At 71.3% G+C, this 54,617-nt stretch carries 59 protein-coding genes (2 of these 59 only partly in view); 26 read left to right on the forward strand and 33 right to left on the reverse strand.

What is annotated here, in order from left to right:
- From ACFHPP_RS14850 to ACFHPP_RS14865, 4 genes are all read left to right on the forward strand, one after another.
- On the forward strand, positions 1 to 218 hold the final stretch of the coding sequence (locus ACFHPP_RS14850; RefSeq protein ID WP_437164026.1) for a phosphoglycerate kinase. The gene continues 973 nt to the left of window position 1, outside the view; the window shows 218 of its 1,191 coding nt (coding positions 974-1,191); its start codon lies off the left edge, out of view; its stop codon occupies positions 216 to 218.
- A gap of 79 nt (positions 219 to 297) precedes the next feature.
- Positions 298 to 576, forward strand: coding sequence for a hypothetical protein (locus tag ACFHPP_RS14855; RefSeq protein ID WP_430667635.1), 279 nt, complete (start codon positions 298 to 300; stop codon positions 574 to 576).
- Positions 577 to 656: 80 nt separating this feature from the next.
- Positions 657 to 1,220: an NUDIX domain-containing protein gene (locus ACFHPP_RS14860; RefSeq protein WP_437164027.1), complete on the forward strand. Its 564-nt coding sequence runs from the start codon at positions 657 to 659 to the stop codon at positions 1,218 to 1,220.
- Positions 1,217 to 1,660: a hypothetical protein gene (locus ACFHPP_RS14865; protein WP_437164028.1), complete on the forward strand. Its 444-nt coding sequence runs from the start codon at positions 1,217 to 1,219 to the stop codon at positions 1,658 to 1,660. Before ACFHPP_RS14860 ends, ACFHPP_RS14865 begins: the two co-directional genes overlap by 4 nt.
- A gap of 21 nt (positions 1,661 to 1,681) precedes the next feature.
- Here the strand turns inward: ACFHPP_RS14865 and ACFHPP_RS14870 are convergent, their stop codons facing one another.
- The 6 genes from ACFHPP_RS14870 to dapF all read right to left on the reverse strand — a co-directional run bounded on the left by ACFHPP_RS14870 (position 1,682) and on the right by dapF (position 8,097).
- Positions 1,682 to 2,704: a transporter substrate-binding domain-containing protein gene (locus tag ACFHPP_RS14870; protein WP_437164029.1), complete on the reverse strand. Its 1,023-nt coding sequence runs from the start codon at positions 2,702 to 2,704 to the stop codon at positions 1,682 to 1,684.
- A gap of 11 nt (positions 2,705 to 2,715) precedes the next feature.
- Positions 2,716 to 3,756: a transporter substrate-binding domain-containing protein gene (locus tag ACFHPP_RS14875; RefSeq protein ID WP_437164030.1), complete on the reverse strand. Its 1,041-nt coding sequence runs from the start codon at positions 3,754 to 3,756 to the stop codon at positions 2,716 to 2,718.
- 10 nt (positions 3,757 to 3,766) lie between these two features.
- The gene (locus ACFHPP_RS14880; RefSeq protein ID WP_437164031.1) at positions 3,767 to 4,549 is read right to left on the reverse strand and encodes a hypothetical protein; all 783 of its coding nucleotides are present in this window, start codon (positions 4,547 to 4,549) and stop codon (positions 3,767 to 3,769) included.
- A gap of 166 nt (positions 4,550 to 4,715) precedes the next feature.
- Positions 4,716 to 5,678 (reverse strand): signal recognition particle-docking protein FtsY, encoded by a 963-nt coding sequence (ftsY, locus tag ACFHPP_RS14885; RefSeq protein WP_437164153.1) that lies wholly within the window; start codon positions 5,676 to 5,678, stop codon positions 4,716 to 4,718.
- 305 nt (positions 5,679 to 5,983) lie between these two features.
- Positions 5,984 to 7,258 (reverse strand): tRNA (N(6)-L-threonylcarbamoyladenosine(37)-C(2))-methylthiotransferase MtaB, encoded by a 1,275-nt coding sequence (gene mtaB / locus ACFHPP_RS14890; RefSeq protein WP_437164032.1) that lies wholly within the window; start codon positions 7,256 to 7,258, stop codon positions 5,984 to 5,986.
- Complete coding sequence (dapF, locus tag ACFHPP_RS14895) at positions 7,255 to 8,097, reverse strand: diaminopimelate epimerase (protein WP_437164154.1); 843 nt, start codon at positions 8,095 to 8,097, stop codon at positions 7,255 to 7,257. The genes mtaB and dapF overlap by 4 nt, the downstream gene beginning before the upstream one ends.
- Before the next feature lie 208 nt (positions 8,098 to 8,305).
- Here dapF and ACFHPP_RS14900 point away from each other — a divergent pair, with 208 nt between their 5' ends.
- From ACFHPP_RS14900 to ACFHPP_RS14955, 12 genes are all read left to right on the forward strand, one after another.
- On the forward strand, positions 8,306 to 9,277 hold the full coding sequence (locus ACFHPP_RS14900) for an ATP-grasp domain-containing protein (protein ID WP_437164033.1): 972 nt from the start codon (positions 8,306 to 8,308) through the stop codon (positions 9,275 to 9,277).
- Between the two features lie 421 nt (positions 9,278 to 9,698).
- A complete protein-coding gene (rpmI, locus tag ACFHPP_RS14905) occupies positions 9,699 to 9,905 on the forward strand; it encodes a 50S ribosomal protein L35 (protein WP_437164034.1) in 207 nt (68 codons plus the stop codon).
- A 15-nt stretch (positions 9,906 to 9,920) separates the two neighbouring features.
- Positions 9,921 to 10,286: a 50S ribosomal protein L20 gene (rplT, locus tag ACFHPP_RS14910; protein ID WP_437164035.1), complete on the forward strand. Its 366-nt coding sequence runs from the start codon at positions 9,921 to 9,923 to the stop codon at positions 10,284 to 10,286.
- A gap of 83 nt (positions 10,287 to 10,369) precedes the next feature.
- A complete protein-coding gene (gene pheS, locus ACFHPP_RS14915; RefSeq protein WP_437164155.1) occupies positions 10,370 to 11,455 on the forward strand; it encodes a phenylalanine--tRNA ligase subunit alpha in 1,086 nt (361 codons plus the stop codon).
- Between the two features lie 4 nt (positions 11,456 to 11,459).
- Positions 11,460 to 13,961 (forward strand): phenylalanine--tRNA ligase subunit beta, encoded by a 2,502-nt coding sequence (gene pheT, locus ACFHPP_RS14920; RefSeq protein WP_437164036.1) that lies wholly within the window; start codon positions 11,460 to 11,462, stop codon positions 13,959 to 13,961.
- Positions 13,962 to 13,978: 17 nt separating this feature from the next.
- Entirely contained in the window at positions 13,979 to 14,263 is a 285-nt protein-coding gene (locus ACFHPP_RS14925) for an AbrB/MazE/SpoVT family DNA-binding domain-containing protein (protein ID WP_437164037.1), read from the forward strand.
- The gene (locus ACFHPP_RS14930; RefSeq protein WP_437164038.1) at positions 14,256 to 14,630 is read left to right on the forward strand and encodes a PIN domain-containing protein; all 375 of its coding nucleotides are present in this window, start codon (positions 14,256 to 14,258) and stop codon (positions 14,628 to 14,630) included. Before ACFHPP_RS14925 ends, ACFHPP_RS14930 begins: the two co-directional genes overlap by 8 nt.
- 84 nt (positions 14,631 to 14,714) lie before the next feature.
- Complete coding sequence (lepA, locus tag ACFHPP_RS14935; RefSeq protein ID WP_437164039.1) at positions 14,715 to 16,520, forward strand: translation elongation factor 4; 1,806 nt, start codon at positions 14,715 to 14,717, stop codon at positions 16,518 to 16,520.
- Positions 16,521 to 16,552: 32 nt separating this feature from the next.
- Positions 16,553 to 17,533 (forward strand): tripartite tricarboxylate transporter substrate-binding protein, encoded by a 981-nt coding sequence (locus tag ACFHPP_RS14940; RefSeq protein ID WP_437164040.1) that lies wholly within the window; start codon positions 16,553 to 16,555, stop codon positions 17,531 to 17,533.
- A 59-nt stretch (positions 17,534 to 17,592) separates the two neighbouring features.
- Positions 17,593 to 18,624, forward strand: a complete 1,032-nt coding sequence (locus ACFHPP_RS14945) for an L-idonate 5-dehydrogenase (RefSeq protein WP_437164041.1) — start codon at positions 17,593 to 17,595, stop codon at positions 18,622 to 18,624.
- Between the two features lie 44 nt (positions 18,625 to 18,668).
- On the forward strand, positions 18,669 to 20,357 hold the full coding sequence (ggt, locus tag ACFHPP_RS14950; RefSeq protein ID WP_437164042.1) for a gamma-glutamyltransferase: 1,689 nt from the start codon (positions 18,669 to 18,671) through the stop codon (positions 20,355 to 20,357).
- A gap of 9 nt (positions 20,358 to 20,366) precedes the next feature.
- The gene (locus ACFHPP_RS14955; RefSeq protein ID WP_437164043.1) at positions 20,367 to 21,332 is read left to right on the forward strand and encodes a 2-hydroxyacid dehydrogenase; all 966 of its coding nucleotides are present in this window, start codon (positions 20,367 to 20,369) and stop codon (positions 21,330 to 21,332) included.
- A gap of 84 nt (positions 21,333 to 21,416) precedes the next feature.
- Here ACFHPP_RS14955 and ACFHPP_RS14960 read toward each other — a convergent pair whose 3' ends face one another.
- From ACFHPP_RS14960 to ACFHPP_RS15010, 11 genes are all read right to left on the reverse strand, one after another.
- Positions 21,417 to 22,199, reverse strand: a complete 783-nt coding sequence (locus ACFHPP_RS14960; RefSeq protein WP_437164044.1) for a creatininase family protein — start codon at positions 22,197 to 22,199, stop codon at positions 21,417 to 21,419.
- 43 nt (positions 22,200 to 22,242) lie between these two features.
- On the reverse strand, positions 22,243 to 23,217 hold the full coding sequence (locus ACFHPP_RS14965) for an ABC transporter ATP-binding protein (protein WP_437164045.1): 975 nt from the start codon (positions 23,215 to 23,217) through the stop codon (positions 22,243 to 22,245).
- Complete coding sequence (locus ACFHPP_RS14970; protein WP_437164046.1) at positions 23,214 to 25,037, reverse strand: dipeptide/oligopeptide/nickel ABC transporter permease/ATP-binding protein; 1,824 nt, start codon at positions 25,035 to 25,037, stop codon at positions 23,214 to 23,216. Before ACFHPP_RS14970 ends, ACFHPP_RS14965 begins: the two co-directional genes overlap by 4 nt.
- Positions 25,034 to 25,984 carry an ABC transporter permease gene (locus tag ACFHPP_RS14975; RefSeq protein WP_437164047.1) on the reverse strand — a complete coding sequence of 317 codons (951 nt, stop codon included), beginning with the start codon at positions 25,982 to 25,984 and terminating at the stop codon, positions 25,034 to 25,036. The genes ACFHPP_RS14970 and ACFHPP_RS14975 overlap by 4 nt, the downstream gene beginning before the upstream one ends.
- The gene (locus ACFHPP_RS14980) at positions 25,984 to 27,516 is read right to left on the reverse strand and encodes an ABC transporter substrate-binding protein (protein WP_437164048.1); all 1,533 of its coding nucleotides are present in this window, start codon (positions 27,514 to 27,516) and stop codon (positions 25,984 to 25,986) included. The genes ACFHPP_RS14975 and ACFHPP_RS14980 overlap by 1 nt, the downstream gene beginning before the upstream one ends.
- Before the next feature lie 67 nt (positions 27,517 to 27,583).
- Positions 27,584 to 28,630 (reverse strand): ABC transporter ATP-binding protein, encoded by a 1,047-nt coding sequence (locus ACFHPP_RS14985; protein ID WP_437164049.1) that lies wholly within the window; start codon positions 28,628 to 28,630, stop codon positions 27,584 to 27,586.
- Complete coding sequence (locus tag ACFHPP_RS14990; RefSeq protein ID WP_437164050.1) at positions 28,627 to 29,412, reverse strand: ABC transporter permease; 786 nt, start codon at positions 29,410 to 29,412, stop codon at positions 28,627 to 28,629. Before ACFHPP_RS14990 ends, ACFHPP_RS14985 begins: the two co-directional genes overlap by 4 nt.
- Positions 29,412 to 30,590 carry an ABC transporter permease gene (locus tag ACFHPP_RS14995; RefSeq protein ID WP_437164051.1) on the reverse strand — a complete coding sequence of 393 codons (1,179 nt, stop codon included), beginning with the start codon at positions 30,588 to 30,590 and terminating at the stop codon, positions 29,412 to 29,414. Before ACFHPP_RS14995 ends, ACFHPP_RS14990 begins: the two co-directional genes overlap by 1 nt.
- Positions 30,587 to 31,603: an extracellular solute-binding protein gene (locus ACFHPP_RS15000; RefSeq protein ID WP_437164052.1), complete on the reverse strand. Its 1,017-nt coding sequence runs from the start codon at positions 31,601 to 31,603 to the stop codon at positions 30,587 to 30,589. Before ACFHPP_RS15000 ends, ACFHPP_RS14995 begins: the two co-directional genes overlap by 4 nt.
- A 2-nt stretch (positions 31,604 to 31,605) precedes the next feature.
- Positions 31,606 to 32,571: an aminotransferase class IV gene (locus tag ACFHPP_RS15005; protein WP_437164053.1), complete on the reverse strand. Its 966-nt coding sequence runs from the start codon at positions 32,569 to 32,571 to the stop codon at positions 31,606 to 31,608.
- Positions 32,572 to 32,600: 29 nt separating this feature from the next.
- Complete coding sequence (locus tag ACFHPP_RS15010) at positions 32,601 to 33,308, reverse strand: hypothetical protein (RefSeq protein WP_437164054.1); 708 nt, start codon at positions 33,306 to 33,308, stop codon at positions 32,601 to 32,603.
- Positions 33,309 to 33,413: 105 nt separating this feature from the next.
- On the opposite strand from ACFHPP_RS15010, the gene ACFHPP_RS15015 reads away from it, so the two are divergent.
- The gene (locus tag ACFHPP_RS15015; protein ID WP_437164055.1) at positions 33,414 to 34,400 is read left to right on the forward strand and encodes a Bug family tripartite tricarboxylate transporter substrate binding protein; all 987 of its coding nucleotides are present in this window, start codon (positions 33,414 to 33,416) and stop codon (positions 34,398 to 34,400) included.
- A 19-nt stretch (positions 34,401 to 34,419) separates the two neighbouring features.
- Here ACFHPP_RS15015 and ACFHPP_RS15020 read toward each other — a convergent pair whose 3' ends face one another.
- A complete protein-coding gene (locus ACFHPP_RS15020) occupies positions 34,420 to 34,785 on the reverse strand; it encodes a response regulator (protein WP_430667663.1) in 366 nt (121 codons plus the stop codon).
- A 223-nt stretch (positions 34,786 to 35,008) separates the two neighbouring features.
- Between ACFHPP_RS15020 and ACFHPP_RS15025 the strand changes: the two genes are divergently transcribed.
- The 5 genes from ACFHPP_RS15025 (at position 35,009) to ACFHPP_RS15045 (ending at position 39,126) form a co-directional block, all read left to right on the forward strand.
- A complete protein-coding gene (locus ACFHPP_RS15025; RefSeq protein WP_437164056.1) occupies positions 35,009 to 35,986 on the forward strand; it encodes an NAD(P)/FAD-dependent oxidoreductase in 978 nt (325 codons plus the stop codon).
- Positions 35,983 to 36,546, forward strand: coding sequence for a pyridoxamine 5'-phosphate oxidase family protein (locus tag ACFHPP_RS15030; protein WP_437164057.1), 564 nt, complete (start codon positions 35,983 to 35,985; stop codon positions 36,544 to 36,546). The genes ACFHPP_RS15025 and ACFHPP_RS15030 overlap by 4 nt, the downstream gene beginning before the upstream one ends.
- A gap of 49 nt (positions 36,547 to 36,595) precedes the next feature.
- The gene (locus ACFHPP_RS15035; protein ID WP_437164058.1) at positions 36,596 to 36,868 is read left to right on the forward strand and encodes a DUF3253 domain-containing protein; all 273 of its coding nucleotides are present in this window, start codon (positions 36,596 to 36,598) and stop codon (positions 36,866 to 36,868) included.
- Positions 36,865 to 37,311: a DUF1499 domain-containing protein gene (locus ACFHPP_RS15040; protein ID WP_437164059.1), complete on the forward strand. Its 447-nt coding sequence runs from the start codon at positions 36,865 to 36,867 to the stop codon at positions 37,309 to 37,311. Before ACFHPP_RS15035 ends, ACFHPP_RS15040 begins: the two co-directional genes overlap by 4 nt.
- 84 nt (positions 37,312 to 37,395) lie before the next feature.
- A complete protein-coding gene (locus ACFHPP_RS15045) occupies positions 37,396 to 39,126 on the forward strand; it encodes an ABC transporter ATP-binding protein/permease (protein ID WP_437164060.1) in 1,731 nt (576 codons plus the stop codon).
- Between the two features lie 3 nt (positions 39,127 to 39,129).
- Here the strand turns inward: ACFHPP_RS15045 and ACFHPP_RS15050 are convergent, their stop codons facing one another.
- The 3 genes from ACFHPP_RS15050 to ACFHPP_RS15060 are packed head-to-tail and all read right to left on the reverse strand — an operon-like array spanning position 39,130 to position 41,918.
- A complete protein-coding gene (locus ACFHPP_RS15050) occupies positions 39,130 to 39,606 on the reverse strand; it encodes an SRPBCC family protein (protein WP_437164061.1) in 477 nt (158 codons plus the stop codon).
- Between the two features lie 25 nt (positions 39,607 to 39,631).
- Positions 39,632 to 41,488: a DNA helicase RecQ gene (gene recQ / locus ACFHPP_RS15055; RefSeq protein WP_437164062.1), complete on the reverse strand. Its 1,857-nt coding sequence runs from the start codon at positions 41,486 to 41,488 to the stop codon at positions 39,632 to 39,634.
- Between the two features lie 31 nt (positions 41,489 to 41,519).
- Positions 41,520 to 41,918, reverse strand: a complete 399-nt coding sequence (locus tag ACFHPP_RS15060) for an OmpA family protein (RefSeq protein WP_437164063.1) — start codon at positions 41,916 to 41,918, stop codon at positions 41,520 to 41,522.
- Between the two features lie 128 nt (positions 41,919 to 42,046).
- Between ACFHPP_RS15060 and ACFHPP_RS15065 the strand changes: the two genes are divergently transcribed.
- Positions 42,047 to 43,045 (forward strand): hypothetical protein, encoded by a 999-nt coding sequence (locus ACFHPP_RS15065; RefSeq protein ID WP_437164064.1) that lies wholly within the window; start codon positions 42,047 to 42,049, stop codon positions 43,043 to 43,045.
- A 2-nt stretch (positions 43,046 to 43,047) separates the two neighbouring features.
- Here ACFHPP_RS15065 and phoB read toward each other — a convergent pair whose 3' ends face one another.
- From phoB to ACFHPP_RS15105, 8 genes are all read right to left on the reverse strand, one after another.
- Positions 43,048 to 43,761, reverse strand: a complete 714-nt coding sequence (gene phoB, locus ACFHPP_RS15070) for a phosphate regulon transcriptional regulator PhoB (protein ID WP_437164065.1) — start codon at positions 43,759 to 43,761, stop codon at positions 43,048 to 43,050.
- A 16-nt stretch (positions 43,762 to 43,777) separates the two neighbouring features.
- Positions 43,778 to 44,497, reverse strand: a complete 720-nt coding sequence (gene phoU / locus ACFHPP_RS15075; protein WP_430668129.1) for a phosphate signaling complex protein PhoU — start codon at positions 44,495 to 44,497, stop codon at positions 43,778 to 43,780.
- A gap of 17 nt (positions 44,498 to 44,514) precedes the next feature.
- Positions 44,515 to 45,300: a phosphate ABC transporter ATP-binding protein PstB gene (gene pstB, locus ACFHPP_RS15080; RefSeq protein WP_437164156.1), complete on the reverse strand. Its 786-nt coding sequence runs from the start codon at positions 45,298 to 45,300 to the stop codon at positions 44,515 to 44,517.
- A 69-nt stretch (positions 45,301 to 45,369) separates the two neighbouring features.
- Positions 45,370 to 46,275 (reverse strand): phosphate ABC transporter permease PstA, encoded by a 906-nt coding sequence (gene pstA, locus ACFHPP_RS15085; RefSeq protein ID WP_437164066.1) that lies wholly within the window; start codon positions 46,273 to 46,275, stop codon positions 45,370 to 45,372.
- Positions 46,276 to 46,279: 4 nt separating this feature from the next.
- Positions 46,280 to 47,269, reverse strand: a complete 990-nt coding sequence (pstC, locus tag ACFHPP_RS15090) for a phosphate ABC transporter permease subunit PstC (RefSeq protein ID WP_437164067.1) — start codon at positions 47,267 to 47,269, stop codon at positions 46,280 to 46,282.
- Positions 47,270 to 47,349: 80 nt separating this feature from the next.
- The gene (gene pstS, locus ACFHPP_RS15095; protein ID WP_437164068.1) at positions 47,350 to 48,414 is read right to left on the reverse strand and encodes a phosphate ABC transporter substrate-binding protein PstS; all 1,065 of its coding nucleotides are present in this window, start codon (positions 48,412 to 48,414) and stop codon (positions 47,350 to 47,352) included.
- A 160-nt stretch (positions 48,415 to 48,574) separates the two neighbouring features.
- Positions 48,575 to 48,988, reverse strand: coding sequence for an ATP-binding protein (locus tag ACFHPP_RS15100; protein WP_437164157.1), 414 nt, complete (start codon positions 48,986 to 48,988; stop codon positions 48,575 to 48,577).
- Positions 48,985 to 49,323, reverse strand: a complete 339-nt coding sequence (locus ACFHPP_RS15105; RefSeq protein WP_437164158.1) for an STAS domain-containing protein — start codon at positions 49,321 to 49,323, stop codon at positions 48,985 to 48,987. The genes ACFHPP_RS15100 and ACFHPP_RS15105 overlap by 4 nt, the downstream gene beginning before the upstream one ends.
- A 122-nt stretch (positions 49,324 to 49,445) precedes the next feature.
- Between ACFHPP_RS15105 and ACFHPP_RS15110 the strand changes: the two genes are divergently transcribed.
- Both ACFHPP_RS15110 and ACFHPP_RS15115 read left to right on the forward strand, forming a co-directional pair.
- Complete coding sequence (locus ACFHPP_RS15110) at positions 49,446 to 50,360, forward strand: isocitrate lyase/PEP mutase family protein (RefSeq protein WP_437164069.1); 915 nt, start codon at positions 49,446 to 49,448, stop codon at positions 50,358 to 50,360.
- A 92-nt stretch (positions 50,361 to 50,452) separates the two neighbouring features.
- Positions 50,453 to 51,475, forward strand: a complete 1,023-nt coding sequence (locus ACFHPP_RS15115; RefSeq protein ID WP_437164070.1) for a hypothetical protein — start codon at positions 50,453 to 50,455, stop codon at positions 51,473 to 51,475.
- A 10-nt stretch (positions 51,476 to 51,485) separates the two neighbouring features.
- Here the strand turns inward: ACFHPP_RS15115 and ACFHPP_RS15120 are convergent, their stop codons facing one another.
- Both ACFHPP_RS15120 and ACFHPP_RS15125 read right to left on the reverse strand, forming a co-directional pair.
- Positions 51,486 to 52,454 (reverse strand): Bug family tripartite tricarboxylate transporter substrate binding protein, encoded by a 969-nt coding sequence (locus ACFHPP_RS15120; protein WP_437164071.1) that lies wholly within the window; start codon positions 52,452 to 52,454, stop codon positions 51,486 to 51,488.
- A 31-nt stretch (positions 52,455 to 52,485) separates the two neighbouring features.
- A complete protein-coding gene (locus tag ACFHPP_RS15125; protein WP_437164072.1) occupies positions 52,486 to 53,358 on the reverse strand; it encodes a fumarylacetoacetate hydrolase family protein in 873 nt (290 codons plus the stop codon).
- Positions 53,359 to 53,414: 56 nt separating this feature from the next.
- Between ACFHPP_RS15125 and ACFHPP_RS15130 the strand changes: the two genes are divergently transcribed.
- Entirely contained in the window at positions 53,415 to 54,065 is a 651-nt protein-coding gene (locus tag ACFHPP_RS15130) for a GntR family transcriptional regulator (RefSeq protein WP_437164073.1), read from the forward strand.
- Between the two features lie 13 nt (positions 54,066 to 54,078).
- On the opposite strand, the gene ACFHPP_RS15135 is transcribed toward ACFHPP_RS15130, so the two are convergent.
- Both ACFHPP_RS15135 and ACFHPP_RS15140 read right to left on the reverse strand, forming a co-directional pair.
- Positions 54,079 to 54,447: a hypothetical protein gene (locus tag ACFHPP_RS15135; protein ID WP_437164074.1), complete on the reverse strand. Its 369-nt coding sequence runs from the start codon at positions 54,445 to 54,447 to the stop codon at positions 54,079 to 54,081.
- Positions 54,444 to 54,617: the final stretch of a sulfite oxidase gene (locus tag ACFHPP_RS15140; protein ID WP_437164075.1), read on the reverse strand. It continues 1,137 nt past the right edge of the window; only the last 174 of its 1,311 coding nucleotides appear in the window; its start codon lies off the right edge, out of view; it ends in the stop codon at positions 54,444 to 54,446. The genes ACFHPP_RS15135 and ACFHPP_RS15140 overlap by 4 nt, the downstream gene beginning before the upstream one ends.

The following is a 54,617-nucleotide window of genomic DNA, read 5'->3' on the forward strand; positions in this document are numbered from 1 at the left end:
CGCCCTTCGACACCGCCACCGTCGCCGTTGCGCAATCCGTCGCGGCGCTCACCGCCTCCTCCGGCCTGAAATCCATCGCCGGCGGCGGCGATACCGTCTCGGCCCTGCGCCATGCCGGGGTGATGGACCGCCTGACCTACGTGTCCTCGGCCGGCGGCGCCTTCCTGGAGTGGCTGGAGGGCAAGACGCTGCCGGGGGTGGCGGTGCTGAAGGCCTGATTCAGCTTTCGGCAACCTTCGTCCCGTTTCCACCAGAGGTTGCTGGAGTGTTAACGGCGCGGCGTCGCATCCTCCGGGCATGCGCACGCTCCGCCCGCTTCCGCCGAAATCCACCCAGCGGTTTACGCATCCTTCAGACCTGCGGTTCATGGTCGTCCGCATGATCGCCATGAACTCCCTGGCCGCCTTCACGGCGGAAGTCTCCCGGACGCAAGGGGCCGCGAAAACCCGCGGATCCAGCGCCTCCCCCCAACCGCTGCAGCCGCTGCCGGCGCCGCAGCAACGCACCCTGGACACGATGCCCGCGATGCCCGGCGGCCCGGTGCCACGCGGGTCGCTGCTCGACCTGCGTGTCTGATCGGGCACATCAGGAAAGCCTCCTGACGGCGTGATAAGCTTTGCCTTGCGGTCCGCGCCCTCCGGTTGCACCTTCGCCCCATGTCCTCCGACACCACCGACAGCACCCGCTTCGTCCGGCGCATTCCCGAAGGCGAAGACCGGGAAAGGCTGACCTGCAACGATTGCGGGTTCATCGCCTACGAGAACCCGAAGATCGTCGTCGGCTCCGTCGTCGACGTCGCGGGCCAGGTCCTGCTGTGCCGCCGCGCCATCGAACCCCGCCGCGGCTTCTGGACCATCCCTGCCGGCTACATGGAACTCGGCGAGACGGTGGAGGAAGGTGCGGTGCGGGAAGCGCGGGAGGAAGCCTGCGCCGACCTCGCGCTGGATGGCGTGCTGGCGATCTATTCCATCGCCCGCATCGGCCAGGTGCAGATCCTGTTCCGCGCCCGCCTCGCCAGCCCCGGCTTCGCCGCCGGGCCCGAGAGCCTGGAGGTCCGGCTGTTCGACTGGGCCGACATCCCCTGGGACGACCTCGCCTTCCCCTCCGTCCACTGGGTGCTGCGGGCCTGGCGGGAGGCCGGGCCGGGCCCGCTCGGCGCCCCGCGTGGCAACCCGCCCGTGGACCGGCGCGGAACCACCCCGCTGGAGGCCGCGCTGTGAGACGCCCGATCACGCTCGCCGCATCGCTGATGCTCATCGCCGGTGGCGCCATCGCCGAACCGGCACGGGCCGCCACCGCGGATGCGCCGACCGCGGTGGCGCCGGAGCAAACGGCGGTGGAGCGCCCCGTCTCCGCCCGCAGGCGCGCCCGCACCCAGCAACCGCTGCCCGAGCCCCCGCCACCCGCCCCACCCCTGCCCGGCACGCAGGCCGCGGTGCCCAGCCTGTGGGGCGAACCCGCGCCGATCCCGAACCGGAGCATCGAGGCGCCGCGCGACATCTTCGCCGGCCCGCCGCGCGCGACGCTGGAGCCGGTCATCATCGATGAGCGGGAGCAATACCGCGGCTTCACCTTCGGCCGCGAACACCTCTCCAGCCGTCAGGAGATCCTGGGCAAGGACCTCGCGCCCGGCGCCCGCATCCGGATCCCGCTGGAGTAGCCGCCGGTTCAATGCACCGGTTCAGCGCATCGGGATCGGGTACATCAGCCCGCCGCGGTCCCACAGCGCATTCAACCCGCGCGGCACGCCGAGCACGGAGCCCTGCCCCAGGTTCCGCTCATACACCTCGGCATAGTTGCCGACCTGGCTGAGCACCCGGAACCCCCAGTCATCCGAAAGACCCAGCGGCGCGCCGAGCCCCGGCTCCGCGCCGAGGATCCGGCGGACCAGCGCCGAGGGATCGGCCCGCCGCGCCGTGGCCGTGGCCGCGGTGATGCCGCGCGCCTCGCCTTCCAGCATCACGTTCACCACCCAGAACACCAGGCTGCGCCAATTCGGATCACCGTCGCGCACCAGCGGGCCGAGCGGCTCCCGGCTGATGATGTCGGGCAGCAGCACATGCGCGGACGGGTTGGCCGTGCCGGTCTGCCGCAGCACCACCAGGCTCGAAAGGTCGGCGCTCACCGCGTCGCAGCGCCCCGCCGCATAGTCGTCCCGGATGCCGGCGAAGGCGGCGCTCGGCACCGGCGTGTAGGCAATCCCGATGCGCCGCGCGAAATCCGCCATCGCCGCCTCGTTGGAGGTGCCGGTGACGACGCAGACCCGCTTGCCCGCGAGCGCCCGCGCGTCGGCGGCACCCAGCGCGGCCGGCACCAGGAAGCCCTGGCCGTCGTAGAAATTCACCGCGGTCGGCGCCAGGCCGAGATCGGCGTCGCGCCCCATGGTCTGCGTCAGGTTGCGCGCCGCCAGGTCGATGCGGCCTTCCCGCAGCGCCGCCAGCGCGTCCGGCGTGGTCAGCGGCACGAAGCGCACCTTGCCGGCATCGCCGAGCGTGGCGGCGGCGACCGCGCGGCAGGTATCCGCATCCAGCCCGCGCCAGACGCCCTGCGCATCGGCCAGCGCAAAGCCGGTCAGCCCCTGGTTGGTGCCGCACAGCACCTCCCCGCGCGCCCGAACCGCGGCCAGCGTCGCCTGCGCATCAGCGGGCACCGGCGCCAGGGTGGCAAGGCCGGCCAGCAGCCCGAGCATCAGCCTGGTTCGCATCGCCCTGCTCCTCAGCGCAGCGGCAGAGGGAACATCAGCCCCCCGCGCTGCCAGTTGTCGTTCGGCCCGCGGTCGAGCCCGAAGGGGCTGCCGGCGCCGAGGTTGCGGTCGAACACCTCGGCGTAGGACCCGACCTGGGCCAGCAGCCGCTGCGACCAGTCGCCATCCAGGCCGATGGCGCGCCCCAGCCCCTCCTCCACCCCGATCAGCCGGCGCAGCGTCGGGTCGTTGGACTGCACCATGGACACCAGGTTGGCGCTGGTGACGCCGAACTCATCCGCCTCCAGCATCGCCTGCACCACCCAGAACACCACCTGCCGCAGCGCCTCCTCATCCTCCCGGACCAGCAGGCCGAGCGGCTCGCGGCTCAGCATCTCCCGCAGCACGACGTAGTTGGCCGGCGTGTCGAGCTCGGTGACCCGGCGGATCGCAAGCTGCGAGGCATCGGTGGAGGCCGCATCGCAGCGCCCGGCGACCAGCGCATCCAGCAGCGCCCGGCCACCGCCGGCCTCCACCACCGTCACGGTGATGCCGAGCCGTGCCGCCTCGCTCTCCACCACCTCCCGCCCGGTGGAGCCGGCGATGCCGGTGACGCAGACGCGCCGGCCATCGAGGTGGCGCGGGCTGGCGATGCCGGAACTGCGCGCCACCAGCAGCCCCTGGCCATCGAAGAAGGTCAGCCCGGCGAAGGCCACCGGCCGCCCGACCTCGCGGGAGTAGGTGAAGGTGGTGTTGCGGGCCAGCAGGTCGATCCGCCGCGCCTCCAGCGCCGAGAGGCCTTCCTCCGGCGTCTCGATCGGCACGAAGCGCACGCGGGCGGCATCGCCCAGCGCCGCGGCCGCCACGGCCCGGCAGAAATCCGCGTCGAAGCCGCGCATCACGCCCTGCGCATCCGGGGCGGAGAAGCCCGGCAGCGCGCCGTTGACGCCGCAGACCAGGGCGCCGCGCGCGCGGATCGCCCCCAGCGCATCCGGCGCCCGCTGCGCCAGCGCGGCCCCCGCGAGAAGCAGCGCGGCGAGCACCAAGGCGGCACCAAGAAGAAGGGATCGCATGCTCATGCCCTCAGCAGCCGGACGCGGCGAGGCGGCAGGTGACGCCCGGCACGGCGCGGCAGGCTTCCATCGCCTGCGCCTCGGCCTCCGCCACCGTGCCGCCGAGGCCGGGGAAATTGCGGTTCAGCACCACCGTGCTGAGGTCGCTCGTCATCACCACGGCATTCGGATGCCGCGTCACGCCCTGCACCAGGGCGCCGCAGCGGTTGACGATCTCGCCGAGGAACTTGCAGGGGATGCGCCCGGCCATGTTCTGGCAGGCGCGCACCGCCGCGGTGTTGATCGCCAGGCGGTCCAGCGCGCCATTGCCGAAGCCATGGGCGGCCACCGGCACATCCGTCGCGTAGACCGCGCCGAAGCGGCTGCCCGCCGCGAGCGCCGTCGTGCCGCCCGCCAATTGCACGCCCATCCCGCTGCCCGGCTGGGCCGTGGCGGACGGCGCTGCGCCGACCGCCTGGAAACAGGGGCCGGAGGCGATGCCGCCCCCCACCGCCCCGCAGACGCTCAGGCCGAGGCGCGCGAAGCGCTGCGCCGGCAGCGCCATCCGGTACATCGACCCCTCGCGGCAGCGCGCATCCCAGTAGGCGGTGCGGCGATCGTCGAAGCCGGCGAAGTAGGTGACGATGATCGTCTGGCAGGTCGCGCCGCTGCCGGTGATGCTGCGCCCCAGCTCGGCGCGCCGCGTGGGTTCCTGCAGGGCGGAAAGCTGGTCGTGCAGCGGATTGCCGCTCTGCGCCCAGGCCGACAGCGGCGGGCCAAGCAGGATGGCCAGAATTGGCAGCAATCGGCGCATCGTCGGCCTTTCCTCTCCGGCTGGCGCGGGAGGGACCCGGGCGGTACGGAAGAAAGCATACGACCACGAATCGTTGCGACGAAGGCAAGATAATTGAACTTTAAGTTGATTTTGACAGCCCCTTTTCACCCCAATCCAGGGTTGACAACGCGGCGCAATTTTCTCCTCAGCCCTGCGGCAGCCCCACCAGGCCACGGGCAAAGTCCCGCGCCGTGAACGGCCGCAGGTCGGCCGCCTTTTCGCCGACGCCCACCATGTGCACCGGAATCCCGACCTCCGCCGCCAGCGCCACCACCACGCCGCCCTTGGCGCTGCCATCCAGCTTGGTCACCGCCAGGCCGGAGACATCCACCATCTCCTTGAAGATCTTCACCTGCTGGATCGCGTTCTGCCCCGTGGTCGCATCCAGCGTCAGCAGCACCGAATGCGGCGCCGTCGGGTCCATCTTGCGGATCACGCGGATGATCTTCCGCAGCTCCTCCATCAGCGCCGTCTTGTTGTGCAGCCGCCCCGCCGTGTCGATCAGCAGCAGGTCCATCCCCTCCGCCCGCGCCCGCGCCAGCGCGTCATGCGCGAGCCCCGCGGCATCGGCGCCCATCTTGGGCGAGGCGACGACGGCGCAGCCGGTCCGCTCGCCCCAGATCTGCAACTGCTCCACCGCCGCGGCGCGGAAGGTGTCGCCCGCCGCGAACATCACCTTGAGGCCCTGCCCGCGATACTGCTGGCCGAGCTTGGCGATGGTCGTGGTCTTGCCGGTGCCGTTCACGCCGACCACCAGCACGACATGCGGCGCATTCTCCCGCCGGATTTCCAGCGGCCGGGCCACCGGCGCCAGGATCTCCGCGATCGCCTCCGCCAGCGCGCCCTTCACCTCCTCGTCGGACACTTCCTTGCCGAAGCGGGTTTTCCGGAACCCCTCGACGATGCGCCGCGCCGCGGCGACGCCGAGGTCGGCCGCGATCAGCGTATCCTCCAGCTCCTCCAGCGCCGCATCGTCCAGCCGGCGCTTGCGGAACACGGTCGTCAGCGCATCCGTCAGCCGCGCGGTGGAGCGCGACAGGCCGGTCCTGAGGCGGGAGAACCAGCCGCCGGTGCTGGCGGGCTCTGCCTCCGGCTCGCTGCTCTCCAGCGCTTCGGCCAGCGCGGCGGCGTCACGGCTGGGCGGGGCCGGCTCCGGCTGCGTCGCCGCGGGCGCCGGCACCGGCGTGTCCGAGGGGCCGCTGAACGGCGGTGCGACCGGCGCGGTCGGTGGCAGGGGCGGCAGGGGCGACGCCGGCGGCGCGGCCGGCGCCTCGCGCGGCGGTACGGAGGGTGTCGGGGGCTGGGCCGGCGGTGGGGTCACCGGTGTCTGCGCCGGGGTCGCGGTCGCAGGGGTCTCGGTCGCCGGCGTCTCCCGCCCGCGCATCCGGTCCCACAAGGCCTTGAGCGCCATGGCTATGCTGCCTCCCCGATCAGGCCCTCGGTGTCGGCTGCCAGGATGCGCAGCGCCCGCAGGCTGCCGGGCACCGCCGCCTCGCCACCCGCCCGCGCATCCGCCAGCCGCACCGGGGCGAATTGTTCCGTATGGCCGCGCCCGCCACGCTCGAGCAGCACCGTTTCCACCCGGCCGACCCGGCTGGCGAACAGCCGCGCCGCCGCCGCCTGGCCGGCCTCGCGCAGCCGCGCCGCCCTCTCCCGCCGCAGCGGCACCGGCACCTGCGGCATCCGCGCCGCGGGCGTTGCCGGACGGGCGGAGAAGGGAAAGACGTGCAGGAAGCTCAGCCCCGCCTCCTCGACCAGTTCCAGCATGTCCGTGAACTGCGCCTCGGTTTCGGTCGGGAAGCCGGCAATCAGGTCGGCACCCAGCGCCATCTCCGGCCGCAGCGCGCGTGCCCGGCGCGCCAGGGCCAAGGTCTCCGCCCGGCCGTGCCGGCGCTTCATGCGCTTCAGGATCAGGTCGCTGCCATGTTGGAGGGACAGATGCAGGTGCGGCATCAGGCGCGGCTCCTCCGCGATCAGGCGCCACAGATCGGCATCGCCGCCCTCGGCACCAAGATGCGCCGGGTCGAGCGAGGACAGCCGCAGCCGCGGCAGCTCCGGCACCAGCGCCAGCAGCCGCCGCACCACCTGGCCCAGGCTCGGCCGGCCGGGCAGGTCCGGGCCGTAGCTGGCGATATCGACCCCGGTCAGCACCACCTCCCGGAACCCCTGCGCCACCAGCGCCCGCACCTGGTCCACCAGCAGCCCGAGCGGGACGGACCGGGAGGGGCCGCGACCGTAGGGGATGACGCAGAAGGTGCAGCGGTGGTCGCAGCCCTGCTGTACCTGCACCAGCGCCCGCGCCCGGTTCGCATTCTGCGTCACCGGCACCGCCAGGGCCGGCGGGGCCAGCATGATGTCGGCAACCGGCCCTTGCGGGGCACCGGGCACCCAGGCCTCGGGCCGCAGCTTGTCGGCATTGCCGATCACGCGCACCACGCCGGGCAGCCCCGCCCAGGCCTCGGGCGCGATCTGCGCCGCGCAGCCGGTGACGATGATGCGCGCGCCCGGGTCCTCCCGCGCCACCCTGCGGATCGCCTGGCGCGCCTGCGCCTCCGCCTCCCCGGTCACGGCACAGGTGTTGACGATGATCGCGCCGGAACCCAGGCCCACCGCCTCGGCCAGCCCGCGCATCGCGTCGGATTCATGCGCGTTCAGCCGGCAGCCGAAGGTCAGCGTCCGCACGCTCATGCGTGACGGCCCGAGGCGTCTCCGCGAAGCTCCAGCGTCCCGGTGAAGGCGGTGGCGACCGGCCCGGTCATCAGCACATGGCCGTCCTCGCGCCATTCCATCAGCAGGTCGCCGCCCGGCATGCTGACGGTGGCGCGCCGCCCCGTCAGCCCGCGGCGGTGCGCATTGACGATGGCCGCGCAGGCGCCGGAGCCGCAGGCCAGCGTCAGCCCCGCGCCACGTTCCCAGATCACCAGCCGCATATGCTCCGGCGACAGGATCTGCGCGAAGCCGATATTCGCCCGGTCCGGGAAGATCGGATCATGCTCCAGCGAGGGCCCGATCTCCGCCACCGGCACCAGGTCCAGGTCGCGGACGAAGAAGGTGGCGTGCGGGTTGCCCATGGAACACGCCGCCGGATCACCCACGGCGCCGTGCTGCAACGGCAGGTGCAGCGTATCCATCGCCCGCGCCAGCGGCACGTCCTGCCAGCCCAGCCGCGCCGGGCCCATATCGGCCCGCCACAGCCCGCCCGCCAGGCGCTCCACCGGCAGGTCGCCCGCGATGGTCCGCACCACCACCCGGTCCCGCCCGGCTTCGTCCGCCACCAGGGAGGCGATGCAGCGAGTCGCATTGCCGCAGGCCCCGGCCTCGGAGCCATCCGGGTTGCGGATGCGCATGAACACATCGGCGCCGTCGACGCCCGGCTCCATGACGATGAACTGGTCGCAGCCGACGCCGAAATGCCGGTCCGCGATGGCCGCGGCCTCGGCGGGGGCGATGGCGAGCGGCGTGGCACGGCCATCCAGCACGACGAAGTCGTTGCCCAGGCCATGCATCTTGCGGAAGGGGATGATCACCGGGTGGATATAGAGCGCCACCCCAGCCGGCGGAACCCGCCCCGCCAGGCGGAGACGGGCGTCATCGGCGCCGGGCTCCTCAAGCAATGGAAACGCCTTCAAGCAGCCAAATGGGAAAGGAAAATCTTTCTGCTGCGCCGCTTCTTGCGGCAGCGTGGAAAAATCCTCTTCTCTGGCGCCAGAACCAGCGCCACACGGGAAGCCGCCCATGACCAAGGTCCATGTCATCCACGAAAACGACGCCTGGGTGGAGCCGCTGCGCAGCGCCTTCGCCACCCTCGGCACCCCGGTCGAGGAATGGTTCCTGGATCGCGGCGTGCTCGACCTGACCCGCCCGCCGCCGGAGGGCGTCTTCTACAACCGCATGAGCGCCTCCTCCCACACCCGCGGCCACATCTACGCCCCCGAATACGCCGGCGCGGTGATCGAGGTGCTGGAACGCCACAACCGCCCGCTGGTGAACGGCCGCCGCGCCCTGCAACTGGAACTGTCCAAGGTCGCGCAGTACCAGGCGCTGTCCACCCACGGCATCCCGGTGCCCGCGACCCTCGCCGTGGTCGGCCGCGAGAACATCCCCGAAGCCGCGGAAAAACTTGGCTACCCCATCATCCTGAAGCACAACCGCGCCGGCAAAGGCCTCGGCGTGCGGCTGCTGCGCAGCGAGGCCGGGCTGCGCGAAGCCCTCGCCGCGCTCGACGTCACCACCGATTCCGAAGCCCACCCGCGCGACGGCATCTGGCTGGTGCAACGCTACATCGAAGCGGCGGCGCCGTTCATCACCCGCGCCGAATTCGTCGGTGGCCGCTTCCTGTACGCGGTTCGCGTCGATACCTCCGAAGGCTTCGAACTCTGCCCGGCCGATGCCTGCGACATCGACGCAGGCGCCGCCTGCCCCGCCGTCGCACCCAGCCCGAAATTCGTGATCCAGGACGGCTTCACCCACCCCCTGATCCACCGCATGGAAGCCTTCCTGCTGGCCAACGCCATCGGCGTCGGCGCCATCGAATTCATCACCGACCGCCATGGCCAGGCCTTCGCCTACGACGTCAACACCAACACCAACTACAACGCCGAAGCCGAAACCCGCGCCGGCCGCACCGGCAACCAGACCGGCATGGGCGCCATCGCCGCCCACCTGACAGCCCTGCTGCGGCGAGAGGCCCTGGCGGCGGCGGCGTAGTCGGGGTTGGCACTGGGTGATTCGCGGGGGGCGTCGGCCCCCCGCACCCCCGACCAGGTGGCAGGGCCACCTGGACCGCCGGGACCTTATGAACAGGATAAGGAGAGGGGCCAGCGGACCCGCCGGACCAGCGGTCGTGCCGGGCCCCTCTCCCTATCCTGTTCATGATTCGAAGGGTTCCAAGGGGCCGCTGCCCCTTGGCAGGGGGTGCAGGGGGACAGCGTCCCCCTGCGAACAACCAGCGCCACACCCGCCCGCTTGCGTCCTCAGCGCCTCGCCGCTACAAGCCCGCCTCCGCGCGTCATGGCCTCTGGTGGGCATGCCTGGCCGCGGATACCGATCCCTGCCGCATGGTGCGGTCTGGCTGCTCGCGAGGGTGGTTGGTGCGAGGTGGGAGAGGCCTGACCGTCTGGAGGTCCAAATGCCCAAGATGAAGACGAAGTCGAGCGTGAAGAAGCGCTTTACGCTGACGGCGACCGGCATGGTCAAGGCTGGCGCCGGCAACAAGCGCCACATGCTGACCGCCAAGACGAACAAGATGAAGCGGCAGAACCGTGGGGCCTTCGTGCTGGACAAGCAGGATGGCGACACGATCAAGCAGTGGATGCCTTACGGTTCGAGCCGGTAAGGAAGGATCTGAACCATGGCACATGTGAAGCGCGGCGTAACCAAGCACGCTCGCCACAAGAAGATCCTCAAGCTCGCCAAGGGCTATGTCGGTCGTTCCTCCACCGCCTATCGTCCGGCGCTCGAGCGCGTCGAGAAGGCGTTGCAGTATGCCTATCGCGACCGTCGCAACAAGAAGCGCGATTTCCGCGGTCTGTGGATTCAGCGCATCAACGCGGCGGTGCGTGAGCACGGCATCACCTATTCGCGGTTCATGGCCGGCATCAAGGCGGCGAACGTCGAGATCGACCGCAAGATGCTCGCGGCGCTGGCCTTCGACGACGCGGCCGGTTTTGCGGCCATCGTCGAGAAGGCGAAGGGCGCCCTCCCCGCGCAGGCCTGAACCGCTCGCGGTTTGGCTGAAGACTGACACAGGAGGGCCGTCCCGCAGGGGGCGGCCTTTTCCGTATCCGGATGCTGGCGATGATGACGGATGATCTTTCCACGCTTCGGTCCGAAGCCGAGGCGGCCTTGGCCGGTGCCGCGGACCTCCGCGCGCTGGATGCCGTGCGCGTCGCGGTGCTCGGCAAGTCCGGCAGCCTGTCCGGCCTTCTCAAGGGCCTCGGCGCCGTGCCCGCCGACCAGCGCAAGGACCGCGGCGCCGCGCTGAACCGCCTGAAGAATGAGGTCGAGGCGCTGCTGGAAACCCGCAAGGCGGCGCTGGAGGCCCTGGCGTTGGAGGCGCGGCTGAAGGCGGAGCGCCTCGACGTCTCCCTGCCGCCCCGCCCCTTCGCCGCCGGCACCGCCGCCGATGGCGGCATCCATCCCATCAGCCGGACCATCGAGGAACTCACCGCCATCTTCGGCGCCATGGGCTTCCGGGTGGTCGAGGGGCCGGACATCGAATCCGACTGGCACAATTTCGGCGCCCTCAACATCCCGGACCACCACCCGGCGCGCCAGGACCACGACACCTTCTACCTGCCCGGCACCGACGAGGCCGGCCAGCGCCGCGTCCTCCGCACCCAGACTTCCCCCCTGCAGATCCGGACGATGCTGGCCGAGCCGCCGCCGATCCGCATCATCGCCCCCGGCCGCACCTACCGCGCCGACCACGACGCCACCCATTCGCCGATGTTCCACCAGGTGGAGGGGCTGGTGATCGACCGCGGCATCACCCTCGGCCACCTGAAGGGCTGCCTGACCGATTTCCTCCGCGCCTTCTTCGGCATCTCCGACCTGCCGGTGCGGTTCCGCTCCTCCTACTTCCCGTTCACCGAGCCTTCGATGGAAGTCGATATCGGCTGGAACCGGAAGACCGGGGAATTGGGGGGCGGCGGGGATTGGCTGGAGATCCTGGGCTCCGGCATGGTCCACCCCAAGGTGCTGGCGAATTGCGGCCTGGACCCGCGCGAATGGCAGGGCTTCGCCTTCGGCATGGGGATCGAGCGCATCACCATGCTGAAGCACGGCATGCCCGACCTGCGCCCCTTCTACGAAAGCGACCTGCGCTGGCTGCGCCACTGGGCCGCCGATCCGCTGGCGCCCGCCAGCCTGCACGAGGGGATCTGATCCGATGAAGTTCCCCCTCTCCTGGCTGCGCGAGCATCTGGAAACCGATGCCTCGCTCGATGCCATCGCCACCACCCTCTCCGCCATCGGCATCGAGGTCGAGGGCATCGAGGACAAGGCGGCGTCCCTCGCCAGTTTCCGCATCGCCCGCGTCATCGAGGCGGTGCAGCACCCCAACGCCGATCGCCTGCGCCAGCTTCGCGTGGATGCCGGCGACGGCCGCGAACTGTCCGTCGTCTGCGGCGCGCCCAATGCCCGCACCGGCATGAAGGGCGTGCTCGCCCTGCCCGGCGACTTCATCCCCGGCACCGGCATCACCCTGAAGCTCGGCGAAATCCGCGGCGTGAAGTCCGAGGCGATGATGCTGTCGTCGCGCGAGATGGGCCTCGGCGACGACCATTCCGGCATCGTCGACCTGCCGGAGGATGCGCCGGTCGGCGCCAGCTACGTCACCTGGGCCGGACTTGATGACCCGGTGATCGAGATCAAGGTCACGCCGAACCGTGGCGATGCCCTGTCCGTCCGCGGCATCGCCCGCGACCTGGCCGCCGCCGGCCTCGGCCGCGTGATGCCGTGGGAGGTGGCACCCGTCGCCGCATCCTACCCGGCGCCGCTGCACTGGCGCATCGCCGACCCGCGTGCCTGCACCTGGGTGCTCGGCCGCGCCGTCCGCGGCGTCAGGAACGGCCCCTCGCCGCAGTGGTTGCAGGACCGCCTGGTGGCCATCGGCCTGCGCCCGATCAGCGCGCTGGTCGACATCACCAACTACTTCACCTTCGCCTTCGGCCGCCCGCTGCACGTCTTCGACGTCGCCAAGGTCGCCGGCACCGACCTCACCATGCGCATGGCGCGGGCGGGCGAGGAATTGCTGGCGCTGAACGGCAAGACCTACGTGCTGACGGAGGAGGACGGTATCATCGCCGACGCCAACGGGCCGGAAGCGCTCGGCGGCGTCGTCGGCGGCGAACACAGCGGCTGCGACGCGGCGACCACCGAATGCTTCATCGAATGCGCGCTGTTCGACCCGGTGCGCATCGCGCTGACTGGCCGCCGGCATGACGTCCGCACCGACGCCCGCTCCCGCTTCGAGCGCGGCATCGACCCGGCGCTGCTGCCGAAGGCGCTGGAAGCGGCGACACGGATGATCCTCGACCTCTGCGGCGGCGAGGCGTCCGAGATTTCCGAAGCCGGCGCCGCGCCCGCCTGGCAGCGGGAGGCAACGCTGCGCTTCGTCCGCATCCGCGACCTCGGCGGGCTTGATCTGCCGGCGGAGGAAGCCGTCGGGCGGCTGGAACGGCTCGGCTTCGAGGTGACCCGCCGCGACGCCGCCAGCGTCACCGTCGCCGTGCCGTCCTGGCGCAACGACATCGCCGCCTTCGGCGCCCTCGCGCAGGACCCCTCCCTGCCCGCCGACCGCGCCCGCATCGCCGCCGAGGGCTGCGCCGCGATCGAGCCGGAATGCGACCTGGTCGAGGAGGTGCTGCGCCTCGGCGGGCTGGACGCCGTGCCCGCCGTCTCGCTGCCCGTGGCGAGCCCGGTGCCGCGCCCGGCGCTGGCCCCGAAGCAGGTGCGCGCGGCGCTGGCCCGGCGGGTGCTCGCCGCCCGCGGCATGCAGGATTGCGTGACCTACGGCTTCCTCGACCGCGCCACGGCTGGGCTGTTCGGCCCCGCTGCGGAGCAGCCTGGACAATGGTCTCCGCCCGATGGCCTGCACCTGGAAAACCCCATCGCCAGCGACCTGGACCAGATGCGCCCGACCCCGGTCGCCTCCCTCGCCATGGCCGCCGCCCGCAACGCCGCGCGCGGCTTCGCCGATGTGGCGCTGGCCGAAATCGGCGGCGCCTATCGCGACCCCGCCGCCGGCCCCAGCCAGTTGGCCCTCGCCGCCGGCCTCCGCGCCGGCCAGACCCCGGCCAACTGGGCGGCCCCCGCCCGCCCGGTGGATGCGCTGGATGCCAAGGGCGATGCGCTGGCGGTGCTGTCGGCGCTCGGCGTGCCGATGGCGGCGGTGATGCTGACCACGGATGCGCCCGGCTTCTACCACCCCGGGCGCTCCGGCGTGCTGCGCCAGGGGCCGAAGACCGTCCTCGCCCATTTCGGCGAACTCCACCCGCAGGTGGTCCGCAGCCTCGGCCTCGCCGGCCCAGTCGTCGCATTCGAAGTCTTCCTGGACGCGATCGCGGAGCCCAAGCGCCGCAAGAAGGGCCTGCCCGACCTGCCCGCCTTCCAGCCCCTGAAGCGCGACTTTGCCTTCGTGGTGGACGCCACGGTGCCCGCCGACCAACTGCTCCGCGCCGCCCGCAACGCGGAGAAGACGCTGGTCGCGGACGTCACGCTGTTCGACCGCTACGCCGGCGACAAGCTGCCGGAGGGCAAGATCAGCCTGGCGCTCCAGGTCACCCTGCAACCGCGCGAGCGCACCCTGACCGATGCGGAGATCGAGGCCGCCGCCGCCAAGGTCGTCGCCGCGGTGGCGAAGGCGACCGGCGCGGTGCTACGAGGATAGCAGGCAGGAGGCTGGCAATGGGCCGGGTCGTGACGGTGCAGGTGGATGCGGAGGGCCGGCTGGTCCTGCCGGAAGACATGCGCGTCTCGCTCGGCGTGCAGGGTGGTGGCGAGGTGACGATCGAGGCGCGGGAGGGTCGGCTGCACCTGCGCCCGAGCGACGCGGCCATCCGGCGGGCCCAGGCGCTGGTGGCCGCCATGGTGCCGCCTGGCCACAGCCTGGCCGACGAACTGATCGCCGAACGCCGCGCGGAGGCGGCACGCGACCTGGCCGAGGAGGCTGCGCCGCACCAGAATGGCTGAGTCCGTCCTTCTCGACGCCTCGGCCGTCCTGGCGCTGCTGCAGGCCGAAGCCGGTGCGGAGGCCGTGGCGGCGGCACTGGAAAGCGGGCTGGTTTCCGCGGTCACCCGAACCGAGATCCTCGGGCGCCTGGCACGCTTCGGCGCCGACGGAACCCCCGCCCTGGATCAGCTTGCCCTGCCCGTGCTCCCGTTCACGGCGGCCGAGGCCGATCGCGCAGCGGCCCTCATCGCCCGCCACCGCGGCACCTTGTCCCTCGGCGACTGCGCCTGCCTGGCCACCGCGGAGCGCCTGGCGCTGCCGGTCCTCACCGCCGACCGCATCTGGGCGACCCTCGGCCTCGCGGTCGAGGTCCGCCTGGTCAGGTAGCCCCCAACCACACCATTCGCCAAAATATTTGGACTTCCGCGGCTTCTGCCCTATCTCCCCGGTTACGCCGGCACCCGGAATCAGATGACCGACACCCCCCTCTCCCGCATCCGCAACTTCTCCATCATCGCCCATATCGACCATGGCAAGTCGACGCTGGCGGATCGCTTGATTCAGACCACCGGCACCGTCGCGCTGCGCGAGATGAAGGAACAGCTCCTCGACAACATGGAGCTGGAGCGGGAACGTGGCATCACCATCAAGGCGCAGACCGTCCGCCTGCAATACAAGGCGAATGACGGCGAGACCTACATCCTCAACCTGATGGACACGCCCGGCCACGTCGATTTCGCCTATGAGGTCAGCCGCTCGCTCGCCGCCTGCGAGGGCAGCCTGCTGGTGGTCGATGCGTCCCAGGGCGTCGAGGCGCAGACGCTGGCCAATGTCTACCAGGCCCTCGACGCGAACCACGAGATCGTCCCGATCCTGAACAAGATCGACCTGCCGGCCGCCGAGCCCGACCGGGTGAAGCAGCAGATCGAGGATGTGATCGGCCTCGACGCCTCCGACGCCGTGATGATCAGCGCCAAGACCAGCCTGAACATCGAGGGTGTGCTGGAAGCCATCGTCACTCGCCTGCCGCCGCCCATCGGCGATGCCGACAAGACCCTGACCGCCCTGCTGGTGGATAGCTGGTACGACGCCTATCTCGGCGTTGTGGTGCTGGTGCGGGTGCGCGACGGCCATCTGCGGAAGGGCATGAAGATCCGCATGATGTCGAACGGCACCGCCCATACGGTGGAGCAGGTCGGCGTCTTCACCCCCAAGATGGTGGCGGTGGACAGCCTCGGCCCGGGCGAGATGGGCTACGTCACCGCGGCCATCAAGACGGTGGCCGACACCAACGTGGGCGACACGCTGACCGACGACCGCAACCCGGCGACGGAGGCCCTGCCCGGCTTCAAGCCCTCCATCCCCGTGGTCTGGTGCGGCCTGTACCCGGTGGATGCCGATGATTTCGAGAAGCTGCGCGAATCCGTCGGCAAGCTGCGGCTGAACGACAGCAGCTTCCACTACGAGATGGAGAACAGCGCCGCCCTCGGCCTCGGCTACCGCTGCGGCTTCCTCGGCCTGCTGCACCTCGAGATCGTGCAGGAACGCCTCTCGCGCGAATTCGACCTGGACCTGATCGCGACCGCACCCTCCGTCGTCTACAAGATCCGCAAGACGAACGGCGAGGAGACCGAACTCCACAACCCGGCCGACATGCCCGACCCGAGCGTGATCGAGGAAATCTCCGAGCCCTGGATCAAGGCCACCATCATGGTGCCGGAGGAATATCTCGGCTCCGTCCTGACGCTGTGCAACGAACGCCGCGGCGAACAGGTGGAACTCACCTATGTCGGCACCCGCCCGATGGCGGTCTATCGCCTGCCGCTGAACGAGGTGGTGTTCGACTTCTACGACCGCCTGAAATCCGTCTCCCGCGGCTATGCCAGCTTCGACTACACCGTGGATGGCTACCAGCCCGGCGACCTGGTGAAGATCTCCATTTTGGTCAACGCGGAACCGGTGGATGCGCTGTCCTTCATGGCGCACCGCACCCAGGCGGACCGCCGCGGCCGGCAGATCTGCGAGAAGCTGAAGGAGCTGATCCCCCGCCAGCTCTTCAAGATCCCGATCCAGGCCGCCATCGGCGGCCGCGTCATCGCGCGTGAGACGATCAGCGCCATGTCGAAGGATGTGACCGCGAAATGCTATGGCGGCGACATCAGCCGCAAGCGCAAGCTGCTGGACAAGCAGAAGGAAGGCAAGAAGCGGATGCGGCAGTTCGGCAAGGTCGAAATCCCGCAGAGCGCCTTCATCGCCGCCCTGAAGATGGACGCCTGAGCCGCCTACAGCCCGAGGGAACGAGACAGAAGATGACCGAGATCGGAAAGCGCGGCCTGCTCGGCCTCGCCGCCGCCGCCATGGCCGCACCTGCCCTGGCGCAGCCGGCCTTCCCAAGCCGCACCATCACCATGGTGGTGCCCTTCGCCGCCGGCGGCCCGACGGATACCGTGGCCCGCCTCATCGCCCAGGCGATGACCGGCCCGCTCGGCCAGACCGTGGTGGTGGAGAATGTCGGCGGCGCCGGCGGCACCCTCGGCGCCCAGCGCACCGCCCAGGCGCGGCCGGATGGCTACAACATCCTGATGCACCACATCGGCATGGCGACCATCCCCACCCTGTACCGCCGCGTGGCCTACGACCCGATCAACGGCTTCGAGACCATCGGCCTGGTGACCGAAGTGCCGATGACCCTGATCGGCCGCAACGGCATCGCCGCGCAGAACATGGCGGAACTGGTGGCGCTGGTGAAGCGGGAGGGCGAGAAGCTCAACTACGCCAATGCCGGCATCGGCGCCGCGAGCCACCTGTGCGGCCTGCTGCTGATGCAGGCGCTCGGCACCCGCATGACCACCGTGCCCTATCGCGGCACCGGTCCCGCGATGAACGACCTGCTGGCCGGCACCGTCGACCTGATGTGCGATCAGACCACCAACACGACCGAACAGATCAAGTCCGGCAGCGTGCGCGGCTTCGCGGTCACCACCGCGAACCGCCTGGACGCCCTGCCGGACCTGCCGACCGCGGCGCAGGGCGGCCTGCCCGGCTTCGAGGTCAGCGTCTGGCACGGCCTCTACGCGCCGAAGGGCACGCCGGCGCCGATCATCCAGCGGCTGAACCAGGCCCTCGTCGCCGCCCTGCAGGACCCCAACGTCGCCGCCCGCTTTGCCGCCCTCGGCACCGCCCCGGTGCCGGTGGCCCGCGCCACCCCGCAGGCACACCGCGAGTTCTGGCAGGCCGACATCGCCAAGTGGCGCCCCCTGATCCAGGCCGCCGGCCAATACGCAGACTGACATGAAGCCCTCTCCCCCTCTGGGGGGAGAGGGTTGGGTGAGGGGGGATCACACAGCCCATGCAAGCCATCGTCATCCACGCCGCCCGCGACCTGCGCGTGGAGGACCAGCCCGAGGCAGCCCCCGGCCCCGGCCAGGTCGCCATCCGCATCCGCGCCGGCGGCATCTGCGGCTCCGACCTGCACTACTACCAGCATGGCGGCTTCGGCGTGGTGCGCGTGCGCGAACCCATGGTGCTGGGCCATGAGATCGCCGGCGAGGTCGCTGGCCTCGGCCCGGGCGTCGCCGGGCTGGCGGTGGGCGACCGCGTCGCGGTGAACCCCTCCCTGCCCTGCGGCACCTGCAAATATTGCCTGTCCGGCGCGGCGCAGCATTGCCTCGACATGCGCTTCTACGGCAGCGCGATGCGGATGCCGCATATCGGCGGCGGCTTCCGCCAATCCCTGGTCTGCGAGGCCGCGCGCGCGGTGAAGCTGCCGGCCGACATGCCGTTGCAGCGCGCCGCCTTCGCCGAGCCCCTCGCCGTCTGCCTGCACGCCGCGCGCCAGGCCGGCCCGCTGCTTGGCGCCCGCGTGCTGGTCACCGGCGCCGGTCCCATCGGGATGCTGTGCCTGCTGGTCGCCCGCCACGCCGGCGCCCGCCACGTGGTGATGACGGATCTCGCGCCGAAGCCGCTGGCGCTGGCGCTGCAACTCGGCGCCGATGCGGCGCATGATCTGCGGGCGGAGCCCGAGGCGCTGGCGCCCTATGGCGCCGACAAGGGCCATTTCGACGTGGTGTTCGAATGCGCCGGCAGCGGCGCCGCGCTGGCCGGCGCCATCGCCGCGGCCCGGCCGGGCGCCACCATCGTCCAGGTCGGCCTCGGCGGCGATGCGACGGTGCCGCTGAACGCGCTGGTGGCGAAGGAGATCACCCTGCGCGGCACCTTCCGCTTCCACGAGGAATTCGCCCTCGCCGTCGATATCCTGGCGCGCGGCGCCATCGACCCGATGCCGCTGCTGACCGAAGTGCTGCCCATGGAACAGGCCGTCGCCGCCTTCGACCTCGCCGCAGACCGGACGCGCGCCATGAAGGTGCAGATCGCCTTCTGAGGCCCCCCCTTCCACCGCGGCACGTCGCGCCGCACACTGCCGCGATGCACATCGACGTCGGCCGCGCCCGCTTCCCCCTGATCTGCGAAAAGACCCCCGCCCGCGGCACCCGCGGCATCGTCGCCAGCAACCACCCCCGCGCCTCCGCCGCGGGGGCGGAGGTGCTGCTGGAAGGTGGCAACGCCGTCGATGCCGCCATCGCCACGCTGTTCGCCCTGACGGTGGTGGAGCCGATGATGGTCGGCGTGCTCGGCGGCGGCGTCGGCCACGTCCGCATGGCGGATGGCCGCCACGCCGTGATCGACGGCCTGTCCACCGCCCCCGCCGCCGCGACGCCGGACATGTACCGCCCCCGCCCCGGCATCCCGCCGGAAGAACGCGAGGTGGAGGGCCGCCTCAACGCCCTCGGCCCGCTGGCGGTCGCCGTGCCGGCCGCGCTGCGCGCCTGGTCCCACACGCTGGCGCAATTCGGCACCTGGTCGCTGGCCGATGTGATGGCCCCCGCGATCCGCCTGGCCGCCGAGGGCTTCCGGGCCACGCCCTACCTGTCCGACTGCATCGGCGACGCCGCCGCCGACCTGGCCCGCGACCCGGACCTCGCCGCGCGCTTCCTGCCGGGCGGCGCCAAGCTGCCCGCCGGCACCCGCTTCATCCAGGGCGCCTATGCCGAGACGCTGCGCACCATCGCCCGCGACGGCGCCGACGCACTGCATGACGGCGCACTCGGCGGCCTGGTGGCCGATGCACTGTCCAGCGGCGGCGGCATCGTGACGCGGGAAGACCTGCGCGCCAGCCGCCCGATCGAGCGCGCGCCAATCCGCGGCGACTACCGCGGATACGCGGTGTACGCCCCGCCGCCGCCCGCCGCCGCCGGCGTGCACATGGCGCAGATGCTACGCGTGATGGAAGGCTTCGACGTCGCCAGCCTCGGCTTCGGCACTGTCGAGGGCTGGCACCTGGTGGCGGAGGTGCTGAAGCTCGCCTTCGCCGACCGCTCCGCCGCCACCGCGGACCCGGATTTCGTGCGCGTGCCGATCGAGCGCCTGCTGTCCCCCGACTACGCCGACCTCCGCCGCGCCCAGATCGACATGTCCCGCGCACAGTCCTGGCAGGCGCATCCCTCGCTCGCCGAATCCAACTGCACCACCCACGTCACCGTCGCCGATTCCGCCGGCAACATCGCAGCGACGACGCAGACCATCAACGCGCTGTTCGGTGCGCGCATCGCCATCCCCGGCACCGGCCTCATCGCCAACAACTACATGCACAATTTCGACCCGCGCCCGGGCCTCGCGCTGTCCGTGCAGCCGGGCAAGCGCGTCTTCACCAGCATGGCGCCGACCATCGTGCTGAAGGACGGCAGGCCCGCCTTCGCGCTCGGCCTGCCCGGCGGGCTGAAGATCTTTCCCTCCGCCTTCCAGGCCGTTCTGAACATCATCGACCACGGCATGAGCCTGCAACAGGCGGTCGAGGCGCCGCGCATCTGGACGCAAGGCCTCGCGCTGGAACTGGAACCCGCGGTCCCGCAGCACGTCGCCGCGGCCCTGGCCGCGCGCGGCCACGACATCCGCCGCGTCGCCACCATCGGCGGCGGCATGAACGGCATCGGCTTCGAGCCGGACGGCAGCATGACCGGCGCCGCCTGCTGGCGCGCCGATGGCACCATCGTCGCCCTCGGCGGCGGGCTGGCCCGCGCCGGCGTCCGCTTCACCCTCGAGACCGCTCCCGTCTAGGATCGCCAGATGACCCAGAAGATCGCCCTGCTGCAGCCCATCGCCGGCGAGATGGCCGACATCATCCAGTCCCTGCTGCCCGAGGGTTTTCGCGCGACGGCCGTGAAAGGGCGCAGCATCGAGGACCTGAAGGCCGAGATCGCCGATGCCGACTACGCCCTGTGGTGGGATGTCGGCGTGCCGGCCGAGGTTCTGGCGGCCGCCCCGAAGCTGAAGCTGATGCACAAATGGGGCGTCGGCATCGACAACATCGACCTCGACTACTGCCGCGCCCACGGCATCCAGGTGGCGCGCACCACCGGCAGCAATGCGGCCCCGGTCGCCGAATTCACCATCGGCCTGATGCTGGCCATCGCGCGGCGCATCGTGCCGGCGCACAACACCACCGCCGCCGGCGGCTGGGCCAAGAACGAGATCTGGAAGCAGTCGGTGATGCTGACCGGCAAGACCGTCGGCATCATCGGCCTCGGCGCGATCGGCAAGGGCGTGGCCAAGCGGCTGCAGGGCTTCGATTGCCGCGTGCTGTACTACAGCCGCACCAGGCTGCCGGAGGCCGAGGCGAAGGCGATCGGCGTCGAGTACCGCGCGCTGGACGACCTGCTGGCCGAGGTCGACTTCCTGTCCCTGAACTGCCCCCTCACCCCCGAAACCAAGGGCATGATCGACGCCCGCGCGCTGGCGAAGATGAAGCCGACCGCGAGCCTGGTGAACGTCGCCCGCGGCGGCGTGGTGGTCGAGGCCGACCTGGTCGAGGCGCTGCGCACGGGCAAGCTGCGCGCCGCCGCCGTCGACGTCTTCGACCAGGAACCGCCGCCCGCCGACCATCCGCTGCTGCACATGGACAACGTCATCGTCTCGCCGCACTGCGCCAGCACCGCCTACGAGAACAGCCGCCGCAGCATCGAGCACTGGCTCGGCAACATGGTCCGCGTCTCGAAGGGCGAGCCGATCCCCGAGCAGGACCGCGTACAATAAAGCCCTCTCCCCCTTGGGGGAGAGGGTTGGGTGAGGGGGTCCCCCCAGACCGCAAGGCCTTGAGCAGGAGGAGACCGCTGCCCTTCACTGCTTCGCGTAGTGGTGACAGAACCCCGCACCGATCTCGACCAGCCGGTCCGCGATCAGCTTCCCGGATTCCGCGCTGCACAGCCGCGGATCGCCGGTGCCCAGCCCATTCGGGCTGACCGCGTCATACTCGATCGGCACCGTCACCTCCGCCCCCTGGAAGCTCAGCGCGCCCCAGCCGGAGAATGGCAGACCCAGCGCCTCCGCCTTCCCGCTGCGCGGCTCCGGGATCAGGTCGGTGCGGATGCGCTCGGGGAACAAATGCATCCCGAGGCTGGTCAGAGGATCCGCCCCGTGGCTGGAGACGGCCTTCGCCTTCTCCGCCCCCAGCAGCTTCGGCATCTCCGCATAGGCGATGCGCCACAGGTACAGCGCGGGGATCACCGGCCCGCCCTTGTGCATCACCGCCCGCGTCGCCTCGTTCACCACGGTGACGTTGCCGCCATGCCCGTTGATCACCACCAGCTTCGTCAGCTTGTGCCGCAGCAGCTCGGCGAACACCTCGTCCAGCACGGCGCGGAAGGTGGCGGCCGACAGCGCGATGCCGCCGGGCATCGGCCCGAAGAAGTCGCCCTTGCCGAAGGGCAGCACCGGCGCCACCACGGTCCGCGTACCCTCCGCCGTCGCACGCAGCGCGATCAGCTCCGCCATCTTCTCCGCCAGGAAGTAGTCGCCCATCGGAGCGTGCGGCCCCTGGTCCTCGTGGCTGCCCATCGGCAGCAGGATCACCGGGTTCTGCGGGTACAGCGTGCGGGCCTCGTCGCCCGTGATCTCACCCATGCGGACTTTCGTCGGCGCTATTTCGACCATGCTGGCGGGTTCCTCAGTTGATCTCTTCGGCACGGATGCAGGCGACACGGTGCGCCACCCCGGCGAATTCGCGAAGGGGGGGCACCGCCTCCGCGCAGGCTGGCCGCGCATGGCGGCAGCGCGTGCGGAACACGCAGCCGGACGGAGGGTCGGAGGGGCTGGGCGGCTCCCCCGGCAGAATCTCCCGCGTCAGCCGCCGCGCCGGGTCCAGCATCGGCGTCGCCGACAGCAGCGCCCGCGTATAGGGGTGCGACGGCCGGGCAAAGACGGACGCGACCGGCCCCTCCTCCATCACCCGCCCCAGATACATCACGATCACCCGGTCACACAGGTGCCGCACCACCGGCAGGTCGTGGCTGATGAACAGCATCGCGAGACCCAGGTCGCGCCGCAGATCCGCCAGCAGCCGCACCACCTGCGCCTGGATGGAAACGTCCAGCGCCGAGACCGGCTCATCCGCCACCAGGAAATCCGGCCCCGTCGCCAGCGCCCGCGCAATGCCGAGCCGCTGCCGCTGCCCGCCGGAGAATTCGTGCGGGTAGGCGCCGATCCGGTCCGGATCGAGCCCGACCCGCCGGAACATCTCCGCCATTTTCTCACGCCGTTCGGCGGACGAGAGCGCGCCATGGATGATCAGCCCATCCTCGACCTGCGCGCCCACGCTGCGCCGCGCATCCAGGCTGCCGAAGGGGTCCTGGAACACGATGCCCATCCGCGCCCGCAACCCGCGCCAGGCCGCGCTGCCCGGCTTCGGCAGCGCCATGCCATCGAAGCGCACCGCACCGCCCGTGGCCGCCAGCAGCCCCAGCAGCACCCGCCCGAGCGTCGACTTCCCGCTGCCGCTCTCGCCGACCACGCCGAGCGCCTCGCCCCGCGCCACCGTCGCATCCACCCCGGCCACCGCCCGCACCGGCCGCCCGCGCGCGAAGATGCCCCGCGGCGCGAAGGTCATCTCCACCGCCTCGGCGACGACGAGCGGCTCGCTCATGCCGTCAGCTCTCGCCAGCGGATGCAGCGCACGGCGTGGTCCGGCATCTCCTCCAGCACCGGCGGCGCGGCGGAACACGCCTCGGTCGCGTGCCCACAGCGCGGCGCGAAACGGCAGCCGGGCGGCCAGGCATCTGGGCGCGGCACCACGCCCGCAATCCCCTCCGGCTCGATATCGCCATCCGGCACGGCGGCCAGCAGCGCCCGCGTATAGGGGTGCAGCGGGTTGGCAAAGACGGTCGCCACCGGCCCGCGCTCCACCACCTGCGCCGCGTACATCACCACCACATCCTCCGCGACCTCCGCCACGACGCCGAGCGAATGGGTGATGAGCACGACGCCCATCCCCTCCTCGCGCCGCAGCACCGCCAGCAGTTCCAGGATCGCCGCCTGCACCGTGACGTCGAGCGCCGTGGTGGGTTCGTCCGCGATCAGCAGCCGGGGCTTGTTGGCGATGGCCATCGCGATCATCACGCGCTGCCGCATGCCGCCGGACAATTCATGCGGATAGGCCCGCGCGCGACGCCCCGGGTCGGCGATGCCGACGCGCTTCAGCAACTCCACCGCCTCCGCGGTCGCCTGCGCAGCCGGCACGTCGCGATGCGCGCGGATCGCCTCCGCCACCTGGTCGCCGACGCGATGCACCGGGTTCAGGCTGCTCATCGGGTCCTGGAACACCATTGCCATGGCGCCGCCGCGCAGCTTCCGGCGCTCAACCTCCGGCATCCGCAGCAGATCCTCGCCCTCGAAGCGGGCAACCCCATCCGCCACCCGCGCCACCGGCGGCAGCAGCCCCATGATGGCCGTCGCCGCCATGGATTTGCCCGACCCGCTTTCGCCGACGATCGCCAGCGTCCGCCCGGCCCCCAGCCGGAAACTCATCTCCTCCACCGGCCGGATGATCCCACCCGGCGTCGCGATCTCCACCGTCAGTCCCTGCACGTCCAGCAGCGGCGCAGGCGTCGCCGGCGCCGGGAACAGCCCCGGCAGCAGCCGGTCGATCAGCCGCAGCTTGCGGGCGCCACCGCCGCCGCGCTTGTCCGCCACGTCGCGCACCGCATCGCACAGCAGGTTCATCGCCAGGATGGTGATGGTCAGCGCCAGGCACGGCCACAGCAGCAGCGTCGGCGCCTGTTCCATGGTGGCCCGCGCGCCGCGGATCATCAGGCCCCAGCTTGGCGTCGGCGGCACCACGCCGAGCCCCAGGAACGAAAGCCCACTCTCCAGCACCACCGCGGCGGCCACCGCCAGCGAGACCTGCACGAGCACGGGACCTGCGATGTTCGGCAGCACCGTGCGCAGCAGGATGCGCGGCGTCCGCGCCCCCAGCGCCCGCACCGCCTCGACATAATCCTGGCTGCGCGCCGACAGCACCTCCGCGAAACTCACGCGGATGAAGCCCGGCAGGAACAGCACGGACAGCACCAGGATCAGCGTCTCGGTCCCCGGCCCGAGCAGCGTCACCACCAGCAGCGCCAGCAGCACCGGCGGGAAGCACAGCACCACATCGGCGCCGCGGATCGCCAGCACCTCCACCAGCCCGCGGAACCAGCCGCCGAGCAGCCCAAGCGCCGTGCCGACCACCGCCGCGATCGCCGTGGAGGCGAAGGCAACCGCGAGCGAGGATTGCGCGCCCCAGATCAGGCGCGACAGCACATCCCGCCCGAACTCGTCCCGCCCCAGCGGGCTGCCCGGCACGTAGGAGGCCAAACGGTTCGCCACATCCTGCCGCACCGGGTCCATCAGCGGCAGGATCGGCGCGGCGAAGGCGATCAGCACGATCAGCAGCACCGCGCCGCCAGGCAGCCACAGCTTCCTCATCCGCGCGTGATCCGCGGATCAAGCGCCGCATAGACCAGGTCCATGACCAGGTTGATCAGCAGGAAAAGCCCCGAAACCGTGATGACGATGCCGACCACCATCGGATAATCCCGCGCCTCCACCGCGCGCAGCAGCGGCGTGGACAGGCCGGGCCAGTTGAACACGTATTCCACCAGCACCGTGCCGCCGAGCAGCGTGCCCATCTGCAACCCCAGCACCGTCGTCACCGGGATCAGCGCGTTGCGCACCACATGCCGGCGCAGCACCCGCTGCGGCGTCAGCCCCTTCGCCCGCGCCGTCCGCACATGGTCCCGGGACAGCGCATCCAGCACGGAGGCCCGCGTCATCCGGAAGATCGTCGCCGCCAACCCCTTGGCGATCGCCACCGCCGGCAGCAGCAGCAACATCAGGTGCCGCCCGGGATTTTCCGCAAACGGCGTATATCCCCCCGCCGGCATCCAGCGCAGCCATTGCGCCAGCACCAGGATCAGCAGCGTGCCCAGCACGAACACCGGCACCGCCTGCAACACCGCCGCCACCGCCGAGGCCGCCCGGTCGAACGCCCCGCCCTGCCGCACCGCCGCGAAGGTTCCTGCCGGCAGCGCGATGGCGACGGCGATGATCGTGCCCGCGAAAATCAGCTCCAGCGTGCGCGGCAGCCGCAACGCGATCTCGGCGGCCACCGGATAGTCATCGACCAGCGACGTGCCGAGGTCGCCCTGCACCAGCCCGGTGATGAAGGCCGTGTACTGCTCCAGGATCGGCCGGTTCAGCCCCAGCCGTTCGCGCAGTTCCGCGATCGCATAGGCATCCGGCATCGCCCCGCCGGTGGACAGCAGCATCTCCGCCGGATCGCCCGGCACCATGTGCAGCGCCAGGAAGACGATGGTCGCCACCACCCACATGAGCACCAGCGACAACCCGATGCGCTTCGCGAGCCAATACATCAGCCGAGCGCCGCGAACTCCAGCATCGCGCCGGATGAGGTGGAGACGGCGCCCGGCAGGTTGACGAAGCCACTGACGCGACGGTCGAAGCCATAGCCCTGCTCACGCCAGGCCAACGCCACCACCGGCACCTCCTCCAGCGCCGCGCGCTGCATGTCCTTGTAGATCTCCACCCGCTTCGCCGTATCGAACTCCGCCCGGCCCTTGCCGAGCAACTCCACCGTGCGCGGTGTCGAAAGCCCGAAGGACCGGCCATGCGCGGCGGACAGCGAGGTATCCAGCACCACCGTCAGCCCGTCCGGATCGTTGAAGTCGGCGGAGACGCCATGGATGGCGATGTCGTACTGCCCACGGATGCCGGCGCTCACCCGCGTCGACCAATCCGTCAGCCGCAACTCCGCCTGGATGCCGATGGCGGCCAGGTATTGCTGCGAGATCTCGGCGGTGTCCTTGTGCATGCCGAACTGCGAGGTCGCCAGCAGCGTGGTGGAGAATCCATTCGGGAATCCCGCCTGCGCCAGCAGCGCCTTCGCACGCTCCGGGTTGTAGGCGTGGCCCTTCGACAGCTCCGCGTCCCACCACGGCGTGCCCTCGACGATCGGGATCCCCTCGATCGGCGCCCCGCGCCCCGAGAAGGCAACCCGCACAATATCCTCCCGCTTCACCGCATGCGCGACGGCGCGGCGCACCAGCGGGTTGTTGAAGGGCGGCCGCGTGCCGTTGAACAGGATGTCCATGAACGGACCCATCTGCGCATCCAGCTTGAGGCGCGGATCGGCATCGACCGCCGCCATGCCGGACCACGGCACGTATTCGATGATGTCGACATCGCCCGATTGCAGCGCCGCCAGCCGCAGATTCTCATCCGCATAGATCGTCATGCGGATGGTGCGGCTGCGCGGCAGGCCCGGCACCCAGTAGTTCGGCGCCGCCTGCAACTCGATCCAGGACCCACGCTCCTGCGACGCCACCCGGTACGGCCCGCAGCCCACGGCCGCGTTCATGTCGCGCGACCCGCGCCAGACGATCGCCATGTTGTAGTTCGCGAACCACAGCGGCACCGTCGCCACCGGCTGCTTCATCACCAGCCGCACCGTGTGCGCATCCGGTGTCTCGACGCGCTCGATCAACTGCATCTGCGTGCGGTAATAGGCGGTGGAGCGTTCGGCCGCGACCTGCTCGATGGTCCACTTCACGTCCTCCGACGTGACGCGCTCGCCATTGTGGAACACCGCCTCGGGCCGCAGCTTGAAGACCCAGGCGCGCTCCGCATCCAGCTCGATGCTGCTGGCGAGTTCGCCCTGCACCTCGCCCTTCTCGTCGAATCGCGTCAGCCGGCGATGGATCAGCATCTTCACCGTGCCGGCCGAGGCGCCCGTCGAAGGCCAGGGCTGCAAATTCGGCGGCCAGGCCGAAAGCCCCATGCGCAGCACACCCGGCCGCGCCTGCGCCGCCGCAGGGTTGGTCAGCAGCGGCGCCGCGCCGAGGCTCGCGGCGGCGCCGAGGAACAGGCGTCGGGTCAGATGGGTCATCGGCTTCGCCCCGGTTGCGGTGCAGCAAACATCTCGGCACCGATGCCACGCGGGGCGGCGCCCCAAGTCAAGCGGAATTCGCAGCGAACACCCGAACCGCCTCCGCCGGGATCGAGAAGCGCAGCGCCGCGCCCGGCACCGCCGCATCCCGCCGCGCCACCCGCAGGCCGAAATCCTCCCGCCCGCCGAAGGCCAACCGCAGCCGGCAGTGGTCGCCGAGATACACCACCTCCAGCACCCGCCCCGCCAGCGCCCCGTCCGGCACCACCCGCTCCGGCCGCACCGAGGCCAGCGCAGCGGCGCCTGGTGGCAGGTCCTGCGGCGCGCAGGCCAGCAAGGTCCCGTCGGCCAGGCGCAGCGTCGTCGCATCGAGCACCGTCGCGTGCACAAAATTGTTCTCCCCGATGAAGCCGGCGACGAAGGGGTTCGCCGGCCGCTCATACACCTCCTCCGCCGTGCCGATCTGCTGGATGCGGCCCTGGTCGAAGACGGCGATGCGGTCGGACAGCGTCAGCGCCTCGGACTGGTCATGCGTCACATGCACCATCGTCACGCCGGTCTCGGCATGGATGCGCCGGATCTCGCCCTGCAACTCCTCCCGCAACTGCTTGTCAAGCGCCCCCATCGGCTCGTCCAGCAGCACCAGGCTCGGCGCGAAGATCAGCGCGCGCGCCAGCGCCACGCGCTGCTGCTGCCCGCCGGACAGTTGCTGCGGCCGCCTGTCGCCGAAGCCCGGCAGCCGCACCATCTCCAGCGCGCGCTTCACACGGTCCGCGATCTCCGCGCGCCCCATGCGGCGGATCGAAAGCGGAAACGCCAGGTTCTGCGCCACGCTCAGATGCGGGAACAGCGCATAGTTCTGGAACACCACCCCGATGCCACGCTTGTGCGGCGGCAGCGTGTCGATGCGCTGGCCCTCCAGCTCGATCCGCCCGGCCGTCGGATCCTCGAACCCCGCCAGCATCATCAGCGTCGTCGTCTTGCCCGACCCGGACGGCCCCAGCAGCGTCAGCACCTCGCCCCGCATCACCTCCAGGTCGAGCCCGGCCACCGCCTGCACCCGCCCGTCATAGCTCTTCGACACACCGGCGAAGCGCACCAGCACGTCGCTCACCGCGCGCGTTTCCGCAGGAACTCGCTGGCCAGCAGGAACACCAGCGAGCACAGGAACAGCAGCGTCGCCGCAGCCAGGATCGTCGGGCTGAGAAACTCCCGCACCGAGGCATACATCTGCCGCGGCAAGGTGAACTGCCCGGGTCCTGCCATGAACAGCGTGATGACGAACTCATCCAGCGACGTCGCGAAGGCGAACACCGCCCCCGCCGCGATCCCCGGCCAGATGTTCGGCACCATCACCCGCAGGATCGCCGCAACCGGCGCCGCGCCGAGCGAGGCCGCCGCGCGCAGCAGCGTCGCATCGAAGGTCCGCAGGGTCGCCAGCACCGCCACCACCACGAAGGGCACGGCGACGACCGTATGCGCCAGCACCAGCCCGGCCAGAGACCCTGTCAGCCCGACAATCGAATAGGCGAAGAACATCGCCGCCGCCGTGACGATATAAGGCGTCACCATCGGCAGCGTCAGCAGCACCACCAGCACCCCCCGCCCGCGGAACCGCCCGAGCGTCAGCCCGATCGCCGCCATCGTCCCCAGCAACGTCGCGACCACGGTCGTCGCGATGGCAACGACGAAGCTGTTGCGCGTCGCCAGCACCCAGCGCCCGGCGGTCAGGAACTCCTCGTACCAGCGCAGCGAAAATCCGCGCGGCGGCAGCACCATCGCCTCGGTCGGGGAAAACGACAGCACCACCACCGCCGCCATCGGCGCCAGCAGGAACAGCAGCAGCAGCGCCGTGGTGCCGCGCAGCAGGAGGCGCGCCGCCGCGTGTTCGCGCATCAGCCGCGCGCGCCCAGCGCCACGCCGCCGGTCAGCACCCGCACCAGCGCCACCACCGCCCCGGTCATCGCCAGCAGATAGGCGGACAGCGCCGCCGCCATGCCCCAGTTCACGTCACGGCTCATGAAGTTGGCGATGAACCAGGCCACCATCTGGTCGCGGTCGCCACCGACCAGCGCCGGCGCCGTGTACATCCCGACCGACAGCAGGAACACCATCGCACCGCCCGCCAGCACGCCCGGCAGGCTCAGCGGCAGCCACACGCGGACAAACCGCTGCACGCCGCCGGCGCCAAGCGAGGCCGCCGCCCGCAGATAGGTCGCATCCAGCCGCACCATCACGCTGTGCATCGGCAGGATGGCGAACGGCAGCAGCACATGCACCAGCGCCAGCACCACGGCGAAGCGCGTGCCGAGCATCTGCACCGGCGCCTCCGCCAGCCCCAGCGCCAGCAGCGCCGCATTCACCGGCCCCTCCCGCTGCAACAGCACGAACCAGGCGGTGGTGCGCACCAGCACGGAGGACCAGAACGGAATCAGCACCAGCGTCATCGCAATGGAAGACCACGGCGCCCGCAGCCGCGCGATGGTGTAGGCCACCGGATAGGCCAGCAGCACGCAGATCGCCGTCACCAGCAGGCTGATGCCGAAGGTCCGCAGGAACAGCGTCCGGTACAGTCTTTCGTCAACCGGCACCGCGCTGACCTCGCCCGCCGGGCTGCGCGTGAAGTCCATCGCCCGCAGCAGGTACAGCGAGGTCAGCGGCCCGGTCGCGCGCGCCAGCATCGCCCAGGTTTCGGTCTCGCCCCACCGCGCATCCAGCGCCGGCAGCGATGCCCGGTAGGGCGCTTGCAGCCGATCCGACGCCCGCGACGTGCGCAGCAGCAGCGTGCGGCTGCCGGTCCGCTCGAAGTTCAGACGCTGCGCCACATCGCCGATGCGCCGTGCCTCCAGCGCCGCGCCCAGCTCCCGCACAATCGCGGCGAACGCGGCCTCATCCGGCAGCCCCTGCCCGTCCCAGCCCCGCAGCGCCGCCGCCGTCTGCGGCAACGCCGCCGCCACCTCCCGGTCCTGCACCGCCCGCAGCAGCGTGACGCCCACCGGCAGCAGGAAACTGCCGAGGATCAGCAGCAGCAGCGGCGCGATCAGCAGCGCCGCCAGCCGGTTCGTTCGGTTCAACGCGTCAGCCAGGAGGCGAAGCGCTGTTCCAGGTCCGGCCCATGCTCCAGCCAGAACTCGGTATCGATCTCGAGCCCGCCCGCCTGGTGGTTCGTCATCATCAGCGGGTTGCGCGCCCGCACATCCGGGTCCTCCGCGACCGCCCGCGTCACCGGGTTGATCGGCCAGGCGCGGGTCAGCTCCAGCAGCGGCCCCGGATTGGTGATGTGCTCGATCAGCCGCATCCCCTGCGCCGCATTCCCGGATCCCCGCACCACCGCCCAGCTGTCATAGGCATAGAGCAGCGTCGGCCAGCGCAGGTTGTACTGCGCGCCCGAGCGTATCCCGTTCGCCACCCGCCCGACGAAGCCCACCGCGAAGGCCACCTCGCCGCTGTTCACCAGTTCGATCGGCTGCTGCCCGCCGGTCCAGAAGCTGAGGTTCGGCCGCAGCCGTTCGAGTGCCGCGAAGGCGCGCTGCTGCCCGGCCGGCGTCGCCAGCACGCGGTACACCTCGGCCGCCGGCACGCCATCGCCCATCAGCGCGATCTCCAGCGTCATCCGCGCGCCGCGCCGCAGGCTGCGCCGGCCGGGAAAGCGCTGCGTGTCCCAGAACTCCACGAAATTCGCTGGCCCCACCGGATGCCGTGCCTCGTCGTAGAACACGGAGACACCCCATCCGATCGCCCCCGCCCCGCAGGTGGTGGCCGCCCCCGGCACGAACTTGTCCCGGTTCACCACGGACCAGTCGATGCGCTCGAAGATGCCGTCCTCGCAGCCGCGCACCAGGTCGGGCGCCTCCACCATCACCACGTCCCAGGTGACGTTGCGCGCCTGCACCATCGCCCGGATCGGACCCACATTGTAGTCGTAGGCGGTATCCACCACCGGCCCGCCCGCGAAGGTCGAGAACAGCGTCCGCCGCATGTGGTCCTGCAAGGCGCCGCCACCCGCGACCACCGTCAGGTCCCGGGCCACGGCCGGCGCCGCAGCAAGCAGCAGCAGCGCGGCAAGGGGGGCAAGCAGGCGCCGCATGGTCATGGCCTCCGGTCGGGGTCGGACAGGATCGTCTCGACAGGCGTGATGTGCCAGCCGGCATTCTTCCGGGCGTAGTAGGTATTCAGCAAGCGCGTCGTCACCGGCCCCGGCACGCCGGCACCGATCGGCGCGCCGTCCAGCCGCGTCACCGGGAACAGGCCGCAGGAGGTCGCGGTCAGGAACGCCTCCTCCGCCGCCGCCAGCGCCTCCGGCATCAGCCGCCCGTAGCGCGCCGGAATGCCAAGCTCGCCCGCGATCTCGAACATGGTGCGGCAGGAGATCCCCTCCAGCACCCCGGCCTCCGGCGAGACCAGGCCGCCGCCGATCACCGCCACCACGTTGAAGCCCGGCGCCTCCGCCACCGCGCCGTCCGTGGAACACAGGATGGGCACATCATGCCCGGCATCCTTGGCCAGGAAGGCCGCGCGCAGGAAGTCGCCCCAGTGGCTGTTCTTCCACACCGGGTTCACGGCGGAGGCCGGAATCCGCGTGACGTCGCGCACCATCATCGCATGCTGCCCGCGCTGCATCTCCGCCGGCTGCCCGCGCAGCACCAGCGGCGTGACGGTGGCGAAGAAGCGGTTGGCCGAAGCCGTGGGGTCGCGCGTCCCCGGCACCGCCATCCCGCGCGTGCAGGCAAAATACACCAGCGCATCCGGCAGCCCGCTTTGCCGCACGAGCCCCGCCAGCAGCGCGCGCATCGCCTCCCGCGACATGCCCGGGTCCAGCCGCAGCCCGGCCATGGAGGCGAAGAAGCGGTCCAGGTGGTCCTCCAGCCGGAAGAACCCGCCGCGCCAGACATGCACCACGTCATAGGTCATGTCGGCATACATCAGGCCGAGGTCGCGGACGGAAATCTTCGCATCCGCCAGCGGCACCACCGCGCCGTCGATCCAGCCGAGCGCGCGGCTGAAATCGGCATTCTCCACGGTCAGGTGGGTCGGAACCTGCAAGGCTTCGGCCATCGGCGACTCCAGGGTCCGTCGAGGATGCGTCATGCCGAAGGTGGGGTGAAGGCACCCTGCCCCGCCACCTCCGCCCAGGCCTGGAAGGGCGGCGATGGCGCCACCTCCCCCGCCCGGAGCATATCCAGCCACGCCGCGGTCGCCTTGACGAAGCGGTTCACCCCGCGCGGCCAGATCGGCAGGCTCATCGCTTCCGCCATCCGCGGCTCATCGACACCGAGCGCATAGGCCGAACGCAGCGTCACCCGCAGCCCCCATTCCTCCTCGCAGGCGGTGTGGATGCCGATCAGCGCCAGCCGCGCCAGCCCCGGCGCCAGCACCCCATCGCCCAGCAGCGCATCCAGACCATCGAGATACCCCTGTGCCGCCGGCAGCGCCGGAAACTGCGCCTGCCAGTGTTCCCCCATGCAGGCCCAGCGCCGCGCGCCCGCCGCCCAACCCACCAGCCGGAACACCGCCTGCGCCAGCGCGTCGTCGCCGCCGGCCTGGCGGAACTTGTGCAGGTGGTGGGTGCCGACCGGCTCCTCGCAGGCCGCCAGGATCGCCAGCCACACCACCTCCCGCTCCAGCGGCGCCAGGTGGCGCGGCTCCAGCGTCAGGGCGCGGTACATCGCCTCGTAGGCGATATGCAGTTCGGGCAGCGCCGCGGCCATGGCGCCGTGATGCGGCAGCACGAAGCCGCGCGCGTCACGGATCCGCGTCAGGGCCGCGCGGACATCCTCGGGGGTGGGGGGCATGGCCCGATCCTGCGAAGCGCGCGGGGCCAGGTCAACCAGCAGGGGTGGCGCGCGCGAAACGGCGTGCTTCACTGCCGCCGGTCAAACAGGAACCGGAGCCCCAAAATGCGTCGCCGCCACGCCCTCGCGCTGCTGTCAGCCCCCCTCCTCCTGCCCCGCCGCGGCCAGGCGCAGCCCGGCCCCCAGCCCGTCTGGGCGCCGACCCGCCCGGTGACGCTGGTGGTGCCCTTCCCGCCCGGCGGCCCGACCGACCTCGCCGCCCGCGTGGTGCAGCAGGGCATGCAGGCCGCCCTCGGCCAGACCGTCATCGTGGACAACCGCCCGGGCGCCACCGGCGCCATCGGCTCCCGCTTCGTCGCGCAGCAGCCGGGCGACGGCCACACGCTGCTGGTCGCGGCCAGCGGCACGTTGACCATCAACCCGGTGGTCATGCGCACCCCCGGCTACGACGTGGAAAAGGATTTCACCCCGGTCACGCTGGTGATGACGGCGCCGAACATGCTGGTGGTGCATCCCTCCGTCCCCGCGACGACGGTGGCGGAGGTCGTGGCCTGGATGAAGACCCAGCCCGGCGGCCCGGCCTACGCCTCCTCCGGCGTCGGCTCCTCCGAACAGCTGGGGATGGAGCTGTTCAAGCTGCTGACGAAGACGGAGGCGGTCGCCGTGCCCTTCGCCGGTGGCCCCGCCGCCGCCACCGCCGTGATCCAGAACACCGCCCCCTTCGCCGTGCTGAACGCCGCGACCGTCGGCCCGCATGTGCAGGCCGGGCGCCTGCGTGGCATCGCCATCTGCGGCCCGCGCCGCTTCCCGCAACTGCCGGATGTGCCGACCATGGCCGAACAGGGCCTGCCCGAGCACGTCTCCGGCTCCTGGACCGCCATCGTCGCCCCGGCCTCGACGCCCGAGCCGGCGCTGGAGCGGCTGAACCAGGTGATCGTCGCCGCGCTGCGCACGCCGGAGGTCACGGCGCGCCTGGCCCAGGTCGGCTTCGCGGTGGACGCCACATCGCGCGAGGCGCTCGGCACGCTGCTGGCGGAGGACCTCGCCCGCTGGCGGCGCGTGGTGCGCGAGGCCGGGATCCAGGTGAACTGAAGCGCCCCAGCGAGTCGGCTCAGCGCAAAAGCGCGTCGATCGTCTCGGCGGCGCGGGCGACGGTGAAGGGCTTGGCGAGGAACGGCGCGCCCGGCAGCCCGCGCCCCGGCTCCGCCGCCCGCAACCGGCCGGAGGCATAGACCACCGGCAGGAACGGCCGCAGCTGGCGCGCCGCATGCGACAGGTCGAAGCCGTCCGCGCCCGGCAGGTTGATGTCGGTCAGCAGCACATCGATCTCCGGCCGCCGCGCCAGCAATCCCAGCGCAACCTCGGCGTCTTCCGCCTCGAGCACGGTGAACCCGGCATCCGTCAGCCCCTCAACCAGGGTCATCCGGACCAGGGGATCATCCTCGACCAGTAGCAGAGTCTGCGGCCCCGCCTGCATGCCAATCTCCTCGACACCCGCAAGGTAGACTCGCCGCGCGCCCAATGCGTTTACGCAACCCGTGACGAGTGCGTGATCGCGCGCCTTGTGACCGTGATGGGCCTCGGCATCGCCACGGAAAGACGCCCGTGGCGGATGGCTTGTCACAGCAAAAGAATGAATCGGCAGTGCGCGAGGCCGGTCGCCTCTTGCCTCCGCCGCGACGCAAGCCATACACGCAGACATGCCACCGACAGACATCGCCATCGTCGGCGCGGGCCTCGCCGGCCTCGCCTGCGCCAAGACCCTCGCCGCCTACGACGTGCGGCTGCGCCTCTATGACAAGGGCCGCGGCCCCGGCGGCCGCATGGCGACGCGCCGCGTCGAAGCCGACGGGCATGTGCTGAACTTCGACCACGGCGCGCAATACCTGACCGCCCATGGCGATGCCTTCGCCGCCGTGCTCGACGCGGCCCATGCCAAGGAATGGCCCGATGCCGGGCGCCGCGTCGGCGTGCCGCGCATGGTCTCCGTCCCCCGCGCGCTGGCGGAGGGACTCGACATCGACCTCTCCCGCCACGTCACCGAAATCTCCGGCGCGCCCGGCGCCTGGTACCTGCACCACCTGGATGCCCGCCAGGTCCGGCCCGGTCGCCCGATGCCGGCCGCAGCGCCGGAACGCGATGGTCCCTTCCAGGCCGTGATCCTGGCCGTGCCCGCGCCGCAGGCCCAGGCCCTGCTGGCCGGCCCCGCCCCGCATTTGGCCGCGGTACTCGACGTGGTCCGGTTCGAGCCCTGCTGGGCCCTGATGCTGGCCTTCCCCGAGCGACTCGACCTGCCGGACACGCTGCGCCCCGCCGCCGGCCCGATCGGCTGGGCCGCCCGCGACAGTTCCAAGCCCGGCCGCGATGCCAGCCTGGAGCTCTGGGTGGTGCAGGGTGGCCCGGCCTGGTCGCGCGAACATGTCGAGCTTCCGGCCGAGGACGCCGCCGCGCGGCTGCTGGAGGCTTTCGCGGTGCAGGCCGGCACCGCGCTGCCGGAGCCGTTCTACAAATCGGCGCATCGCTGGCGCTACGCCCTGGTCGAGGTGCCACTCGGCGCGCCCTGCCTGTGGGATGCCGCCAGCGGCCTCGGCGCCGCCGGCGACTGGTGCATCGGCGCCCGCGCCGAGGCTGCGGTCGACAGCGCCGCCGCCCTGGTCGCCGCCATCCGGAGCACATGACGGGTCTCGACGAAATGCTGGCGGAGACCTTCCGCCTGCTGGCGCGCGGCGTCGCGGACCGCCGCCACCCGTTCCACACGCCGACCCTGGCGACGCTGGCCGCCGACGGCGCCCCCACCGCCCGCACCCTGGTGCTGCGCGGCTTCGAGGCGCCGTCCCGTATCCTTCGCCTGCACAGCGATGCGCGCGCCGGCAAGGTCGCGGAGCTGGCCGCCGAGCCGCGCGCCGCCCTGCACCTGTACGATGCCGGCGCCGCCATCCAGCTGCGCCTGTCCGGCCACGTCACCCTGCACCGGGACGACGGCATCGCGGATGCGGCCTGGGCCGCGACCCGGGATTTCAGCCGTCTGTGCTACGCCATCCAGCCCGCCCCCGGCACGCCCTGCGCCGAACCACCCCCTGCGCCCACCGATGCCGCTGTCGGCCGCGCACAGTTCTGCGTGCTGCTGTTCCGCATCGCGCGGCTGGAGTTCCTGCACCTGGCCGCCGCCGGCCACCGCCGCGCCCGCTTCACCTGGCCCGCCACCGGCCCGGCCGAGGCGACCTGGCTGGTGCCATGACCCGCGCACCGCGATTCCAGCGCGCCACGATCCGGGCTAGTCTCGCCGCATGACCTCCCCCGACGCCATCACCGCCGAGATCCTGCGCCAGACCGCCGAGCGCGGCCCCGCCAAAAGCATCTGTCCCAGCGAGGTCGCCCGGGCGCTGGAGCCCGATGCGGATCGCTGGCGCCGCCTGATGGGCCCGATCCGCGCCGCCGCCATCCGCCTCGCCCGCGCCGGCCAGCTCGACATCCTGCGCAAGGGCAAGCCCGCCAGCCCCGACTCCGAGATCCGCGGCGTCATCCGCCTGCGTGCGCCTTCCGGACCATCCGAGGCATGAGCACGGCCGACCTGCTGCGCGGCCGCGGCACCGCCGGCCTGCCGCCCGCCACGCCGCTGAACTTCGCCGCCCTGCAACTGCCCGCCTCGCCCAACACGGCGCTGCTGGCCCCGCCGGGCCTGACGACGCAGCGCCACACCACACTGCCGCTGCTGCCGGTCTCGCTGGAGGCCGCCTGGGCCGCGCTGCGCATGCTGGGCGAGGGCGAGCCGCGCTGCTGGAAGCTGGCCGAATGGCCTGAATTGCGGCAGGTGCAGTGGGTGGTGCGCTCCCGCCTCGCCAACTTCCCGGACATCGTGGTGGGCCAGGCGGTGCCGCTGGTCGGCGGCGCCGGCATCTTCCTGTATTCGCGCAGCCTGATCGGCTATTCCGATTTCGGCACCAACCAGCGCCGCATGCTCGCCTGGCGGGCCCGGCTGGAAGACGCCCTCCGCACCCGCTAGAGCGTGATCGCCGAAGGCTGGAACTGCCGGAGGCGTGAATCACGCGAAGAAACCACGATATCGCGCTCCGGATACCCCTCGCCCATGCGCCGCCTCGGCACCTTCCTGCGTGACGCCTGGGCGCTCGCCCGCCCCTACTGGTCCAGCGAGGAACGCGGCCGCGCCCGGCTGCTTCTCGCCGCCGTCATCATCCTGAACCTGTCGCTGGTCGGCATGACGGTGGTGCTCACCTACTGGCAGCGCGCCTTCTACAACGCGCTGGAAGCGAAGGACGCCGGCACCTTCTGGTCGCTGATCTTCCTGGGCGGGGAGGCCGACGGCGCCTGGTTCCCCGGCTTCAGCGTCATCGCCGCCGCCTACATCCTGGTCGCCGTCTACCAGCTGTACCTGCGCCAGGCGCTGCAGATCCGCTGGCGCCGCTGGCTGACGCGCAACACCCTCGACGCCTGGCTGGCCGACCGCGCCTACTACCGCATCGCCCTGACCGACACGCAGACCGACAACCCGGACCAGCGCATCGCAGACGACCTGCGGCTGTTCGTGGACGACATCCTGAGCCTCGGCCTCGGCCTGATGAACAGCGTCGTCACGCTGGTCTCCTTCATCTTCGTGCTGTGGTCGCTGTCCGGCCCGCTGGAAATCCTCGGCGTCTCCATCCCCGGCTACATGGTGTGGGTGGCGCTGCTGTATTCCGCCATCGGCACCTGGCTCGCCCACCTGATCGGCCGGCCGCTGATCCGCCTGAACTTCCTGCAACAGCGGGTCGAGGCGGATTTCCGCTACGCCCTGGTGCGCTTCCGCGACAACGTCGAGGGCATCGCCCTGCATGGCGGGGAGGCCGATGAAAAGCGCGGCCTGCTGGCCCGCTTCCAGGCGCTGACCGAGAACTGGTGGGGCATCATGACCGCCACCAAGCGCCTGACCTTCTTCACCGCCGGCTACACCCAGGTCGCCAGTATCTTCCCGCTGGTCGTCGCCGCGCCCGGCTATTTCGCCGGCCGCATCCCGCTCGGCGGCCTGATCCAGACCAGCACCGCCTTCGGCCAGGTGCAGGGCGCGCTGTCCTGGTTCGTCGACGAATACGCCCGGCTGACGGAGCTTCTGGCCACGGTGCAGCGCCTCACCGGCTTCCAGCAGGCCATCGCCATCGCCCGCGCCACCACCACCGGCCCGCAGCCGGTCCCCGGCACCGGCCAGGCCGTGACGCTGGAAGGCGCCACGCTGGCCCTGCCCGATGGCCGCATCCTGCTGCGGGACGTCTCGCTGCGCGTCGAGAAGGGCGAGGCGGTGCTGATCTCCGGCGCCTCCGGCAGCGGCAAATCCACGCTGTTCCGGGCGATCGCCGGCATCTGGCCCTTCGGCCAGGGGCGCCTGCACATCCCCGACGGCGCCCGCGCGCTGTTCCTGCCGCAGCGCCCCTATCTGCCGCTCGGCACCCTGCGCCGCGCCGTCTGCTACCCGCTGGATGCCGCGCTGGTGCCGGATGAGCAGGTCCGCGCGGCGCTCGCCGATGTCGGCCTGGCGCATCTGCAGGACCGGCTCGATATCGAGGATATCTGGGACCGGCGGCTTTCGGGCGGCGAACAGCAGCGCCTGGCCTTCGCCCGCGCGCTGCTGGCAAAGCCCGACTTCCTGTTCCTGGACGAGGCCACCGCCAGCCTGGACCCCGCCGCCGAGGCGATGCTGTATCGCCTGGTCACGCAGCGCCTGCCGGAGGCCGGCATCCTGTCCATCGCCCACCGCCCGGCGGTCGCCGCCTTCCATGGCCGCGAATTGCAGGTCTCCGACGCCACGCTGCAGCCCAACCCGGCCTGACGCTCAGCCAGGCCGGTCGCGCATCAACGCCACAAGCTGGTCCAGCGCCTTGCCCCAGCCCACCTCGAACCCCATCGCCGCATGCCGGTCGCGGTCCGCCGCATCCTTGTGCAGCACCCGCGCGGTGTAGCGCGTGCCCTCCGCCACTGGCTCCAGCGTCAGGATCGCCGTGACGAAGGGCTTGGCCGAGGGCCGCCAGCCGGGTTCCAGCGCATCGGTCCAGACCAGCCGCCGATGCGGCACCACCTCCAGCCAGCAGCCGACATTGTCGAAGCGCTCGCCGGCCGGCCCCTGCATCACCGTCCGGAAGATGCCACCGGGCCGCAAATCCACCTCCGCCTCCAGCGTCCGCCAGGGCGCCGGGGTGAACCAGCGGACCAGATGCTCCGGCGTCGTCCAGGCGTCCCACACCAGCCCGGGCGAAATCGGCACCACGCGCGTGAACACCAGGTCCAGCGCGCCCGTCTCATCCTGCGTCATCGGCATCCTCCTGCGTCGAGGCAGGTCAGCCTGCCAGAACCCGCAGCACCGCGTCACCGTAGCGGTCCAGCTTGGTGCGCCCGACCCCGGCGATCTGGCCCAGCTGGTCCAGGCTGCGCGGCTTCTGCGCCGCGATCTCGGCCAGGGTGCGATCCTGGAAGATGACATAGGCCGGCACCGACTGCGCCTGCGCCTCCCCCCGCCGCCAGTCCCGCAGCGCCTCGAACACCGCATCCCCCACCGGGGCCGCCGCCCCCGCCGCCCGCGCGCCGCGCGAGGCCGGCGCGGCGCGGCCGCCCGGCTGCACCAGATCCTCCCGCAGCATCACCTGCTGCTCGCCCTTCAGGATCGGCTTGGCCGCATCCGTCGGCACCAGCTCCCCATGGTTCTGCACCGCCACGTCCAGCGCGCCGCGCGCCACCAACTGCCGCGCCACGCCGCGCCAGGCGACGTCCGACAGGTCCTTGCCCACCCCGAAGGTGGGCAGCTTGTCATGCGCGAACTGCGCGACCTTGTCGGTCAGCTTGCCGCGCAGCACGTCCACCACATGGGCGACCCCGAAGCGCCGCCCGGTGCGCAGCACGGCCGAGAGCATCTTCTGCGCCGCCACCGTCCCGTCAAACAGCTTCGGCGGGCTCAGGCACACGTCGCAATTGCCGCAGGGCGGCGGCTCCGGCTCTCCGAAGCAGCGCAGCAGGATCTGCCGGCGGCAGGAGGCCGCCTCGGCGATCGCCACCATCGCCTCCAGCCGCTGCCGCTCGATCCGCTTCTGCTCCGGCGCCGCCGGGCTTTCCTCGATCCGGTGCCGGCCGAGCGCGATATCCCCGGCGCCGTACAGCAGCAGCGCCCGCGCCGGCAGGCCATCACGGCCGGCGCGACCGATTTCCTGGTACCAGCTCTCCGGCGATTTCGGCAGGTCGAGATGGACCACCCAGCGCACATCCGGCCGGTCGATGCCCATGCCGAAGGCGATGGTGGCGCACATCACCACGCTGTCGCCACGGGCGAAGCGCCGATGCGCCTCCCGCTTCGCCTGGCTTTCCATGCCGGCGTGGAAGGCCAGCGCGTCCTGCCCCTCGCCGCGCAGCCATTCGGCGGTCTGGTCGGTCTTGTTGCGCGTGCCGCAATAGACGATGCCGGCCCCGCCCTTCGCGGCTTCCTCCCGCAGCAGTGCCCGCAACTGCGCCCGTTCCTGCTCCCGTGGCGCCGCCTCGATGCGGATGTTCGGGCGGTCGAAGCCGCCGCGGAACACCGGGTCCTCCGCCAGGCCCAGCTGCAGGCGGATATCCTCCACCGTGCGCGGGTCCGCCGTCGCGGTCAGCGCCAGGCGTGGCACCCGCGCGAAGCGCTGCGCCAGCACGCCGAGCGTGCGGTATTCCGGCCGGAAGTGATGCCCCCACTGGGACACGCAATGCGCCTCGTCCACCGCGAACAGCGCCACCGGCAGGCTTTCCAGCCGGCTCAGCATGCCCTCCAGCGCCAGGCGCTCCGGCGAGACATACAGCAGCTTGATCCCGCCCTCATGCAGGTCGCGCAGCACGTTGCGGGACTCGCCCTCCGGCAGGTCCGAATGCAGCGCCGCCGCCGCCACGCCCTGCTGGCGCAGCGCCGCGACCTGGTCCTCCATCAGCGCAATGAGGGGGGAGACGACGATGCCCACCCCCGGCCGGCACAGCGCCGGCACCTGGAAGCACAGCGACTTGCCGCCGCCGGTCGGCATCAGCACCAGGCCGGACCCGCCGCCCGCGACATGCCGCACCACCTCCTCCTGCCGCCCCCGGAAGCCAGGGTGGCCGAAGACGCGGCTCAGAACATCGAGCGGATCGGTGCTCTCATCGGGATAATCGGGCGTAGCAACCGGGAATCGGCCGTCATCGGGCATGGCGCCTCTCTGCCACGCCGCGACCGGTTTGTCAGGGATAGCCGACCAGGACCTCGACGCGCCGGCTCTCGATGGAGGACATCTCGAACGGCACCGGGCCGCGGCCGGAGACGTTGATGCGCCCGCGCGGCACGCCGCGCGCCACCAGCGCCGCCGCCACCGCCTCCGCCCGCTGCGCCGACAGCACCTGGTTGTGCGCCACCCCGCCGGCCGGCCCGGCATAGCCGCGCACCTGAACCGGCACCTCCGGATGCCGCCGCGCCAGCCGCGCCGCATTGGCCAGCACCGCCGTGGCGGCCTCGCCCAGCTCGGCGCTCTCGCCCTCGAAGAACACGACGCGCGGCGGCTGCCCCACCAGCTCCGCGGGATCGGAGGCGCAGGCGGCAAGGAAGGCGACCGGCAGGGTCAGGGCAAGGGCGCGGCGACGCATGGTGCGGGACTCCGGGGGGCAGACAGGCCGCATAGGTCGCGCGCCTGATCGTGCCCCGTCAATCGGCTTCGCGCCGCTTCCTGGTCAAGCCTCAGAGCCCGTTAAGCTTTGTCGCCCATCCTGCGCCCGTGTCATCCCTCACCCCGACCCTTCCGGACCCGCGTGGCTTCGACCCCGTCCGCTTTCCCGGCACGCCCGAGGGGGCCGTCTGGCCCCCCTCCCACTTCGTCTTCGAATCCTCCTGGCTGCGCGAGCCTGGCCTGGCCTTCGAGCGGGATCTGAACGGCGGCATCGGCCTGGTCCGGTCCTTCGCCCACCTGCGCATGCTGGTGGATGTCGAGGCCGCCCACCTGCTGCTGGATGTCCCGCCCGGCACGCATGATTTCCGCCTGCTGCGCCTGGTCCCGGCGGCGCTGCGCTGCGTCGAGCGGATCGCCCCCGGCGACCCGGTCCCGGGCCCGCTGCTGGACGAGGACCCCGAGCCGATCGAGGACCACCACCTCTACGCCGCCACCAGCGACCTGGTCGCCCGCCTGGCCGCGACGGCCGGCGAGGAAGGGGAGGCGCTGGCGGAAGCCATGCGGCGCCGCCCGCCCGGCCCGGACATGTTCGAATCGGCCATCGCCCACTGCATCACCGCGGATGGCCTGCCCATGGCCACCATCGCGCCGCTGGCCCGCCGCCTGCAATTGCTGGCCAACGCCCATGCCCGCGTCCTGGCCGCCGCCGCCGGCCAGCCCGACTACGCGGCGATGGAACGGATGGTCCGCCGCACCCGCGATTCCCTGAACAATGACCGCCGCTGGGTCGGGGACCTGCTGACCCGCGCCATGGATGGGCTGCTACCGGTGATCGCCCGCCCCGCCCGCACCGCCACCGCGCTGCTGCGCCATGCGGAGGAGGCGATGCGCCGGCCGCTGCCGCTGGAGGCGCCGACCCGCCTGATCCGCGAACAGCACGACATGCGCGACCGCCTGCTGGACCTTTCCGTCTTCTGGCACCGCCTGGCCGCCGCCTGGCTCGCGGTGGACCCCGCCACCACGGACCGGCGGGAGATCGAGGCGCTGTCCCGCAACGCCCTGCGCCGCCTGGCGCTGGAGCCGCTGTACCGCAAGCCGGAGGACTGACCCTACTCCTCCACGTCCAGCGCATAGCCCGCGGAGCGCACGGTGCGGATGATGTCCGCCTCCTCCTCCCCGTTCACCGCCTTGCGCAGGCGCCTGATGTGCACGTCCACCGTGCGCGGCTCGACATGGATGTCGCGCCCCCACACCGCATCCAGCAACTGCTCCCGCGTGAAGACACGGCCGGGGTGCTGCAGGAAGAATTCCAGCAGCCGGTATTCCGTCGGACCCAGGTGCAGGGACCGCGGGCCGCGCGTCACCCGATGCGCATCCTGGTCCATCACCAGGTCCCGATAGGCCAGCCGCCCCTTCACCGGCACGCTGCCGGACCGCCGCAGCAGCGCCCGGATGCGCGCCATCAGCGCGTCCATGACGAAGGGCTTCGAGATGTAGTCATCCGCCCCGGTATCCAGCGCCCGCACCGCGTCCTGGTCCTCGGTGCGTGCCGTCACCATGATGATGGGCAGGTCTCGCGTGTTCGGCCGCCGGCGGATCTGCCGGCAGACCTCGAGCCCCGACAGCGCCGGCAGCATCCAGTCGAGCAGGATCAGGTCGGGCCGGCCCTCGGCCACGCGCATCAGCGCCTCCTGCCCGTCGGTCGCTTCCTCCACCCGGAAGCCCTGCTTCTCCAGATTGTAGCGCAGCAGCGTCAGCAGCGGCGCCTCGTCCTCGACCACCAGGATGGTCGGCTTGGCCAGGCTGCCCAGGGCATCCGGCATGGTCGCATCCCCTCCGTTATTCCGGTGGCCGGACCACGGCGTAGGCGGAGCTGTCCGCCTTCGGCCGCTCATCCGGCAGGCTGTCGCCGCGCACGGCGTAGTGCACGGTCTCGGCGATGTTCGTCGCGTGGTCGCCGATGCGTTCCAGGTTCTTGGCGATGAACAGCAGATGCGTCGCCGCGGTGATGTTGCGCGGGTCCTCCATCATGAAGGTCAGCATCTCGCGGAAGATGCCGTTGTAGACATCGTCCACCGGCTCGTCATTGCCCCAGACCCGCGCCGCGGCCTCGGCATCGTCGTTCACCAGCGCATCGATCGCGGCCTTCAGATTTTCCTGCACCAGCCGCGCCATGCGCTGGAAGCCGTTCAGGCTGCCGAGCGCCGGCTGCTGCGCCACCACCACGCTGCGCTTGGCGGCGTTGCGGGCATAGTCGCCGATGCGCTCCAGGTTGTGCGCCACCTTCATGGCGGCGACGATGAAGCGCAGGTCGATCGCCATCGGCTGGCGCGTCGCCAGGATGCGGATGCAGAACGCCTCGATCTCGCGCTCCAGCTGGTCCAGCGCCGCGTCGCGGCCGATCACCTCCGCCGCCAGCGTCGCATCGCGCCGGGTCAGCGCCACCGTCGCGTCGTTCACCTGCCGCTCCGCCAGCCCGCCCATGCGCGCCAGCATGTCGCGCACGCGGCGCAGCTGTTCGTCGTAGGACCGCACGATGTGGTCGGACTGGGCTTCCATCGGCATCTGCCTGCTCCTCAGCCGAACCGGCCGGTGATGTATTCCTGCGTGCGGCGTTCGCGCGGCGCGGTGAACAGCTGCGCCGCCGGCGCCACCTCCACCAGCTCGCCCAGGTAGAAGAACGCCACCTGGTCGGCGCAGCGCGCCGCCTGCTGCATGTTGTGGGTGACGATGCAGATGGTGAAGTCGCGCTTCAACTCGTCGATCAGCTCCTCGATCTTCAGCGTGCTGATCGGGTCGAGCGCACTGGTCGGCTCGTCGAACAGCATCACCTCCGGCCGCACCGCGATGGACCGCGCGATGCACAGCCGCTGCTGCTGCCCGCCCGAAAGCCCCATGGCGGAGGTTTGCAGCCGGTCCTTCACCTCGCCCCAGATGGCCGCCCGCGTCAGCGCCCATTCCACGCGGTCGTCCATCTCGGACTTCGAGAGCTTCTCATGCAGCCGGATGCCGAAGGCGATGTTCTCATGGATCGTCATCGGGAACGGCGTCGGCTTCTGGAACACCATGCCGATCTTCGAGCGCAGCTCGTTCAGGTCGACATCGGCATCGAGCATGTTGCGCCCGTCCATCATCACCTGGCCTTCCGCGCGCTGGCCCGGATACAGGCTGTACATCCGGTTCAGCACCCGCAGCAGGGTGGACTTGCCGCAGCCGGATGGCCCGATCATGCCGGTCACCTGGCGGTCCGGCAGGTCGAGGTCGATGCCCTTCAGCGCCTTATTGGTCCCGTAGTAGAAATCCAGGTTGCGCACCGAGATCCGTGCCTGGGTGTTCAACGCCTCGGCGGAGCGCGCCTGCATCCCGCCGAAGCCGGAGGTGGTGGCCGGCGCCCGCTCGGTGGTGGAGTCCATCGACCCGTCCCTTCTGCGTCAGTTCCGCCCGCGCAGCACGGCGCGGGCGATGATGTTGATGGCGAGCACGCCCAGTGTCACCAGCAGCGCGCCGGCCCAGGCGATCTCGATCAGGTCCGGGAAGCCGCTGTTGGCCTGCTGGTAGATGGCGATCGGCAGGCTGGCCATCGCGCCGGACAGGTCCAGGCTGGTGACGTTGTTGCCGAAGCTGGTCAGCAGCAGCGGCGCCGTCTCCCCGGCGATGCGCGCCACCGCAAGCAGGATGCCCGTCAGGATGCCGGACGCCGCCGCCTTGTAGCAGACCAGCGTGATCATCTTCCACTTCGGCGCGCCGAGCCCGATCACCGCCTCCCGCAGCGTGTTCGGGATCAGTTGCAGCATGTCCTCCGTCGTCCGCACCACCACCGGGATCACGATGATGGCCAGCGCCAGCGCGCCCGCGATGCCGGAGAAGGCGCCCATCGGCAGCACCACAAGCTGGTAGATGAACAGTCCGATCAGGATCGAAGGCGCCGAAAGCAGCACGTCCGACACGAAGCGCACCGCATTGCCGAAGGCCGACCCCCGCGCGTACTCCGCCAGGTAGGTGCCCACCAGCAGCCCGATCGGCGTGCCGATGGCGGTGCCGATGGCGGTCTGGATCAGGCTTCCGATGATGGCATGCCGCAGCCCGCCCGGCTCCGCCGTGTCCTCGCCGTAGCTGGTCGGGCGGAATTCCGAGGTCAGGGTGGTCCAGTCGAGCGCCGCAAGCCCGCGCCACAGCAGCGTGCCCATGATCGAGGCCAGGAAGAACAGCCCCGCCACCGTCGCCAGCAGACACAGCCACTTCACCGCCGCATCCACCAGCCTGCGGCGCCGTCCCAGCGCCCGGGCCGCCGCCTCGTTCCGCGCCCGCGCCAGCGGCGGCATCATCGTCGTGCTCATGGCGTCAGGCCTTCAGCCGGGACCGCAGCAGCCAGCGGGACGCCGCCAGCACCAGGAAGGAAATCACGAACAGAAGGAAGCCCAGCGCGAACAGCGCCGACTGCTTCATGCTGCCCGACAGGCTTTCGGGAAACTCCATCGCGATGACGGAGGCGATGGTGGTCGCCGGGTCGAAGACGCTCTGCGGCATCCGGTTCGCGTTGCCGATGACGAAGGTCACCGCCATCGTCTCCCCCAGCGCACGCCCCAGCCCCAGCATGATGCCGCCGACGACGGAGATGCGCGTGTAGGGCAGCACAACGCCGCGCACCACCTCCCACCGCGTGGCGCCCAGCCCGTAGGCGCTTTCCTTGAACACCGGCGGCACCTGCAGGAACACGTCGCGCATCGTCGCCGCGATGAAGGGCAGGATCATGATGGCCAGCACCAGCGCCGCGGTGAACAGCGAGGTTCCGGCGAAGGAGCGGCTCTCGAAGATGAAGCCGATCAGCGGGATGGCTTCCAGGTATTCGCCGAGGGCGATCTGGATGTGCATCTGCACGAAGGGCACCACCACGAACAGGCCCCACATGCCGTAGATGATGGAGGGCACCGCGGCCAGAAGCTCGATCGCCGTTCCCACCGGCCGCCGCAGCCAGTCGGGCGCAAGCTCGGTCAGGAAGAACGATATGCCGAAGGCGACCGGCACCGCGAAGATGATGGCCAGCACGGCGCTGACCACGGTGCCGAAGATGGACACCAGCGCGCCATATTCCTCCCGGTGATCCTCCACCGGGTTCCAGGCATCGCTGGTGATGAAGGCCAGGCCGTAATGCTGGAAGGCCGGCAGCCCACCCAGGAACAGCGTCAGGATGATGCCACCGAGCACCAGCAGCACCAGCACGCCGGCGCCGGTGCAGAGGCCGGCGAAAAGCCGGTCGCCGAAGCTGCCGGTCCGCCGGCGGGTGCCGCCCGCCGGGATGGCTGGCCCGTGGGCCGTCAGGGTCTGCTGCAAGACGGGTCTTCCCGGGTGGTGCTCAGGCCATCATGACTTAAGATGCGCCGGGCGCGCGAGGCGCCCGGCGCGATCGCCCCTCAGCTCACCGGCCAGAGCGACTGGCCGTTCGGGCCCTTGACGTTGGCCGCCCAGGCCGCGCGGATCGCGTCATGCGCGCTGGTCGGCAGCGGGATGTATTCCAGCCGCGTCGCCGCCTCGCTGCCGTTCTTGAAGGCCCAGTCGAAGAAGCGCATCGCGTTCTGGCTGCCGGCCACCTTGTCCGCCGGCGGGTCCGTCGGCAGCAGGATATAGGTCGGCGAGGTGATCGGCCACACGGTCGCGCCGTTCAGGTCGATGGTGTCGGCCTGGAAGTTCGGCACGTTCCAATCCGCCGCGGCCGCCGTCGCGATGAAGGCCGGCGATTCGGCACGGACGAAGTTGCCAGACTTGTTGCGGATCTGCGTCGTCGGCATGCGGTTCACCACCGCATAGGCGTTCTCGATGTAGCCGATGGTGCCCGGGCTGTTGCGGATGATGTTGGACACACCCTCGTTGCCCCGCGCGCCGTTGCCGACCGGCCAGCGGACGGAGGTACCGGCGCCCGGGCCGTTCTTCCATTCCTCGCTGACGCGGGACAGATACGTGGTCCACACCCAGGTCGTGCCCGAGCCATCGGCGCGGTAGGCGACGCTCAGCGGCATGTTCGGGATCGTCACGTCGCGGTTCAGCTCGACGATCTTCGGGTCGCGCCAGCGCGTGATCTTGCCCAGGAAGATGTCGGCGATCACTTCCGGCGTCAGCTTCAGCGCCTGGTCGGCAACCCCCGGCAGGTTCGCGGACAGAACCACGGAGCCCATGACGGTCGGGAACTGCAGCAGCTTGCGCTCGGTCAGCTGTTCCTGCGTCAGCGGCGCGTCGGAGGCGCCGAAATCCACGGTGCGCGCCGTGATCTGGTTGATGCCGCCGCCCGAGCCGATCGACTGGTAGTTGAGCTGCGCCACGCCGGCGTCGCGCGCCTGGGCGGACCAGCGCTCATACAGCGGACGGGGGAAGGTGGCGCCAGCGCCGGTGACCGTCGCCGGCTGGGCAAAGGCCTGGCGTGCTGGGATGATCCCGGCCCCGAGCGCCGCGCCGGTGCCGAGCAGAAGGGTGCGCCTGTTCACTGTGTCTCTCCGGTCCTGTTTGAACGGGGGTGGCCGGAAGCCGCGATCCCCGTGGCGCGCCTTCTAGGCGCGGCAGGCGACCGCCTGATTGCAGTTCGATGAAGCTTCGATGACACTCGCCTCCACAACCATTGCGTGTTGTCTATAAGCCAACCGCACGTCAGCCCAGCCGCACGCTGAACTCCACCCGGTTGCCGCCGCCCTCCGGCGCGGAATGCCGCAGCGCCGACGTCATCTTCCGCACCAGCCCCAACCCCAGCCCGCCAACCCGGTCCTGGTCCAGGCGCGGTGCCGCCACCTCCCGGGCACCGGCCGAATCGAAGGGTGCCGACTGATCCTCCAGCACCGCCGCCAGGCTGCCCGGCCGCCAGGCCACCTCCAGCCACGCCGGCACCGGGTCGCCCGGCCAGGCCGCGTGCTCGACCAGATTCGCGACCAACTCCTCCACCACCAGCCGCAGCCGCAGCGCCGCCGGCGGGGGCACCCCAGAAGCCGTGGCCCACTCCTCCAGCGCATCCTGCGCCACGGCCAGCCCTTCCAGGTCGATCGGGATCTCGATCCGGAAGAAGGTCAGGGCAGCAGCGCCCGCGCCTCGGCTTCGGTCGCCACCAGCGGCAGCACCTCCTCCAGCGCCATCGCCTCCATCACCTCCGCCACCATCGGCTGCGCCCCGAACAGCACCACCCGCCCGCCCCGCCGCGCCACCACCCGCGCGGAGGCGAGCAGCATCCGGATGCCGAGCGAGGACAGGAACTCCAGCCCCGTCAGGTCCAGCACCGCGCTGCGCCCCGATGCGGCGACCGATGCGGTGAAGCGGGTCTCCACCGCCGCCGCGCCGGCCGCGTCCAGCCGGCCCAGCATCACCACCTTGTTGGCCGAGGGCGAGATCTCCACCACGTCGAACTGCACCAGCCATCTCCTTGAAGCCCAATCGCAATGATCTAGCGGCGCCACCGCCGGCGCGGCGTGACAGTTTGCTGACAGCGACCGCCGCTGCCAGCATCCCCGGCAACGAAAGCCGGAGGAACCCCATGCTCGACCCCGCCCCCGACGCCCCGCTGCCCTCCCCCGCCGCCCGGCTCCGCGCGGTGCTGGCGGCACCCGGCATCGCCGTGGTCCCCGGCTGCCACGATGCGCTCGGCGCCCGGCTGATCGCCCGCGCCGGGCTGCCGGCCGCCTTCCTGTCCGGCTACGCCGTCAGCGCCGCCCGCCTCGGCCTGCCCGATGCCGGCCTGATCTCGTACCGGGAGATGCTGGATGCCGGCCGCGAGGTCTGCGCCGCCACCACCCTGCCCATCATCGGTGATGCCGATACCGGCTTCGGCAACCCGGTGAATGTCCGCCGCACCGTCGCCGGCTACCACCAGGCCGGCTTCGCCTGCGTCATGATCGAGGACCAGGTCTTCCCGAAGCGTTGCGGCTTCGCCCAGGGGCTGGAAGTCGCCCCCCGCGCCGAGGCCCTGCTGCGCCTGCGCGCCGCGCTCGACGCCCGCGATGCGATCCGCGCCGCCGGCGGCGACCTGCTGGTGATCGGCCGCACCGACAGCCGCGCCGCCATCGGCCTGGAGGAAGCGCTGTGGCGCGCCGAGGCCTTCTGCGACCTCGGCGCCGACATCGTCTATTTCGAGGCCCCCCAATCCACCGCGGAGATGGCCGCGCTGCACCGCGTCACCGGCACCACGCCGACCATGCTGGCGCAGGTGGAAAAGCCCGGCCGCCCCTTCCTGGCGCCGGCCGAGGCGCAGGCCATCGGCTACCGCATCCTGCTGCTCGGCATCACCCTGCTGAACGCGACCATCCGCGCGCAGCAGGACGCGCTGGCGCTGATCGCCCAGGGCGCGCACCCCGGCCCGGACCGGCTGCTGCCGTTCGATGAGCTGTACGACCGCGTCGGCTTCAACGCCTACTACGCGCTGGAAGGGCGCTATGCCGCGAAACCGGACTGACGGCCCCCTGCAACACGCAACGATGATTGGCATGCCGTGCCGGCCCAGGCAGGATCGCCACAGGTCCAACGCATCGGCAATGCGAGGCAGGCATGGCGGAGCCGGCTCCGGGACGATCCTGGTGGACGACCCTTCCGGGCATCCTGACCGGCGTGGCCGCCCTGCTGACGGCCGTGACCGGGCTGCTCGCCGTGCTGCTGCCCCTGCTCCATGGCCGGGCGGAGCAGCGGGCGGCCATCGTCGCGCCCCCCGCCGCGGCTCCCGCGGTCGTGACACCCGCGGTCGTGCCGCCACCTGCGGCACGGCGGGCCGAGCCTCCCGCCCCATCCGTGCCGCGGCCCCCCCCGCCCGCGAGGCTCGCAGCGCCCGGGCCACCTGCCGAAGCCGCGCCAGCCCTCCCGGCCAGTGGGCCGGTTGCGATCGCGGACGCGCATTTCGAGGTGCTGAAGGTCGAGAGCAACGCGCGGCGCGGCGACCTGCGGGAGTTCCGCGTGACGTTCAGGGTCACCGCCGGTGCGTCCAGGCTCGAACTGATCCGCAGCAACGTCCGGATCCTGAGCCCCGGCGCGGTTCACAGGCCGGTCGAGGGCTTGTCCCACACCGGCGTACCGCCCGGCACCAGCCGCCAGTTCTGGGTCCGATTCGAGATCAGGGAGCCGATCCCCAGCCCCATCCTGAGCCTGACGGATGACTGGGTCGCGCCCAGGGGGGAGGTCCGGATGCCGATCGGGCACCTGGTCGCGGCTGGTCCGGACGCACAGGCGGATGGCCCGCGGCCGCTCGCCCTCGACCAGCGGCAGGACATCGCAGGCGCCGCCTTCCAGGTCCTGGATGTCCAGAACGACGCCCTGGGGGGCGACGTGCGGGATATCCGCGTCACCTTTCGCGTCACGGCGGGCGCGACCCCGCTGGACCTTGTCCGCAACAATGTGCGCATCCTGACCCCGGGACAGATCCACCTACCGGTCGAGGGATTCTCCCACACCGCCGTGCCGGCCGGGGCGAGCCGCCAATTCTGGGCCCGTTTCGAAGTTCCCGCGCAGCTCCTCGACCCGGTCCTGAGCCTGACGGACGACTGGATCGCGCCGCGCGGCGAAATCCACGGCGCCCTGTAGCCAGGCCTCCTCAATCCGCGGTGGCGCCGGAGCTTCGGATCACCCCGGCCCAGACCTCCGCCTGCGCCCGCACGAAGCGCTGCGCCGCCTCCCCGGACAGGCCCGGATCGGTCAGCGACAGCGCCGCCAGCCGCGCCTTCAAATCCGGCGCCGCCATCGCCCTCGGCACCTGCTCCAGCAGCAGGCGCATCGCCTCGGCTGAAGTGCGTGCCGGAGCGAAAAGTCCGAACCAGGTGCTCGCCTCGAAGCCGGGATAGCCCTGCTCGGCCACCGTCGGCACATCCGGCAGCGTCGGGTCGCGCTGTGCGCCCGCCACCGCGATCGGCCGCACGCGCCCATCGCGGATCAGCGGCAGCGCCGGCGGCAGGCTGGTGCTGCCGATCGGCGCCTGGTTCCCCACCACCGCGGTCGCCGCCTGCGCCGGCCCGAAGGCGACCGGCGTCGCCTGCACGCCGGCCAGCGTCCGGAACAGCAGCTCCGCGCCCAGATGCGGCGTGGTGCCGGTGCCGGAATGCGCATAGCCGACGCCGGGATTGGCGCGGATATAGGCGATCAGCTCGGCCAGGTTCGTGGCGGGCACGGAGGGATGCACGAACAGCGCGTTCGGCGCCGTGGCCACCACCGCGACGGTGGCAAAATCCTCCAGCGTGTAGCCGGCGTTGCGGTACAGGTTCGGGTTCACGCAGATCGCCGTCGAATGCATCAGCAGCGTGTGCCCGTCATTCGCCGCCTTCACGGCCAGCGTGCCGAGGTTGCCGCCCGCGCCCGCCCGGTTCTCGACCACCACGGCATGGCCGGTCTGCTCGGTGAACTTCTGGCCCAGCGCGCGCGCCACCACATCGGTCGAGCTGCCGGGCGGAAACGCCACCAGGATGCGGATCGTGCGTTCCGGCCAGGCCGCCAGCGCGATGCGCGGTGCCGCCAGCAATCCCACGGCGCCAGCCATCGCCGCGCGCCGTCCCATCCCGATGCTTCGCATTCTTGTTTCCTCCCCTTGCAGCCAGCCCGTGTCAGAAGGCCGGATCATCCTCGATGCTGTTGCGCAGCACGCCGATGCCCTCCACCTCGACCTCCATGGTCATCCCCGGTGCGAGGAACAGCGGCGGCTTGCGCGCGTAGCCGACGCCGGACGGCGTACCGGTCGCGATCACGTCGCCCGGCTCCAGCGTCATCACCTCGGACAGGATCGCGATGCAGCGCGCGACGGAGAAGATCATGTCGCCCGTCGTGCTGTCCTGCACCGTCTGTCCGTCGACGCGCGCGGTGATGCGCAGCGGTGCGGCACCCGGCGGCAGCTCATCGGCCGTCACGATCTCCGGCCCGAAGGCGCCCGTGCGGTCGAAGTTCTTGCCCATCGTCCATTGCGTGGACTTGCGCTGGTAGTCGCGCACGGAGCCATCGTTGAACAGCGAATAGCCGGCGACGTAGTCCAGCGCCTCCGCCTCGCTGACCTTGCGCGCGGTGCGGCCGACGATGATCGCGAGCTCCGCCTCGTAGTCCAGCTTCTCCGACGCCCCCTTCGGCCGCAGCATCGCCTCGCCCGGCCCGGTGAGGGAGGTCTGCACGCGCAGGAACACCGCCGGATAATCCGGGATCGGGTTGCCGCCCTCCTTCGCGTGCAGCGCGTAGTTCAGCCCGATGCACACCACCTTGCCCGGCCGCGCGATCGGCATCAGCAGCTTGAGGCCGGACAGCGCCCGGTGCGTGGAAGCCGGCGCCGCCTTGGCCGCATCCTCCAGCCGCGCCAGCATCTCCTTCCCGCCCTGCAACACCGCCAGGGCATCATCCGGAAAGCCCGACAGCGCCGAGACCGGCACGACCTGGTCCCCCTGGCGCACACCCAGCGCGACGCGCCCCGCATCCGCAAAACTCAGCAACCGCATTCTGCTCATTCCCGACAAAGCTGGCGTGCGAATACTTTTGTCGATAAACCTTTCTCGTGCAAGAGAACTCCGAAAACACCCTCGCCACCCTGGTCCATCGCCGCCTGCGCGCGGACCTGCTGCGCGGCGTGCTGCCGCCGGGCGCCAAGCTCAAGGTCCAGGCGCTCGCCGCCAGCTACGGCGCCGGCCCCTCCCCGGTGCGGGAGGCGCTGGCCTCGCTGGCCGCCGAGGGCCTGGTCGAGCGGCTGGACCAGCGCGGCTTCCGCGCCGCCCCCGCCACCGTCGCGGATTTCGACGAGCTGGTGCGCGCCCGCTGCTGGCTGGAGGAAGTGGTGCTGCGCGAAAGCCTCGCCGCCGGCGACACGGCGTGGGAGGAGGCGCTGGTCCTCGCCCATTGGCGCCTGAAGCGGCTGGAACGCGCCGATGCGGCCTGGGAGTCAGCCCATGCCGGCTTCCACCAGGCCCTGCTCGCCGCCTGCCCCTCAACCACCTTGCAGGCCAGTGCCGAGACGCTGCGCGAGCGCGCCGAGCGCTACCGGGCGCTGGCCCGCCGCATCGCCTATCCCGGCCGCGATGTCGCCGCCGAGCACGCCGCCATCGCCGAGGCCGCCCTGGCCCGCGATGCCGGCCGCGCCATCCCCCTGCTGCAATCCCACTACCGCGGCACGGCGGCCTTCGTGCGGGAGGCGCTGGCGGCGCGAAGCTGACGCCGTTCCGCGTTCAGTTCAGGAACGGATTGCGCCCACGCGCCGGGGCCTGTGCCGGGCCATAATGCCGCGCCAGGTAGTCCACGATGGTGTCGCGGAACTCCCCTTCCAGCGGGTTCATCCCGTGCCGCTCCGTCATCCAGTCCATCAGCCCGTCCCATTGCGGGCGAGAGAAGCGGCTGCGGCGGATCAGCGCCGTGTTGTGGCAGGCAGTGCAGTAGCCGAAGGTCTCGGAGCGTCCCTCCCCCTCGGCCAGCACCGTCTCCTCCTCCGCCGTCTGCTCGATGGCCCGCGCCTGGTCGGCCTGCCGCGCCGCATCCGCCTGCGCCAAGGCGGGTGCGACGACGGCCAACCACAGCGCAGCCGCGCGAAACAACATCATCCGACGAGGATGGCCGCGCGGCTGATCGGGTTGCCGCCGTAGCCCTGCGGGTTCCAGTTCGCCGGCAGATGCGGCTGCATCCGCCCCTCGCTGTCCGTCGCCCGGTACCAGACCTCGAAATAGCCATCGGATGGCAGCGCCACGCGCCCGGTCCAGCGCTGCCAGGCATG

This window comes from Falsiroseomonas sp. E2-1-a20 (assembly GCF_051433195.1).
Taxonomy (GTDB): Bacteria; Pseudomonadota; Alphaproteobacteria; order Acetobacterales; family Acetobacteraceae; genus Falsiroseomonas.

Coding starts and splice junctions, on each gene's coding strand:
- ACFHPP_RS14855 (WP_430667635.1), top strand. CDS start 298: ATGCGCACGCTCCGCCCGCTTCCGCCGAAATCCACCCAGCGGTTTACG.
- ACFHPP_RS14860 (WP_437164027.1), top strand. CDS start 657: ATGTCCTCCGACACCACCGACAGCACCCGCTTCGTCCGGCGCATTCCC.
- ACFHPP_RS14870 (WP_437164029.1), bottom strand. CDS start 2,704: ATGCGAACCAGGCTGATGCTCGGGCTGCTGGCCGGCCTTGCCACCCTG.
- ACFHPP_RS14875 (WP_437164030.1), bottom strand. CDS start 3,756: ATGCGATCCCTTCTTCTTGGTGCCGCCTTGGTGCTCGCCGCGCTGCTT.
- ACFHPP_RS14880 (WP_437164031.1), bottom strand. CDS start 4,549: ATGCGCCGATTGCTGCCAATTCTGGCCATCCTGCTTGGCCCGCCGCTG.
- mtaB (WP_437164032.1), bottom strand. CDS start 7,258: ATGAGCGTGCGGACGCTGACCTTCGGCTGCCGGCTGAACGCGCATGAA.
- ACFHPP_RS14900 (WP_437164033.1), top strand. CDS start 8,306: ATGACCAAGGTCCATGTCATCCACGAAAACGACGCCTGGGTGGAGCCG.
- rpmI (WP_437164034.1), top strand. CDS start 9,699: ATGCCCAAGATGAAGACGAAGTCGAGCGTGAAGAAGCGCTTTACGCTG.
- rplT (WP_437164035.1), top strand. CDS start 9,921: ATGGCACATGTGAAGCGCGGCGTAACCAAGCACGCTCGCCACAAGAAG.
- pheS (WP_437164155.1), top strand. CDS start 10,370: ATGACGGATGATCTTTCCACGCTTCGGTCCGAAGCCGAGGCGGCCTTG.
- pheT (WP_437164036.1), top strand. CDS start 11,460: ATGAAGTTCCCCCTCTCCTGGCTGCGCGAGCATCTGGAAACCGATGCC.
- ACFHPP_RS14925 (WP_437164037.1), top strand. CDS start 13,979: ATGGGCCGGGTCGTGACGGTGCAGGTGGATGCGGAGGGCCGGCTGGTC.
- ACFHPP_RS14930 (WP_437164038.1), top strand. CDS start 14,256: ATGGCTGAGTCCGTCCTTCTCGACGCCTCGGCCGTCCTGGCGCTGCTG.
- lepA (WP_437164039.1), top strand. CDS start 14,715: ATGACCGACACCCCCCTCTCCCGCATCCGCAACTTCTCCATCATCGCC.
- ACFHPP_RS14940 (WP_437164040.1), top strand. CDS start 16,553: ATGACCGAGATCGGAAAGCGCGGCCTGCTCGGCCTCGCCGCCGCCGCC.
- ACFHPP_RS14945 (WP_437164041.1), top strand. CDS start 17,593: ATGCAAGCCATCGTCATCCACGCCGCCCGCGACCTGCGCGTGGAGGAC.
- ggt (WP_437164042.1), top strand. CDS start 18,669: ATGCACATCGACGTCGGCCGCGCCCGCTTCCCCCTGATCTGCGAAAAG.
- ACFHPP_RS14955 (WP_437164043.1), top strand. CDS start 20,367: ATGACCCAGAAGATCGCCCTGCTGCAGCCCATCGCCGGCGAGATGGCC.
- ACFHPP_RS14960 (WP_437164044.1), bottom strand. CDS start 22,199: ATGGGTGAGATCACGGGCGACGAGGCCCGCACGCTGTACCCGCAGAAC.
- ACFHPP_RS14965 (WP_437164045.1), bottom strand. CDS start 23,217: ATGAGCGAGCCGCTCGTCGTCGCCGAGGCGGTGGAGATGACCTTCGCG.
- ACFHPP_RS14970 (WP_437164046.1), bottom strand. CDS start 25,037: ATGAGGAAGCTGTGGCTGCCTGGCGGCGCGGTGCTGCTGATCGTGCTG.
- ACFHPP_RS14975 (WP_437164047.1), bottom strand. CDS start 25,984: ATGTATTGGCTCGCGAAGCGCATCGGGTTGTCGCTGGTGCTCATGTGG.
- ACFHPP_RS14980 (WP_437164048.1), bottom strand. CDS start 27,516: ATGACCCATCTGACCCGACGCCTGTTCCTCGGCGCCGCCGCGAGCCTC.
- ACFHPP_RS14990 (WP_437164050.1), bottom strand. CDS start 29,412: ATGCGCGAACACGCGGCGGCGCGCCTCCTGCTGCGCGGCACCACGGCG.
- ACFHPP_RS15000 (WP_437164052.1), bottom strand. CDS start 31,603: ATGCGGCGCCTGCTTGCCCCCCTTGCCGCGCTGCTGCTGCTTGCTGCG.
- ACFHPP_RS15005 (WP_437164053.1), bottom strand. CDS start 32,571: ATGGCCGAAGCCTTGCAGGTTCCGACCCACCTGACCGTGGAGAATGCC.
- ACFHPP_RS15010 (WP_437164054.1), bottom strand. CDS start 33,308: ATGCCCCCCACCCCCGAGGATGTCCGCGCGGCCCTGACGCGGATCCGT.
- ACFHPP_RS15015 (WP_437164055.1), top strand. CDS start 33,414: ATGCGTCGCCGCCACGCCCTCGCGCTGCTGTCAGCCCCCCTCCTCCTG.
- ACFHPP_RS15020 (WP_430667663.1), bottom strand. CDS start 34,785: ATGCAGGCGGGGCCGCAGACTCTGCTACTGGTCGAGGATGATCCCCTG.
- ACFHPP_RS15025 (WP_437164056.1), top strand. CDS start 35,009: ATGCCACCGACAGACATCGCCATCGTCGGCGCGGGCCTCGCCGGCCTC.
- ACFHPP_RS15030 (WP_437164057.1), top strand. CDS start 35,983: ATGACGGGTCTCGACGAAATGCTGGCGGAGACCTTCCGCCTGCTGGCG.
- ACFHPP_RS15035 (WP_437164058.1), top strand. CDS start 36,596: ATGACCTCCCCCGACGCCATCACCGCCGAGATCCTGCGCCAGACCGCC.
- ACFHPP_RS15040 (WP_437164059.1), top strand. CDS start 36,865: ATGAGCACGGCCGACCTGCTGCGCGGCCGCGGCACCGCCGGCCTGCCG.
- ACFHPP_RS15045 (WP_437164060.1), top strand. CDS start 37,396: ATGCGCCGCCTCGGCACCTTCCTGCGTGACGCCTGGGCGCTCGCCCGC.
- ACFHPP_RS15050 (WP_437164061.1), bottom strand. CDS start 39,606: ATGACGCAGGATGAGACGGGCGCGCTGGACCTGGTGTTCACGCGCGTG.
- recQ (WP_437164062.1), bottom strand. CDS start 41,488: ATGCCCGATGACGGCCGATTCCCGGTTGCTACGCCCGATTATCCCGAT.
- ACFHPP_RS15060 (WP_437164063.1), bottom strand. CDS start 41,918: ATGCGTCGCCGCGCCCTTGCCCTGACCCTGCCGGTCGCCTTCCTTGCC.
- phoB (WP_437164065.1), bottom strand. CDS start 43,761: ATGCCGGATGCCCTGGGCAGCCTGGCCAAGCCGACCATCCTGGTGGTC.
- phoU (WP_430668129.1), bottom strand. CDS start 44,497: ATGGAAGCCCAGTCCGACCACATCGTGCGGTCCTACGACGAACAGCTG.
- pstB (WP_437164156.1), bottom strand. CDS start 45,300: ATGCAGGCGCGCTCCGCCGAGGCGTTGAACACCCAGGCACGGATCTCG.
- pstA (WP_437164066.1), bottom strand. CDS start 46,275: ATGAGCACGACGATGATGCCGCCGCTGGCGCGGGCGCGGAACGAGGCG.
- ACFHPP_RS15110 (WP_437164069.1), top strand. CDS start 49,446: ATGCTCGACCCCGCCCCCGACGCCCCGCTGCCCTCCCCCGCCGCCCGG.
- ACFHPP_RS15115 (WP_437164070.1), top strand. CDS start 50,453: ATGGCGGAGCCGGCTCCGGGACGATCCTGGTGGACGACCCTTCCGGGC.
- ACFHPP_RS15120 (WP_437164071.1), bottom strand. CDS start 52,454: ATGCGAAGCATCGGGATGGGACGGCGCGCGGCGATGGCTGGCGCCGTG.
- ACFHPP_RS15125 (WP_437164072.1), bottom strand. CDS start 53,358: ATGCGGTTGCTGAGTTTTGCGGATGCGGGGCGCGTCGCGCTGGGTGTG.
- ACFHPP_RS15135 (WP_437164074.1), bottom strand. CDS start 54,447: ATGATGTTGTTTCGCGCGGCTGCGCTGTGGTTGGCCGTCGTCGCACCC.